The following is a 54,919-nucleotide window of genomic DNA, read 5'->3' as shown; positions in this document are numbered from 1 at the left end:
GGCGAACAACGCCAAGCTGCTGGACGTGCTGAAGAACGTGCCGGACGCCGAGCGCGGCGCACAGTTCGTCAGCGTGCTGGCCCTGGTCCGCCATGCCGACGACCCACTGCCGATCCTCTGCGAAGGCATCTGGGAAGGCAGCATCCTCCATGAAGCGCGCGGCGCCAACGGCTTCGGCTACGACCCGCTGTTCTGGGTGCCGGAGCGCGAATGCTCCAGCGCCGAACTCGCCGCGGAAGACAAGAACCGCATCAGCCACCGCGCCCGCGCGATGGCACTGCTGAAGCAACGGCTGGGCTTATGAACACCCCAGGAAGCTCGAGGCTCGAAGCCGGGAGCGGCGCCGAGTCTCCGGCTTCCGCGTTCCGCCTGCCGCCCCTCTCCGCGTACGTCCATATCCCCTGGTGCGTGCGCAAATGCCCGTACTGCGACTTCAACTCCCACGCCGCCGGCCCTGAGCTGCCGGAAGACGACTACGTCGCCGCGCTGCTCGCCGACCTGCACGCCGACCTGGCGCACGTTCACGGACGCAAGCTGACCTCGATCTTCTTCGGCGGCGGCACCCCCAGCCTGTTCTCCGCCGACGCCATCGGCCGCATCCTCGATGGCCTGGAGCAGGAAGTCGGCTTCGAGCCGGACATCGAGATCACCCTGGAAGCCAACCCCGGTACCTTCGAACAGGCCAAATTCGCCGACTACCGCAGGCGTGGCGTCAATCGTCTGTCGATCGGCGTGCAGAGTTTCCAGGCCGAGAAGCTCAAGGCCCTCGGGCGCATCCACGACGGCGACGAGGCGGTACGCGCGGCGGACATGGCGCGCCAGGCCGGCTTCGACAACTTCAACCTCGACCTGATGCACGGCCTGCCGGACCAGAGCGTCGCCGACGCCCTCTCCGACCTCGAACAGGCCATCGCCCTGAACCCGACGCATATCTCCTGGTACCAACTGACCATGGAGCCGAACACGGTGTTCTGGAGCCAGCCGCCGGAGCTGCCGGAAGACGACGCACTGTGGGAAATCCAGGAAGCCGGCCAGGCGCGCCTGGCAGAGGCCGGTTACGTGCAGTACGAAACCTCCGCCTACGCCCGCGACGGCCGCCGCGCCCGGCACAACCTGAACTACTGGAGCTTCGGCGACTTCCTCGGCATCGGCGCCGGCGCCCACGCCAAGCTGAGCAGCCCGGACGGCCGCATCTGGCGCACCTGGAAGACTCGCCTGCCGAAGGACTACCTGAACCCGGCGAAAAGCTTCCAGGCCGGCGAACGCCTGCTGGAAGCGGCCGACCTGCCCTTCGAGTTCATGATGAACGTCCTGCGCCTGACCGACGGCGTACCCACCGCGCTATACAGCGAACGCACCGGCCTGCCGCTGGAGAGCATCGAAGCCGCCTGCCGCCTGGCGCGCAGCGAAGGCCTGCTGGCCGACGACGCCGAACGCCTGCGCCCGACGGAGCGCGGCCAGCTGTTCCTCAACGACCTGCTGCAGCATTTCCTGCCGTGAGGCTCGGTAAATGTTGGGCTTCACTTCGTTCAGCGCCAACCTACGGGGATCAGAGAATCCGCCCGTTCTCCCGCGCCGGCTCGAAGCGCACGGCGACGAACTTCGAGGTCGGTGTGTGGCTGCCGACGCCGTGGCTGTCCAGCGGCACCAGCGGGTTGGTTTCCGGGTAATAGGCGGCGGCCTGGCCGGCGGGGATGTCGAAGGCCAGCAGGGTGAAGCCGCTGACCCGGCGCTCCACGCCGTCGCTCCACAGCGACACCACATCGACCTTCTGCCCCGGCTGCAGGCCCAGGCGGTGGATATCCGCCTCGTTGGCGAACACCACCTCGCGCTGCCCGCGCACGCCGCGATAGCGGTCGTCGAGGCCGTAGATGGTGGTGTTGTACTGGTCGTGGGAACGCAGGGTCTGCAGGATCAGGTCCGGCTGCCGGCCGCTGTCGCGCACCTGCTGCGGCAGCAGGTCGTCCTTCAGCGGATGAGTCATGAAGCGCGCCTTGCCGGCGGCCGTGTTCCAGCGCCGTTCACCGGCGGCGTTGCCCAGGTAGAAGCCGCCCGGATGCTGCACGCGCCGGTTGAAATCGGCGAAGCCGGGAATGGTGTCGGCAATCAGCTCGCGGATACGGTCGTAGTCGGCGATCAGCGCGTCCCAGTCGACCGGATGATTGCCCAGGGTAGCCTTGGCGATGCCGGCGATAATCGCCGGCTCCGAACGCATCTGCTGCGAAAGCGGCTCCAACTGCCCGTAAGAGGCATGGATCATGCTGAACGAGTCTTCCACCGTCACCGCCTGCTTGCCTTCGACCTGGCGGTCGACGTCGGTGCGGCCGAGGCACGGCAGGATCAGTGCGTCGCCGCCGACAGTGAGGTGGCTGCGGTTGAGCTTGGTGCTGATCTGCACGGTCAGCGCGCAGTTGCCCAGCGCCTGGTGGGTACGCGCGCTGTCCGGCGTGGCCTGGGCGAAGTTGCCGCCGAGGCCGATGAACACTTTCGCCCGGCCATCGAGCATGGCATTGATCGCCTCGACCACGTTGTGCCCGTTATGCCGCGGCACCTTGAAGCGGAAGCGCTTCTCCATGGCGTCGAGGAACGCCGCCGGCGGCCGCTCGTTGATGCCCATGGTGCGGTCGCCCTGCACGTTGCTGTGGCCGCGCACCGGGCTGAGCCCCGCGCCCGGACGGCCGACGTTGCCGCGCAGCAGTTGCAGGTTGACGATTTCCTGGATGGTCGCCACCGAGTGATGGTGCTGGGTGATGCCCATCCCCCAGCAGACGATCACCCGCCCGGCGTCGCAGTACATCCGCGCGGCCTGGGCGATCTCGTGGCGCGGCAGGCCGGACTGGCGCTCGACCAGCTCCCATGGCGTGGCGTCCAGCTCGGCCAGGTAGGCGTCTACGCCATCGGTATGCTCGGCGATGAAGGCGTGGTCGAACACCGCCGGCTCGCCTTTCGCCTGGGCTTCGCGCTCCCAGTGCAGGAGAAACTTGGCGATGCCGCGGATGGCGGCCATGTCGCCGCCCAGCGCCGGGCGGAAGAACGCGGTGTTCAGCGGCGCCGAGCCGTTGGTGAGCATCTCCAGCGCGTGCTGCGGATGCTGGAGGCGCTCCAGCCCGCGCTCCTTCAGCGGATTGAAGCAGACCACCTGGGCGCCGCGCTTCACCGCCTCGCGCAGCGGTTCGAGCATGCGCGGATGGTTGGTGCCGGGGTTCTGGCCGAACACGAAGATCGCATCGGCGTGCTCGAAGTCGGCGAAGGTGACAGTGCCCTTGCCCACTCCCACGCTCTGCCCGAGCGCCACGCCGCTGGCCTCGTGGCACATGTTCGAGCAGTCCGGGAAGTTGTTGGTGCCATAGGCGCGGACGAACAGCTGGTAGAGGAACGCCGCCTCGTTGCTGGCCCGGCCGGAGGTATAGAACTCGGCCTGGTCGGGGCTTTCCAGTTTGTTCAGATATTCGGCGATCAGAGCGAAGGCGTCGTCCCAGCTAACCGGCAGGTAATGATCGGTGGCTGCGTCATAGCGCATCGGCTCGGTCAGCCGGCCCTGGTACTCCAGCCAGTAGTCACTCTGCCCGCGCAGGGCGCTGACTCTGTGGCGGGCGAAGAACGCCGCATCCACCCGGCGCTTGGTGGCCTCCCAGTTCACCGCCTTGGCGCCGTTCTCGCAGAACTTGATGCGGCCGTCCTCGGGCGAGTCGCCCCAGGCGCAACCGGGGCAGTCGAAGCCGCCGTTCTGGTTGGTCTTCAGCAGGGCGCGGAGGTTCTTGAACGGCTGCTTGCTGTCCAGCCAGAAGCGCGTGACGCTCTTCAGCGCGCCCCAGCCGGCGGCGGCCCCGCTGTAGGGTTTGTATTGCGGGTTGTGTGGTTGCAGGCTCATTGACGATCAGGCGGCTCAGTCGGTCTGCGGCGCCGGGCTGTATACCCGGGGCGCGCTGTGATGCGGAAGGTGGATCAGGTTGAGGTTGTGCTGCCGGGCCCACTGCACGGTGAGCGCGGTCGGCGCCGAGAGGCTGACCAGATTGGCGATGCCGGCACGCACGGCCTTGTGGATAAGTTCCAGGCTGCCGCGGCTGGTGACCACGGCGAAGCCTTCCTGGCAATCCAGCCCTTCCTGCTTGAGGCCGCCGACCAGCTTGTCGAGGGCGTTGTGGCGACCGATGTCCTCGCGGCACAGGCGGATTTCCCCGCTGCCATCGACGAACAGCGCGGCATGCAGGGCGCCGCTCTGGCGGGCGAGCTTCTGGAATTCGCCGATGCGCTCGCGCAGCCGCTGCAGGTGCGCGGCTGGCGGCAATGGCGCCGGGGCCAGTATCGGCAGTTGCGGCAATGCCTGGTCGAGCGCTTCCACGCCGCACAGGCCGCAGCCGCTGGTGCCGGCGAGTTGCCGCCGCTGGCGCTTGAGCGCCCAGAAGGCACGGCTGCTGATTTCCACTTCGGCGCTGACGGACTCGCCATGACTGATCAGGCGGATGTCATAGATATCGTCGATGGACTCGACCAGACCGTTGCCCAGGCTGAAGCCGCGCACGAAGTCTTCCAGGTCGCAGGGGGACACCATCATCACCGCCTGGCTCAGGCCGTTGTAGGCGATGGCCAGGGCCACTTCCTCGGCCAGCGCGGCGTGGCCGGTGTGCAGCTGCGGCTGGAGCTCGGCGTAGGCATAGTCGCCGGGCGGCGTGGCGATGGCCCGGGCATCGGCGGAGGCCGGGCGGGGATGCAGGCAAGGCATGGACTCGACCCTGTATTCGGGTGTTTTGTTCAGCCTAGGCTTGTGCGCGGGGGCAGTCTAATCGTTATTCCCGATGCCGTGATCGACGCGCTCTATCGGTTGAACAGGGATTCGCCCACCAGGTCGCGCACTTCGGCGAAACACGCCTCCGCCAGCGGCGAGCGCGGCGCGCCGCGACGCATGATCAGGCCAAGCGGCGAGAGGGTCCGGGCTTCTTCGATGGGCATCAGCGCAAGGTGGCTGCCGTGGGCATCTACACCGCTGCCCAGGGGCATGATGGCGCAGCAGATGCCGCGCTCCACCGCCTGCAGCAACTGGTGGACGGCATCGGTTTCCAGCCGCGGCCGGGGCGTCAGGCCACGGCTGCGGAAGGCATGGTCGATGGACTGGCGGAAATGCATGCCGGAGGAAAGCAGACCGAGCGGCAGGTCGACCAGGGTTTCCCAGCGCAGGCGCTCGCCGGCTGGCTGGAAGTGCCGGCGGTCGTGGAGCAGGCCCATGTGCGTTTCGGCCAGTTCGAGGCCCTCGAAATGCTCGCGATCGAGGCGGTCGAGATAGGACAGGCCGAGATCGAGCTGGTTGCGCCCGAGGCCTTCGAGGATCTGCTCGCTGCTGAGGGAGAACATCTGGAAGCGCAGCTCCGGATGGCGCTCGGCGAACAGTTCGACCAGCCGCATCGGGTCGAAGCCGGCCAGCGGCACCACGCCGAGGCGCAGGGTGCCGACCAGTTGCCCGCGACAGGCGGCGGCCTCCGCATACAACCCGTCGTGAGCGGCGAGCAGGCTGCGCGCCCAGGCCAGCACGCGCTCGCCGGCCTCGGTGAAACCTTCGAAGCGCTGGCCGCGGCGCACCAGCTCCAGGCCGAGCTCTTCTTCCAGATTGCGCAGGCGCATCGACAGGGTCGGCTGGGTAACGTGGCAGCGCGCCGCCGCCTGGCCGAAATGCCGGGTCTCGTCGAGGGCGCAGAGGAATTTCAGTTGCTTGATGTCCATGCGGGCTATTAACCCGGTCGTCGGCAGAATTGTCCAGATCAGTTCGAAGCCCATTCATACAGCGTCAGCGGACTAGACTGCCAGGTTACCGCGGCGCCATCCCGGCGCCGCCCATCGCCATCGGCGATAAGGAGAGATCGAGATGGGATTGCTGGCATTCGTGAAGGAAGCAGGAGAAAAACTCTGGGAAACCCTGGTCGGACAGGAAGCCCAGGCGGCTGAATCGCTGAAGGACCACGTCGCCAAGGTCGGGCTCGGCAACCCGAACATCCAGGTGAGCGTCGAAGGCGACAAGGTCATCGCCAGCGGCGAGGTGGCCAGCCAGGAGGAGAAGGAAAAGATTCTCCTGGCGCTGGGCAACGTCGCCGGCGTGTCCGGTGTCGAGGACAACATCACCGTGGCCACCCCGGCCCCCGCTGCGCGCTTCGTGACGGTGAAGAAGGGCGACACGCTGAGCGCCATCGCCAAGGCCGAGTACGGCAACGCCAACGCCTACATGAAGATCTTCGAGGCGAACAAGCCGATGCTCAGCCATCCGGACAAGATCTATCCGGGGCAGGTGTTGCGGATTCCGGAGTGATTCGCACCGGCGTGGCCTTTATCCCCTCACCCTAGCCCTCTCCCCAGGGAGAGGGAATTGTGCGGAGTGGCCAGCTGGCACGGCGCATATCCTTGCACCGTTTTACCCCCTCTCCCTCCGGGAGAGGGTTGGGGTGAGGGAATCGCGACGCCGGTGCTTCCGTAGGAGCGAGCTCTGCTCGCGAACGCCGGCAACTCAAAAGCTTCGCGAGCAGAGCTCGCTCCTACAAAAAGCCCCCTCGGTTGCAAGACAGTTGCTCCTACGATCCCGGATCAGCCCGTTCGTCACATTCCTTCGATTACTGCACGGTAGTCGTCGACGGCGACGAATTCGCCGGTGTCCTTCGGTCCCTTGCGGCTGTCCGGCTCGCGCACCGCGAGCAGGTGGGCGACGCCGAACTGCCGGGCGCTGCGCAGGATCGGCAGGCTGTCGTCGATGAACAGGCTGCGCGCCGGGTCGAAACCGATGTCGTCCTGCAGGGCCTGCCAGAATTGCTGGTCTTCCTTCGGATAGCCGTAGTCGTGGGAGCTGATCAGGCGGTCGAACCATGGCGCCAGCTCGACCCGCTCCAGCTTCAGCGACAGCGAATCGCGGTGGGCGTTGGTGATCAGCACCGTGCGCTTGCCCTGCAGGCGCAGGGCGGCGAGGAAGGTGTCGGCGTCCGGGCGCAGGGCGATCAGGTGGGCGACTTCGCGCTTGAGGTCGCGGACCGACAGCCTCAGCTCGCGGCTCCAGAAGTCCAGGCAGTACCAGTTGAGTTGCCCGGCGTGGTCGCGGAACAGTGGCTGCAGCTCGGCATCGGCCAGTTCGCGGCTGATGCCGTGGTGCTCGGCGTAGCGTTGCGGCAGGTGTTCCAGCCAGAAATGGTTGTCGAAATGCAGGTCGAGCAGGGTGCCGTCCATGTCGAGCAGGACGGTATCGATCTCGGCCCAGGGCAGGCGTGGCATTGGCGACTCGGTGGTGGATGCCGCAATCGTACGACCTGGCTGACGGCTGGACGTGATTGCGGACAGGGATAATCGGAAAAGGCGGGTTATCATAACCGACCCGCTCATTCCCAGGAGTTGTCCATGCGCCAGAAACCCACGGTGCTCGCCCGCGAGATAGTCGCCAAGAGCCGACTGTTCTGCGTCGAGGAACTGCAATTGCGCTTCGCCAATGGCGTCGAACGCACCTACGAGCGCCTGGTGGGCAAGGGCCAGGGCTACGGTGCGGTGATGATCGTGGCGCTGCTCGATGCCGAGCATGCCGTGCTGGTCGAGGAATACTGCGCAGGTGTGGACGAGTACCAGCTGTCGCTGCCCAAGGGCCTGGTCGAGCCGGGCGAAGACGTGCTCGCCGCGGCCAACCGCGAGCTGAAGGAAGAAGCCGGCTTCGGCGCCCACAAGCTGGAGTTCATCTCCGAGCTGTCGCTGTCGCCGGGCTACATGAGCCAGCGCATCCAGGTGGTGCTGGCGCGCGAGTTGTACCCGGAAAGCCTGCCGGGGGACGAGCCGGAGCCGATGCGGGTGGACAGGATCAGCCTGCGCGAGCTGTCCAGCCTGGCGCAGAACGCACAATTCAGCGAAGGGCGCGCACTGGCTGCCCTCTACCTTGTTCGCGATCTCCTCATCCAGCGCGGAGAATTCCAAGCATGACTCACACCCTGATTCCCGCGGTCGTCGACCTGGTGCACAAGGCCGGCGACCTGATCCTGCCGTTCTGGCACAGCGACCTGGCGATCGACGAGAAGGCCGATGCCTCGCCGGTCACCGTCGCCGACTTCGCCGCCCACCGCCTGCTGAGCGAGGGGTTGCGCGCCCTGGCGCCGGAGATCCCGGTGCTCTCCGAGGAAGACTGCGACATCCCGCTGGAGCAGCGCGTCGCCTGGGAGCGCTGGTGGCTGGTGGACCCGCTCGACGGCACCAAAGAATTCATCGCCGGCAGCGAGGAGTTCACCGTCAACGTCGCGCTGATCGAGCACGGCCGGGTGGTGTTCGGCGTGGTCGGCATTCCCGCCGCCAGCCGTTGCTACTACGGCGGTGCCGGCTTGGGCGCCTGGCGCGAAGAGCGCGATGACCAGCCGCAGGAAATCGCCGTGCGCGTGGCGCCGGACGAGGCCTTCACGGTGGTCGCCAGCAAGCGCCACTCCAGCCCGGCGCAGGAACGCCTGCTGGAGGGCCTGGCGGAGCGCTTCGGCAACCTGGCCCTGGCCAACATCGGCAGCTCGCTGAAGTTCTGCCTGCTGGCAGAAGGCTCAGCCGACTGCTACCCGCGCCTGGCGCCGACCTCGCAGTGGGACACCGCCGCCGCCCAAGGCGTGCTGGAAGGCGCCGGCGGCGAGGTGCTGAACCTGCGCGGCGAACCGTTCACCTACGAAGCGCGGGAGAACTTCCTCAACACCTCCTTCCTCGCCCTGCCGCAGGCAGCCGAGTGGCGCGAAGAGCTGATCCTGCTGGCCCGCGCGCTGGATTGATCTGTTCTGACTTAATGATGGGTATCGCTTCGCTCAACCCATCCTACATGGCTGAACTAACCAAGGTTGGCGCTGAGCGCAGCGAAGCCCAACATTTCCATGCCAGGCGTTGGGCTTCGCGTTGCTCAGCGCCAACCTACGCACCCGTGCATTTCTGGTGTTTTTCCATGCCTGAACTACCCGAAGTCGAAACAACCCGCCGCGGTATCGCACCCTATCTCGAAGGCCAGCGCGTCAGCCGCGTGGTCGTGCGCGAGCGGCGGCTGCGCTGGCCGATTCCCGAGGACCTCGACGTGCGCCTGTCCGGGCAGTTGATCCTCAAGGTCGAGCGGCGCGCCAAGTACCTGCTGCTCGGCGCCGAATCCGGCACGCTGATCAGCCATCTCGGCATGTCCGGCAGCCTGCGCCTGGTCGAATGCGGCCTGCCGGTGGCGAAGCACGAACATGTGGATATCGAGCTGGAATCCGGACTGGCGCTGCGCTACACCGACCCGCGACGCTTCGGCGCGCTGCTCTGGAGCCAGGCGCCGCTGGAGCACGAACTGCTGCGCAATCTCGGCCCGGAACCGCTGACCGACGCCTTCGAGGGCGAACGCCTGTACCAGATGTCCCGCGGCCGCAGCATGGCGGTCAAGCCGTTCATCATGGACAACGCGGTGGTGGTCGGGGTCGGCAACATCTACGCCAGCGAGGCGCTGTTCGCCGCCGGCATCGACCCGCGCCGCGAGGCCGGAAGCATCTCGCGCGCACGCTATGTGCGGCTGGCCGGGGAGATCAAGCGCATCCTGGCGATCGCCATCGAGTGCGGCGGCACCACCCTGCGCGACTTCGTCGGCGGCGACGGCAAGCCGGGCTATTTCCAGCAGGAACTGTTCGTCTACGGGCGCGGCGGCGAGTTCTGCAAGGTCTGCGGATCGACCCTGCGGGAAGTCCGCCTCGGCCAGCGCGCCAGCGTGTACTGCCCGCGCTGCCAGCGTTGAACCGTCCTTGCCGGCGATTGAAAGCGGTCACGGAGTAAAGCGCGGCAGCGCTGTTATAGTTATCGCAGTCTGCCCACGCCTATAACGCACATAAAAAGGACTTGCGCCATGAACCTGTTTCGCACGACCGCCGCTGTTCTGGCACTCACCTGCGGGCTTTCGGCCATGCCGGCCATGGCCCAGATGGACAAATACTCCAGTGGCGACCCGATCTACACGGTCGAGGCTCCGCCGGCCTATTCGATGATGGGCGACCTGATCTTCGCCCGCCCGCTGCTGATCGCCGCCACCATCGTCGGCACCGCCGCCTTCATCGTCACCCTGCCGTTCAGCGCGCTGGGCGGCAACGTCAAGGAAGCCGGGCAGGCGCTGGTGATCGATCCGGGCAAGGAAGCCTTCGTACGCTGCCTGGGCTGCACCTCCAGCGGCTACAAGAAGGACTGACGTCCTCTCCTGCGGCCCGTCGAGGTCGCAGCCGACCTTGCGAGCATTCCCGTGGAACCGAAGAAATACCTGCGGCCAGTCCTGCTGTTGCTGGCCGCGATAGCCCTCTCCGGAGCCTTCTGGTACAGCGGCGGCCTGCTGCAGCTCGGCGCCGGCCTCGGGCTGTTCCTGTTCGGCATGCAGTGCCTGGAAGAAGGCCTGCGCGACATGGCCGGCAGCAGCCTGGAAACCTGGCTCGAACGCAGCACCGCGACGCGCACCAAGAGCCTGCTGTTCGGCGTCTGCGGCACCATGCTGCTGCAGTCCAGCACGCTGGTCTCGCTGCTCACCATCGCCTTCATCAGTACCGGTCTGATCGGCCTGGCCAGCGGCATCGCCATCCTCTTCGGCGCCAACCTCGGCGCCACCAGCGGCATCTGGCTGCTCGCCCTGGCCGGGCAGAACCTCAGCCTCAGCCCGCTGGCCCTGCCGCTGCTGGTATTCGGCGTGCTGCTCGGCTTCAACGGCCCGAAAAGCAAGGCGGCGGGCCGGATCATGCTCGGCATCGCCTTCATCTTCCTCGGCATCGACCAGATCAAGGACGGCTTCTCCAGCTTCGGCCATGCCCTCGACATGAGCGGGCGGGAAGTCGAAGGCGTCCTCGGCGCGCTGCTGTTCGTCACCATCGGCACGCTGGTCACGGTGGTCCTGCAATCCAGCCACGCCACCCTGATGCTGACCCTCGCCGCCCTCGCCGGCGGCCAGCTCGAACTCGGCCAGAGCCTGGCCATCGCCATCGGCTCGAACGTCGGCAGCAGCGTCACCACCGCCTTCGTCGGCTCCCTCGGCGGCAACCGCAGCGGACAGCGGCTGGCGCTGGCGCACGTGCTGTTCAACGTGCTCACCGCCGTGCTCGCCTTCATCCTGCTGCAGCCGCTGACCTGGCTGGTGCGCTGGCTGCTGACCGACAACCCGCTGCTCCAGCTCGCCCTGTTCCACACCCTGTTCAACGCCATGGGCGTGCTGCTGTTCTGGCCCTGGCAGGGCCGTCTGGCGCAATGGCTGACCCGCTGGCTGCCGGAAGTCGAGGAGCCGCAGGTGCTGATCACCGACATGGCGCCTGCGCAGCCGGAAACCGAGCGCATCCATGCCCGCTACCTCAACGAACGCGCGCTGCATTCGGTGGATGCCGCGGCCAGCGCGGTGCTGCGCGAACTGCAGCACCTGCGCCGGCTGAGCATCGAGGTGATCTGCCACGCGCTCTACCTGCCGGTCGACCAGTTGGCCCAGCCCAGGCCCGACGAAGCCCTGCTGCGGGCGCATCCGGAGCGCTATTCGCTGGACGCGGAAACCCTCTACCAGCGGCATATCAAGGGGGTCTACAGCGACCTGCTGAGCTTCATGGGGCGCTTCGACATGGCGCTCGACGAGAAGCACCAGCGCTTCTGGATGACCTGCCAGGTGGTGGCGCTGCAACTGGTGGATGCGGTGAAGGACGCCAAGCACCTGCAGAAGAACCTCGGCTTCTGGCTGCAGTCCGACCACTCGGCGGCGCGCGATGCCTACGTGGAGCTGCGCCGTCACCTGCTCGTCGCCCTGCGCGAAGTGCGCGCGCTGGGTACGCTGGACGTCGCCAGCCTGCCGGAAGGCGCCTGGGCGGCGCGCCTGGCGCTGTTCGACCAGCAGGCCGCGCAGTTCGACACGGAGTTCCGCGAGCGGCTGTTCGGCGCGGTCCGCCGTCATGAACTGGACGGCCTGCAGACCAGCTCGCTGATGAACGATCTCGGCTACGTCAGCCGCATCATCCAGAGCCTGCGCAACGTGCTGCAGCTGGGTGTCGGCGAGGCGCTGTTCATCGATCTGCAGAGCCCGCCGGCGGAGCAGGAAGCGGCAATCGTCCTGCCCTGAGCGGCGTTCAGGGATTCGGCGGCTGCGCCGACAGGCCGATGCCGCGCGGGTCGCTGGCCGCGTCGACCGTGCCGGTCTTCTTGTCCCAGCGCAGCACCTGCTGGTTGCCGTAGCTGCGCCCGACATTCTTCAGCGTATAGCCGCGCCGCTGCAGGTCGGCCTCTTCGCTGGCGCTGAAGGTGCGCGGCTCGTGCTCCAGCACGTCCGGCATGTACTGGTGGTGGTAGCGCGGCGCCGAGACCCAGCGCTGGATGGGCTGGCCGTCCAGGTACTGCAGCATCGCCAGCAGCACCATGCTGGGAATGCGGCTGCCGCCGGGGGTGCCGAAGGCGGCGAGCTCGCTGGGGCTTTCGATGAAGCTCGGGCTCATGCTCGACAGCGGCCGCTTGCCCGGTGCGATGACGTTCGCCCGGCTGCCAGCCAGACCATAGGCGTTGGCGCCGGACGGATCGCTGGCGAAATCATCCATCTCGTCATTGAGCAGCACGCCGGTGCCCGGCACGGTGAAGGCCGCGCCGAATGGCAGGTTGATCGACAGCGTCCCCGCCACGGCGTTGCCCTGGGAGTCCATGACCACGAAATGCGTGGTGTGGTCGCCCTCGCGCCAGGCCGGCGCGCGCGGCAGGGTGGAGCTGGGCGTGGCGCGCTGCGGGTCGATGCCCTTGGCCAGCTCCTTCAGGTAGGCCGGCGCGAGCAGTTGCTGCAGCGGAATGGCCACCCGGTCCGGATCGCCGAGCAGGCCGCGGTCACGATAGGCGCGGCGCAGGGCCTCGGCCACCAGGTGCGCGCGCTGCGCCGGCTCGGCCTTGCGCCAGTCCAGTTGCTGGAGCATCGCCAGGCTCTGGGCGATGGCCACGCCACCGGCCGAAGGCGGCGGCGCGCTGATCAGCTCGCGCTGGTCGTCCAGGCGGAAGCGCAGCGGCTGGCGCTCCACGGTGCGGTAGTCGCGCAGGTCGGCGAGGGTCCAGATGCCGCCGGCCGCCTGCACCCCGCGTACCAGTTTCTCCGCGACATCGCCTTCGTAGAAGCCGATCCGCCCGTAGCGCGCCAGCTTGTCCAGCGTGCGCGCCAGCTCCGGCTGGCGCAGCAGGTCCCATTCCTCCGGCAGGTTGCCGCGGTCGAGGAAGATCCGCGCGGTTTCCGGATCGTCGCGCATGGCATCGAGACGCCCGTAGGCACGGTCGAGGTAGACACGGTCGATGGACACGCCATCGGTGGCCAGGCGAATGGCCGGCACCAGATTGTCGGCGAGCCGCTTGCGGCCGTAGCGGCTGGTGATGTCCACCAGCGCCGCCGGCAGCCCGGGAATGCCGGCGGCCAGCGCGCCGTTCAGCGAAAGCGCCGGCTGCACCTGGCCGTCGCGCACGTAGAGACGCTCGTCGGCGGCCAGCGGCGCGCGCTCGCGAGCATCGATGAAGCGATAGGTCGGCGGATTGCCGGCCTGGCGCAAGAGGAAGAAACCGCCGCCGCCAAGACCCGATCCGTAGGGCTCGGCCACCGCCAGCGCGGCGCTGATCGCCACCGCGGCATCGAAGGCGTTGCCGCCGTCGGCGAGGGTCTCCAGACCGGCCACGGTGGCGGCGGGATGGGCCGTGGCGACCGTGCCCTGGGCGGGATTCTCGGCGGCGTGCAGAACGACGCTGAGCAGCAGCAGGCTGCACAACGCGAGGTGGCGGGAACAGCTGTTCAACAGGGACATGGCATCTCACGAATCGCCGGTCAGCCCGGCGAATGGCCTGACGATAAATCGCTGGAGCGAACTGGGAGAATAGCCAATCCCGCCGGTCCGGGCGCAGCTGCCCGGTCAGTCGGTCGGAACGAGAGGGGTCAGGACTTGCCGGTGATCCGCTGGTATTTCTCCATCAACTGCTCCTTGCTCTCGACATTGGCGTCGTCGAGGGGGATGCAGTCGACCGGGCAGACTTGCTGGCATTGCGGCTCGTCGTAGTGACCGACGCATTCGGTGCACAGGTTCGGGTCGATCACGTAGATCTCCTCGCCTTGCGAGATCGCACCGTTCGGGCACTCGGGTTCGCAGACGTCGCAGTTGATGCAATCGTCGGTGATCTTAAGGGACATCGAAAAACTCCGGCCATGGGCGGCGGCATGGCGATTCAGGAATGGAACTCTGCAATTTTGCCGCATCGGCGCCCGCAGTGCACGCGGGGCGAAGTCCGCCATCCATGGCGGACGCTGTGATCAGCGCTGGAAACGCTCGGAAAGCGCGGTGGCGACCACCGGATGGACGAACTTGGTGATGTCCCCGCCGAGGGCAGCTATTTCACGAACCAGCGTCGAGGAAATAAAGGAGTACTTCTCGGACGGGGTGAGGAACATGCTCTCGATGTCCGGCGCCAGTTGGCGGTTCATGTTGGCCAGCTGGAACTCGTATTCGAAGTCCGACACCGCGCGCAGTCCGCGCAACAGGATGTTGGCGTTCTGTTCCTTGACGAAATGCACGAGCAGCGAGGAGAAGCCGACCACGGTGACATTGGGCAGGTGCGCGGTCACCTCGCGGCACAGCTCTACCCGTTGTTCCAGGGGGAACAGCGGATTCTTCTTCGGACTCGCGGCGACAGCAATGACCACGTGGTCGAACAGACGAGAGGCGCGCTCGACCAGGTCGGCATGGCCCTTGGTGATCGGGTCGAATGTACCCGGGTACAGCACTCGGTTCATCGCGGCGTCCTGTCAGCTCTGTGGATCTGCGTTGTAATTGGAGGCCCGGATGGTAACGCACGCCGGCCGCCGCGGCCAAGCGTGCATGCGGCCGTTTGGCGCAGCGTGCCGCCAGACCGGGCCGGCGGCCTGGCTGCACTGCATATCAGGCCTTGCCCAGCCGCTCGGCAAGGGCGCTGGCCAGCTTCGCGGTCAGGCCGTAGACCGACAGCTGCGGGTTGGCGCCGATGCTGGTGGGGAACAGCGAACCGTCGTGGATCGACAGGTTGGCCAGTTGATGGTGCCGGCCGAGGCTGTCGCAGACCGCCCGCTGCGGGTCCTCGCCCATGGCGCAGCCGCCCATCACGTGGGCGCTGCCCAGGCGGGTGCGGTAGAGCTCCAGGCTCAGGCCGTCGATCACGGCGCGGGCTTCCTTCAGGGTGTTCACGTAGCCGGCGTCGGCGTGCAGCGGCATCACCGCCTTCGCCCCGGCGGCGAACTGGATTTCCGCCATGGTGTGGAAGGCGCGGCGGATGCCGTCCCAGGTGTAGTCGGTCATCCGGTAGTCGAGCACCGGAGTGTCGTCGCCGCGCAGGCTGACCGTGCCTTCCGCGCTGTCTGGATGGAAACCGTCGCGCATCAGGGCGAGGATCACGTTGGTATGCGGCAGCTGCTCCATGCGCAGCGCGTTGTCCACACCGAAGCGGCCGAGCAGCGTGGCCGTCAGCGCCGGATGCAGCGGCGGCACTTCCAGCTTGTAGGACATGCGTCCGGCGGTGCCGTCGTCCCACTGGAAATGGTCCGAGTAGATCGACTGCGGCGCGCCGTAGAACGGGTTGATCACGTTGTCGAACTGCGCCGCGCTGAAGTTCACCAGATGCAGGAAGGTGCGCTTGCCGACGCGTCCGTACGGGTCAGGCGCATTCGAGCGCAGGAGGATCGCCGGGGTGTTGATGCCGCCGCCGGAGAGCACGTAGTGGCGCGCGCGGATGGTGATCCTGCGCCCGTTCGGCGCCACGCAGCGCTCGTCCATGCCCAGGCATTCCAGGCCGGTGACCTTGTCGCCGTCGATCAGCAGGCGGTTGGCGCGCGCCAGGTAGAGCAGCTCGCCGCCCTTCTCCAGGGTCGCGGGAATGGTGGTGACCAGCATCGACTGCTTGGCGTTGGTCGGACAGCCCATCCCGCAGTAGCCGATGTTCCAGCAGCCGCGCACGTTGCGCGGGATCACTTTCCAGTGATAGCCGAGCTTCTCGCAGCCGTTCCTGATCACCTCGTTGTTGGAGTTCGGCGGAATCGCCCAGGGCGCGACGCCCAGGCGCTGCTCCATCTTCTCGAACCAGGGCGCCATCTCGGCGCTGCCGTGGCCCTTGACGCCGTGCTCCTGCGCCCAGTGCTCCAGGGTCGGCTGCGGGGTGCGGAAGCTGGAAGTCCAGTTGACCAGCGTGGTGCCGCCCACGGCGCGGCCCTGGAGGATGGTGATGGCGCCATCCTTGCTCATCCGCCCGATGCCTTCCTGGTACAGGCTGGAATAGGCCTCGGCCTCCTGCAGCTTGAAGTCGGAACTGGTCTTCAGCGGCCCCTCCTCCACCAGCAGCACCTTGAAGCCGGCGGCGCTGAGGATTTCCGCGCTGGTGCCGCCACCGGCGCCGGTGCCGACGATGACCACGTCGGCTTCGAGGGTCAGGTCGTTGTCCAGGCGCGAGCCATCATGGACTTTCCAGCCACGGGCCAGGCCCTGGGCGAACAGATCGGGTACAGGCATCTAAAAAACTCTCTCAGGCGAATGCTTTCTTGTTCTTGTGTAGCGCAGAGCCTGTTCATGATCTTGCGAGCTAGAGCCAGACAAGGCAAAAACAGCCGAGGAAGCGGAGTTTACGAGTGTAAATGAGCATTCCGAGGCTGTTTTTAACGCCGTCTGGCCGACGCGCAGCAGGTCATGGACAGGCTCTCAGATTTTCGGCGGGCCGGGATACCCACAGTGCACCCAGGACTCCGGGCGGCCGTACCAGGCCATCAACACCATTTGCTGCAGCGAGCAGTGGCCCAGGCGCAGCAGGCTGATGGAGCTGTTTTCCCAGCGCTGCAGGAAGTTCTGCACATCCTCGGCGCCGGCCTTTTCCCAGCCACCCCAGATGCCGGTCAGCGGGCCGCGGGTGAGCGGCAGGGCGAGCACGTCGAACAGCTGGCGGGTCAGCTTGAGCATTTCGGGAGAAAGGCGGTCGAGGCTGTAGTCGAGGCTCTGCAGGGTGCCCTGCACGGCATCCGCCATGCGCTCGGCGGGCACTGCGCCGGCGAGCAGCACGGGGATCAGCGCACGCAGGAACGGCAGGTCCGACTGGCGGACGATGCGCAGGCCCTGCGCCGGAGTGTCGGCCGTGCAACCGCTCAGGCTGGCGGTGACGCCGGCGGTGGCAAGGAAGGCGCCGCCGAGCAGGCCGACCTTGAGCACGCCGCGCCGGGACAATCCGGGCGCGGCGACGGTGGTGTCTGTCATTGTTCTTGTCACCTGGGGGTGTCTAGCGAATAAAGAGTTTATAGACGAGCTTCTGGATCGCCTTGCCATAGGGCGGGTAGACCGGCCGCGCGGAGTTGAAGCGCGGCTTGCTGAACACGCCCTTGCCCTTGCTGAACGTCAGGAAACCTTCATGGCCGTGGTAGTGACCCATGCCGGAAGGGCCGACGCCGCCGAACGGCATGTCGTCCTGGGCCACGTGCAGCAGGGTGTCGTTCAGGCACACGCCGCCGGAGTGGGTGTGCGCCAGCACGTGTTCCTGCTCGCGCTTGTCGTAGCCGAAGTAGTACAGCGCCAGCGGGCGCGGCCGTTCGTTGATGTAGGCGAGGGCCTCGTCGAGCCCGTCGTAGGGCAGCACCGGCAGCAGCGGGCCGAAGATTTCCTCCTGCATGATCTTCATCCCGTCGTGCACATCCAGCAGCAGCGCCTGCGGCATGCGCCGGCCCTGGGCCTGCGGCAGCACCGGGACGATCCGCGCGCCCTGCGCCTCCGCGTCCTTCAGGTAGCCGTCGAGGCGGCTCGCCTGGCGGTCGTTGATGATCGTGGTGTAGTCCGGGTTGCCTTCCACCGTCGGGTAGAAGCGCTGCACCACCTCGCGATAGGCGCTGATGAACTCGTCGACCCGGCGCCGCGGCACCAGCACGTAGTCCGGTGCCACGCAGGTCTGCCCGGAGTTCAGCGACTTGCCGAAGGCGATGCGCTCGGCGGCATCCTTCATCGGCACGTCGGCGGAAATGATCGCCGGCGACTTGCCGCCCAGCTCCAGGGTGACCGGCACCAGGTTCTCGGCGGCGGCGCGCATCACGTGCTTGCCGATGCTGGTGGCGCCGGTGAACAGCAGGTGGTCGAAGGGCAGCCTGGAGAACGCCACGCCGACGTCCACCTCGCCCTCGACGACCGCCACCAGGTCTTCAGGGAAGACCTTGGCGAGGATTTCCTTGAGCGCCTGGGCGGTGGCCGGGGTCGATTCGCTCATCTTGACCATCACCCGGTTGCCGGCTGCCAGCGCGGCGACCATCGGGCTGATGGCAAGGAACAGCGGGTAGTTCCACGGCACGATGACGCCGACCACACCGAGCGGCTGATACACCACCTTGGCCGAGGCCGGCATGAACAGCATGCTCACCGCGCGGCGCGAGGGCTTCATCCACTTCTTCAGGCGCTTGCTGGCGTACTGGATGCCGTGCAGCGCGGGCATGATCTCGGCGAACAGGGTTTCGTCGGCGGCTCGATTGCCAAAGTCCGCGGAAATCGCCGCGACCAGCCGATCGCGCTCGCTGACCAGTACCCCGGCCAGGCTTTTCAGCCACTGGATACGCTGTCCGGCGCTGGGCATGGGGTTGGCGCGGAAGGCCTGGCGTTGCAGGGCCAGCAGGTCATCGAGCTGGGCTATCTGTTGTTGCGTCTGTTGCAGGTAGGAAATGTCGGCGACCATGGCGGATTCCTCGGCGGTCCGGCTTGGGGAAGCTTTTCGCGGGCACGGCGGCTTCCCATCGATTGTTGTTGGCGAATTTTTAGAGCAATTGCTCTAGACTGTCAAATGGTACGCTACCGACGGTCCCCCGCCCATGCATCCGAATTACCAAATGGCCCCACGCATCAAGACCCGCGACCGCATCGTCCAGGCCAGCCTGGAGCTGTTCAACGCCCAGGGCGAGCGCAGCGTCACCACCAACCACATCGCCGCGCACCTGGGCATTTCGCCCGGCAACCTGTACTACCACTTCCGCAACAAGCAGGAGATCATCGCCGAGCTGTTCGCCGCCTACGAAGCCGATGTCGACGGCTTCCTGCGCCTGCCCGAAGAACGCGCACTGACGGTGGACGACAAGACCTTCTACCTGGAGGCGCTGCTCGCCGCGATGTGGCGCTACCGCTTCCTCCACCGCGACCTCGAGCACCTGCTGGACAGCGACCCGGAACTGGCCGCCACCTACCGCGACTTCGCCCGCCGCACCCTGGCGAATGCCCAGGCGATCTACCGCGGCTTCGTCGAATCCGGAATCCTGCTGATGAACGACGCGCAGCTGGAATCCCTGACCCTGAACTCCTGGATCATCCTCACCTCGTGGATTCGCTTCCTCTGCACCACCCGCGAAGTCGCCGGAGACCTCAGCGAAGCGATGATGCGGCGGGGCATCTACCAGGTACTGGCGCTGGAAGGCGGACATATCGCCCCAGACTTCCAGCCGGCGGTGGAGCGGATATTCGAGCGGCTATACGTGCCGCTGGAGGATTGCCGGGGCTGAACAGCCCTGCTGGTCCCTTCCCGTAGGTTGGGCTGAGGTACGAAGCCCAACGATCCGGCCCAACTGTTGCCGGTGTTGGGCTTCGCTGCGCTCAGCGCCAACCTACGTAACGCGTCCGGGGGCATAGGTCGGTGCACCCGCCCTACATCACTCAGACCTTGCTCGGTCCCGGCACCAGCGGGCGGCGCAGGGCGATGCCGTGGCGCCGGAAGAACTCTTCCACCCCATCGGTGGCGTCGGTATACAGCCGCGTACGCGGATGGTCGGCAAGGAAGCGCTGCATCAGCGCCTTGCCGATGCCGCTGGCCTGGTGCTCGGGCAGCACGGCCAGTTCCGCCAGCCAGGTGGTCTGCGCGTTCTCGTTCTCCGCCCGCAGCAACCCGATCACCCGCTCGCCGTCCAGCGCCAGCAGGTAATAGCTGGGATAGTCGTAGATATCGCGCAACTCCGCCGGCGTGCCCGGATGGCCCCAGCCGACGGCGCGGTAGAGCGCAGCGATCTCCGCACACTGGGCGTCGTCCAGCACGGGGTTCTGAATAATTGTCAGCGATGCGTCGGTCATGATGAGAACTGGGCAGTGAATGGATTAATTCATCCTACACCTTATAAATTTGGAACGTGAACTAAAGCTCCCGGCGCGAGCATGCAATCAATTTCTGCCTGGCATTCACTCCGTGTCTGGCAAAGAAGCTTTCTGTTCCAGCAAGTGCATCTATGTAGATGGCAGTATGGGAGTATTTATCAAGAAACTTCCTGAGCATGCTGTCGCCAATTCCACGCCCTTGATGTTCCGGGGCGACAACAATTTCGGCCAGCCATGTAGTCAGATGCCCATCACTCAAGGCACGGAGCAGCCCAACAGTCTTGCCGTCACGACGGGCGATCAAACAGTAACTGGAACCCAGGAATATATTCTTGACCTTTTCATCGCCATAGTCTTGCTCTTGTCCCCAACCTACCGAAGTGTAGATCGCCCCAAGTTCCTTACAAAGGTCCATGGTAAGTGCGGGGCACTCGATAATTCTGCATACGTTATTTTCTGACATTTACACTCTCTCCTTTCCTGGAAGTTTTCCAAGTGCCTGGTCTTATAAGTTAAGAACCGACATGGGAAAAAAGGATTCACCAAGTACCGGCAAAATTCTTACCACCAACCACAGATGATATTGATTATCGTTTTCCATGATTATTGACGGCCGTGCGAAAGGTCAACCCGGCGTCTCGTAGGAGTTTTCCGATAATTTTGTATGAGCGACACCGGGCATGCCGGAAAAGAGCGAGGGTTGGCGCTGCGGGGATGCTCAGTAGCGGGTTCTACTAATCTGGACCAGCCACTCCGGAATGCGCCTCTCCAGGTAGTAGTCGGGCTGGCGCGGCGTGCCGCCGATGAAGCCGACGTGCCCGCCCTGCCCTAGCAATTCCAGCTCGGTGGCGGCGGTCAGTTCGTCCGGTGATGGCACGCTGTGGGCATCGATGAACGGATCGTCGCTGGAGTGGATGATCAGCGTCGGCACCCGGATGCCGCCCAGGTAGTAGCGGCTGGAGGCGCGCCGGTAGTAGTCGTGGGCATCGGCGAAGCCGTGCAGCGGTGCGGTCACCCGGCCGTCGAAGTCCCAGAAGGTGCGCATGCCGTCCAGTGTGCCGAGGCGTTCGAGGCTCGCCAGGTGCTCGTGGCTGCCGCGCTGGATGAAGGCCTGCTGCTTGGTCTTCACGTAGGCCACCAGCTCGCGCATGAAATGCGCCTGGTAGACCCGCGAGAAGCCGATGCCGATGCGGTCGGCGCACTGGTCCAGGCGGAACGGCACGGAAACCGCCACGCCGCCCCAGAGCGGGCAGTCGCTGCCCGTCTCGCCGAGGTACTTGAGCAGCACGTTGCCGCCCAGCGAATAGCCCACCGCATAGAGCGGCGCCAGCGGCCGCTGGGCGCGCAGGTGGGCGATCACCAGGGCGAGGTCGTCGCTGACGCCGGAGTGGTAGCCGCGCGGCAGGTGGTTCGGCTCGCCGGAGCAGCCGCGCCAGTTCAGCGCCACGCTGGCCCAGCCGCGCGCGGCGAGGGACTGTTGCAGGCCGAGGATGTAGTGCGAGCCGGAAGAGCCGGTGAGGCCGTGCAGCGCCAGCACCAGCGGCGCATGGGCTTCGTGCGGGCCGTGCCAGTCGAGGTCGATGAAGTCGCCGTCCTCCAGCCACAGCCGCTCGCGCTGCCGGTGCAGCTGCGGCGCCGCGCGGAAGAACGGGCTCCACAGCGTCTGCAGGTGCGGGCCGGGCAACCACCAGGCGGGTTTGAACGGATCGGCGGAGTTCATCTTTCAACAGGAAGGCGATGGGGATGCTGAAAAGTTTATCGCAAGGTCCGTCGCCAACCGGCGGCGCGCCCCGGTAATAGCCGGGCGGAACGGATTTCCGCCGGGCGGGCGTCAGTCCATGGCGAAACCGTGCTGGCGCCAGGCCTCGTATACCGTCACCGCCACCGTGTTCGACAGGTTCAGGCTGCGGCAGCCGGGCCGCATGGGCAGGCGCAGGCGTTGTTCGGGCGGCAGTGCATCGCGTATCTCTTCCGGCAGGCCGCGGCTTTCCGGACCGAACAGGAAGGCATCGCCACGCTGGTAGGCGACCTCGTGGAACGCGTGCGAGCCCTTGGTGGTGAAGGCGAACAGGCGCGGATGGCCGAGGCTGTCCAGGCACTCTTCCAGGGTGGCGTAGCGGCGCACACTGGCATACTCGTGGTAATCCAGGCCGGCGCGGCGCAGGCGCTTGTCGTCCAGCTCGAAACCCAGCGGCTCGATCAGGTGCAGGCTGCAGCCCGAGTTGGCGCACAGCCTGATAATGTTGCCGGTATTCGGCGGAATCTCCGGTTGGAAAAGGATCACGTGGAACATGCAGCGCTCCGGGCCTGAGGACGGCCGGCATTCTACTCCCCCTGCGACGCAAGTGCGGCCCCGCCCCTGGCTGCGGGTGATGCTGTCGCTCGCGGTGTTCGGCCTGCTGGTCGGCCTGATGCTCGGGCGCCTGTTCGCTCCGGAAGCCGGAAAGCCTCGTCTGCTGGCGGTGGAAATGCAGGCGGACAGCCTGCAATTGCGCTTCGACCGCGAGGTGGAGGTGCACGCCGGCCATGTCGACGGTGCGCTGGCCCTGACGCTGGCCGCCGACGGCGAAGCCCGCCAGGGCCAGGGGCGTCTTGGCGACCTGCCGCTGCGCTGGCGCATCGTGCCGCGGGAGAATGATCTGCTGCTGAGCCTGGTTTCCACCCGTCCGCTGCGCGGCACCTGGAGCGGTGCCGAAGACGACGATGGGTGGCGGCTGACGATCAGCCCTCAGGCGGAATAAAAGCGGGGATCTCCCGGCCTGCCTAAACCGGGCCCCCGAAGACTTCGGCGGATCGCAAGCGAACTCCGCCGGTGTAGAAAGAGGGGATTCCCCAGCCTGCCTGACCGAGGGCCCCTGAACGGGTCTGGAGGGCGCGCTGCGCTCCTCCGGGATTAAAAAGGGGGTTTCCCCGGCCTGCCTGTACCAGGACCCCCGAACCGTGAGGCGGCGTTCGCCGCGCACTGCGGCGCGATCCGCCGGTTGTAAAAGTGGGATTCCCCAGCCTGCCTGTACCGAGGCCCCAAAACCGTTGTCTGACTGGATCATTGCAGGGGCTGTGCCAACTTCGGCGAAAGAACCGGAGCAAAAACCCGCCTCATGACGGCAAGCCACGGATTACGGGCGATTCGCTCTGGAATGCAGCGCTCTGCGGCTGCCGCAGGCTCTCGGACGGGCGTTCCAGAAGCGCTCTGGAAGCGAAAATGTCCTGCGCAGTGCTAGTGCGAGGCGCACCAAAGTGGCGCCGACTGATCAAAAATCAGACAACTCTGTTGATCAGCCAACAGACGTCCAACAGACCAGGCGCTCCCCACGCAACCCACAGACTTATCCACAGCCTTTTGTGCATGGCGCAGGAAGGCCGGGATATACACAGATACAGTGGAAAAGGACGGGAAAGAGCTGTGGACTGATCCACGGAAGCCTTGTCTGGCGGTGCCTTCAACGAGAAGCCCGGTTTTCGTGCAGTCTTCGGCAGGAAGAATGACGGAGTCATCCGAGGAGGATTCCTGCACCAGCAATGGAATTCAGACGATTCGGAATCCACAGGCCGGAATTTCCTCGCAGGCAAAGAGAAAGGTCGTTCACGGATTATCAAGGCAGGGCGGGTGAAACCCGCCCTACGGGGTGGGACTGCCAGGCCCCAAATGAAAAAAGCGCCCGTAGGCGCTTCTTCATCGCGTTCTTCATCGAGGAACGGCGATCACTGCACGGAGGGAGCCTGTTCGGCGGCCTGCATGCGGGCGAGCTCCTGGGCGTACAGGGCGTCGAAGTTCACCGGCGACAACATCAGCGCCGGGAACGAGCCGCGCACCACCAGACTGTCCAGGGTTTCGCGGGCGTATGGGAAGAGGATGTTCGGGCAGAAGGCGCCGAGGGTGTGGCTCATGCTCGCCGGGTCGAGGCCCTTGGCCAGGAAGATGCCGGCCTGCTGCACTTCGGCGATGAAGGCGGTCTCTTCCTTGTTCTTCACGGTCACGGAAACGGTCAGCACCACTTCGAAGAAGTCGCCTTCGAGCTGCTTCTGGCGGGTGTTGAGGTCCATGGAGACGCTCGGCTGCCACTCCTGGCGGAAGATTTCCGGAGTCTTCGGCGCTTCGAAGGACAGGTCGCGCACATAGATGCGCTGCAGGGAGAATTGCGGGTTGTTGTCTTGCTCGGCAGCGCCGGTGTTGGTTTGCTCAGTCATTTCAGGACCTTCTTGTGCTTCGTTTGCAGTGAGGAATCACGCCGACAGCAGCGTGTCCAGCTTACCCGCGCGTTCCAGCGCGTAAAGATCGTCGCAACCGCCGACATGGATATCGCCGATCCAGATCTGCGGCACCGAAGTGCGGCCCGCCTTGCCGGCCATCTCGGCGCGCAGTGCGGGATTGCCGTCCACAGGGATTTCCTCGTAGGCGACGCCCTTCTGCTCCAGCAGCGACTTGGCGCGGATGCAGAAGGGGCACCACTGGGTGGTGTAGATCAGTACCGCCGGCATCTTACTTCACCAGCGGCAGGTTATCGCCACGCCAGCTGCCGATGCCGCCGGAGAGCTTGGCCGCGGTGTAGCCGGCCTTCTGCAGCACGCCGCACCAGGTGCCGGCGTGCTGGCCCATGCTGTCGACCACGATGATGGTCTTGGCCTTGTGCTTGTCCAGCTCGCTCATGCGGGCGGTCAGCTTGTCGGAGGGGATGTTCAGCGCATCGACGATGTGGCCGGCGGAGAACTCCTTGCTCGAGCGGATATCCAGCACCACGCCCTGGTCGGAGTTGACCAGCGCGGTCAGCTCGCGGGTCGACAGGCTGCGGCCGCCGCGGCGCAGCTCGTGAAGCAGCAGGAGGACCAGCAGGACAGCCAGGGCGCCGACCAGCAGGTAATGGTTGCTGGTGAATTCGATCAGACGAGTGAGGAAAGCTTGCATGTGGCGAGATGTCCGGATGTAAAAATGCCGGCCAGTATACACAGCCCCTCCTGACGGCTGAACCCCGCGAATCATGGCGCCCGTCGGCCCCAGACGGTAAAATGCCGGTCCTTTTCTGACCCGTTCCCGGAAAGAGCCGTAACCACATGAGCGTATCGCCCAAACCCCTGGTCCTGATCATCCTGGACGGCTTCGGCCATAGCGACACCCCCGAATACAACGCCATCTACGCCGCGAAGAAGCCCAACTGGGACCGCCTGCTGGCCAGCCAGCCGCACGGCCTGATCTCCGGCTCCGGCATGGATGTCGGCCTGCCCGATGGCCAGATGGGCAACTCCGAGGTCGGCCACATGAACCTCGGCGCCGGCCGTGTCGTCTACCAGGACTTCACCCGCGTGACCAAGGCGATCCGCGACGGCGAGTTCTTCGAGAATCCGGTGCTGACCGGCGCAGTGGACAAGGCCGTTGCCGCCGGCAAGGCCGTGCACTTCATGGGCCTGCTCTCCGACGGCGGCGTGCACAGCCACCAGGACCACCTGGTCGCCATGGCCGAACTGGCCGCCAGGCGCGGTGCCGAGAAGATCTACCTGCATGCCTTCCTCGACGGCCGCGATACTCCGCCGAAGAGCGCCGAACCCTCGATCAAGCTGATGGACGAAACCTTCGCCCGCCTCGGCAAGGGCCGCACCGCCAGCCTGATCGGCCGCTACTTCGCCATGGACCGCGACAACCGCTGGGACCGTGTCGAAGCCGCCTACAACCTGATCACCGAAGGCCAGGCCGAATTCACCGCCGCCAACGCCGTCGAAGGCCTGGCCGCCGCTTACGAGCGCGGCGAGAGCGACGAGTTCGTCAAGGCCACCCGCATCGGCGAGCAGGTGAAAGTGGAAGACGGCGACGCGGTGATCTTCATGAACTTCCGCGCCGACCGCGCTCGCGAACTGTCGCGCGCCTTCGTCGAGCCGGGCTTCAAGGAATTCCCGCGCCAGCGCGAACTGAACCTGGCCGGCTACGTGATGCTGACCCAGTACGCGGCGAGCATCCCCGCGCCGAGCGCGTACAAGCCGGAATCCCTGGACAACGTGCTCGGCGAATACCTGGCGAAGAACGGCAAGACCCAGCTGCGCATCGCCGAGACCGAGAAGTACGCCCACGTCACCTTCTTCTTCTCCGGTGGCCGCGAAGAGCCGTTCGAGGGCGAAGAGCGCATCCTCATCCCGTCGCCGAAGGTCGCCACCTATGACCTGCAGCCGGAAATGAGCGCGCCGGAAGTCACCGACCGCATCGTCGACGCCATCGAGAACCAGCGCTTCGACGTGATCATCGTCAACTACGCCAACGGCGACATGGTCGGCCACACCGGCGTGTTCGACGCCGCGGTGAAGGCCGTGGAAGCGCTGGACACCTGCGTCGGCCGCATCGCCGCGGCGCTGGACAAGGTCGGCGGCGAAGCGCTGATCACCGCCGACCACGGCAACGTCGAGCAGATGGAAGACGTGATGACCGGCCAGGCGCACACCGCGCACACCTGCGAGCCGGTGCCGTTCGTCTACGTCGGCAAGCGCAAGCTGAGCATCCGCGAAGGCGGCGTGCTGGCCGACGTGGCACCGACCATGCTGACCCTGATGGGCCTGCCGGTGCCGCAGGAAATGACCGGCCGCTCGATCGTCACCCTGCTGTAATCCGCCGGCGAACGGAAACGCCCCATGCCACGCGGCCCGGGGCGTTTTTTTTAGTGGCCGCGACGGGCATACTAGGCCGGTCTACCCTCCAGGTGCCCGCCACCCCATGCATCGCGCGCTCTCCTCCCTCCTGCTGATCTGCCTGCTGGGCCCCCTCGCCGCCGTCGCCGACGAGCGCGCCGATGCCCAGCGCCAACTGGAACAGACGCGGAAAGACATCGCCGAGCTGAAGAAGACCCTCAGCAGCATCCAGGAAGAGAAATCCGGGGTGCAGAAGCAGCTGAAGTCCACCGAAACCCAGATGGGCGATCTGGAGAAGCAGGTCAAGGGACTGCAGGAACAGTTGAAGCAGAGCGAGGAAGAGCTGCAGCGGCTCGATCAGGAGAAAAAAAAACTCCAGGGTCAGCGCCTTGAGCAGCAACGGCTGATCGCCATCCAGGCCCGCGCGGCCTACCAGAGCGGCCGCCAGGAATACCTCAAGCTGCTGCTCAACCAGGAACACCCGGAAAAATTCAGCCGCACCCTCACCTACTACGACTATCTGAACCGCGCCCGCCTCGAACAGCTCGCCTCCTTCAATGAAACCCTGCGCCAGCTGGAAAACGTCGAGAAGGACATCGCCAGCCAGAACAGCCAGCAGATCGAGCAGCAGAACGCCCTCGAAGCCCGCCGCGAGGAACTCGCCAAGGTGCGCGAGGAGCACCAGCAGGCGCTGGCCAAGCTGAACAGCGAATACAGCGCCGGCGACAAGAAGCTGCAGGCCCGCCAGGACGACCAGGCGGAACTGGCCAAGGTGCTCAAGACCATCGAGGAAACCCTGGCGCGCCAGGCCCGCGAAGCCGAAGAGGCCCGCCAGCGCGCCCTTGCCGAGGAACGCGAACGCGCCCGCCGCGAGCGCGAGCGTGAACGCGAGCTGGCCAGCAGTTCATCCGTCGCCCCGAAGAAACCGCGCGTCGACTACAGCGGTCCATTGGTCTCCAGTTCAGGCAGCACTTACGGCGGAGCCTTCGGCGCCGCCCGCGGCAAGCTGCCCTGGCCGGTCGACGGCCGCGTGCTGGCGCGCTACGGCAGCCCACGCGGCGACGACCCGCGCGCCACCTGGGACGGCGTCCTCATCAGCGCCAACGCCGGCAGCACGGTGCGCGCCGTGCATGGCGGGCGCGTGGTGTTCGCCGACTGGCTGCGCGGCGCCGGCCTGCTGGTGATCCTCGATCACGGCGGCGGCTACCTGAGCCTGTACGGCCACAATCAGAGCCTGCTGAAGGGTGCCGGCGACACGGTGAAGGCCGGCGAGGCCATCGCCACGGTCGGCGCCAGCGGCGGACAAAGCGCCCCGGCGGTATACTTCGCCATTCGCCACCAGGGTCGCCCGGCAGACCCCTCTATCTGGTGCCGCACGCAGGGATAAGCGGCGACACGCCTTAGGAGCCAAACATGCTGCATTGCTTCCGTCTCACCACCCTGGCCCTGGCGTTGTTGCTGGGCAGCGGCGCCGTGCTGGCCGCGCCTGCCGCCGTTCCGGCCGCCAATGGCAAGGAAGCGCCGCTGCCCCTCGATGAGCTGCGCACCTTCGCCGAAGTGCTCGACCGGGTGAAGGCCGCCTATGTCGAACCGGTGGACGACCATACCCTGCTGGAAAACGCCATCAAGGGCATGCTCAGCAACCTCGACCCGCACTCGGCCTACCTGGACCCGCAGGAATTTTCCGAACTGCAGGAAAGCACCAGCGGCGAATTCGGCGGCCTCGGTATCGAGGTCGGCACCGAAGACGGCTTCATCAAGGTGGTTTCGCCGATCGACGACACCCCGGCGGCGCGAGCCGGCATCCAGCCCGGCGACCTGATCGTGCAGATCGACGGCAAGCCGACCAAGGGCCAGTCGATGAACGAGGCGGTCGACAGCATGCGCGGCAAGCCCGGCTCACCGATCGTCCTGACCATCGTGCGCGGCGGCGGCCGGCCGTTTGACGTCGAACTCAAGCGCGCGATCATCAAGGTCAAGAGCGTCAAGAGCCAGATCCTCGAACCGAACTACGGCTACCTGCGCATCACCCAGTTCCAGGTCAACAGCGGCGAGGAAGTGGTCAAGGCGCTGGCCAGTCTGCGCAAGGAGAACAACGGCAAGCTCAAGGGCATCGTCCTCGACCTGCGCAACAACCCCGGCGGCGTGCTGCAATCCGCCGTGGAAGTGGCCGACTCCTTCCTCACCAAGGGGCTGATCGTCTACACCAAGGGCCGCATCGCCAACTCCGAGCTGCGCTTCTCCGCCGATCCGGCCGACCCCAGCGACGGCGTACCGCTGGTGGTGCTGATCAACGGCGGCAGCGCTTCGGCGGCGGAAATCGTCGCCGGCGCCCTGCAGGACCACAAGCGCGCGATCCTCATGGGCACCGACAGCTTCGGCAAGGGCTCGGTGCAGACCGTGCTGCCGCTGAACAACGACCGTGCGCTGAAGCTCACCACCGCGCTCTACTACACGCCGAACGGCCGTTCCATCCAAGCCCAGGGCATCGCTCCGGACATCGAGGTCGAGCGCGCCAAGGTGACCCGCGAGCAAAGCGAGTTCGAGGGCTTCAAGGAAGCCGACCTGGCTGGTCACCTGTCCAATGGCAATGGTGGCGAGGATCGCCCGACCGCCGGCAAGAAATCCGCGAGCCAGCCGCGCCCGCAGGATGCCGACTACCAGTTGAGCCAGGCCCTCAGCCTGCTGAAAGGCCTGAGCGTCAGCCGCGGCAACAACTGACCGATGCGCCTGGCATGGCTCGGCCTGCTCCTGGCCGCCACGCTGTGCCAGGCGCAGGCTGCGCAGCCGCCGCTACTCAGCATCGTCATCGACGATCTCGGGCAGAACCTCGAACGCGACCGCCGCATCTTCGAGCTGCCACCGGCCGTGGCCCTGGCCATCCTGCCGGACACCCCGCACGCCGCCGAACTGGCCCGCGAGGCACATCGGCGCGGACGCACGGTACTCCTGCACCTGCCGATGGACCCGGCCGAAGGCCCCTACGCCTGGCGCCCCGGACTCCCCCGCGAAGAACTGCAGCGGCGGCTGGACAAGGCGCTAGCCGCAGTGCCCTACGTGCAAGGGGTGAACAACCATGAAGGCAGCCGCATGACCAGCGACCGCCCGGCCATGAGCTGGCTGATGGAGAGCCTGCATCAGCGCCACCTGTTCTTCCTCGACAGCCGCACCAGCGCCGCCACCGTGGCCGCAGCGGAAGCGCAGAAGGCCCAGCTGGCGAGCCTTTCCCGCGATGTTTTCCTGGATGACGACCCCAGCGAGGAAGCAGTCGCGCGCCAGCTGCAGGCCGGCATCGCCCTCGCCCGCCGGCAGGGCTCGGCGGTGCTGATCGGCCACCCGAAACCCGCCACCCTGCGCGTACTCGCCCGCGAACTGCCAGGCCTGAAGGCGGCCGGTATCGAGCTGATCGAGCCGCTGCCACTGATCGCCGTGCGCGCCAACCGGGCGATGGCGGCGCATGGGAAGAATGGGATCTATCGCTGAGAAGCGCCCCGACATGTTGTAGATACCGTGTCTCTAGCGAGCGGGCAAGGCCAGTTCTGCCTTGAAGGGCTGGCCTGATTTGAGAACGCCATAGGCGATATGGAGCAGCTTGCGCATAGCAGCGCAGATGATTTGCTTGCCGGTTTTTCCGTTCTCTTGCAGACGTAGGCGCAGGGCTTTTACCGCTGCGTTGTGCAGCATCGCGCACATGGCCGGCATGTACAGGCCGGCCCGCAGCCTGGCCGAGCCCATGCGGGAGATCCGCACCTGCCCCTGGTGGCTACCGGATTGCTGTAGGCGTGGATTCAGGCCGGCAAAGGCGACGACGGCACGCGCATTGTCGAACCGCGAGAGGTCGCCCAACTCCGCCAGCAACAAGGCAGCGGTCTTGTCGCTGATACCGTCGATGCTCACCAGTAGATCGCGCTTGCCGCGCAGGTCAGGATCGTCGTCGATCTGTTCCTGGATTGCTTTCAGGGTCTGGTCGATCTGCCGCTCCAAGTGGGTCATCACCGAAAGGATCGATTCCTTGACGCTGGACTCGGCCGTGTCCAGGCGGTTGCTTTCCATCCGGTAGAGCTCCTTGAGCTCTTCGTAGCGCCGTACCAGGGCGCGCAGGCGCCGCCGGGCCGGCGGCTCGGGTTGCCAGGGCTGCAGTTCGTCGATGTGCCGCGTACCAAACAGCGCCATCAGCTTGGCATCGACCTTGTCGGTCTTCACCCGCTGCAGTTGGCTTTGTGCATAGCTGGCGATCCGCGCCGGATTGACCACGCACAGCCGATAACCCAGCCCCACCAGATGATCGGCGAGGGCTTCGTGGTACACGTTGGTCGCCTCCATAACGACCCAGGCCCCCGGCTCGGCATATTTTTCCAGCCACTGGGTAAACTCCCTGAAACCAGCCGGATCATTGCTCAGGTTGCCCTTGGTGCGGTATTTGCCATTGGCTTGCAGCAGGGCGATATCGAATGTCCGTTTGGCAATATCAACGCCGACAACGATGGGCATAGGGTCCTCCTCAATGAATGCTCGTCGATCATCACTACACCCGATCCAACCTTGCCAATACGAGCTCTCGCGTAATGCGGGCTCAAGATACCGTTCGGATTCACTGGGTGAGTGCGGAGGGCCGGAGCGCTATCTACGATGCAGGCTCGAAGCCTAAGGAGCGAGTCGTCTTCCAGGCCCTCCTTCCGATGATCAGTCGGAGACTATCGCCCACTGATGCGGGCTAGTCGACATACAAGGAGCGAGCTCTGCTCGCGAAAAACGGCAAAGTCAAAAGCTTCGCGAGCAGAGCTCGCTCCTACAGGGGCAGGGCGGGCGCAGTCCGTAGGTTGGCGCTGAACGCAGTGAAGCCCAACGATATCGCGTCGGGCTTCGCGGGGCGGGTTCAGTGGTAGGGCGGGTGCAACCCGCCACAATGCAGCCTGGCGGGTTGCACCCGCCCTACCTCAAATGCCCGACTATCAGAGATAACTGCCCAGCACCTGATCGACATACCCCTCGGAGCGCATCTGATCGAGCGCACCCTGCAGCTTGCTGACCACCTCGTCGGGAGTCTCGCGGTTGAGCGCCAGGTAGAGCTGGCCGGTGTTGAAGCGCAGCACGGTCTTCAGGCCGCTGATGCCTTCCTGCTTGGCCAGGTAGCGGCCGGCCGGGTCGCCGCTGGCCCAGAGATCGATCTGGCCCTTGTCCAGCTTGCCGGCGTTTTCCTGGTCTCGCAGCGCCAGCACCGGATCGAAGCCGCGCTTGCCGAGGAACTCGGCGATCGCATCGCCCTTGTAGGCGCCGATCTTGTACTGCTTGGCCTCGTCCAGGCTGTTCACGCCGATCTTGCTGTCGCCCTTGGCCAGCAGCACCCAGTCGTCCGGGCCGATCGGGCCGATCCACTTGAACAGCGCCTCGCGCTCGGGCAGGCGGGAGGTGACGAACACGCCGTAGCCGGGCTTTTCCAGCGCCAGGTTGTAGATGCGGTCCCAGGGGAAGCGCAGGGTCAGGCTGTACTTGATCCCGGCGCGCTTGAACATTTCCTGCACGACATCCACGGCTATGCCGTCGATGTTGTCTTCCTGTGCGAAATTCTTGCCGTTGATCGCCATGTTGTACGGCGGGAAGTTCTCGGTCAGCAGCACCATGCTGTAGTCCGGGTCCACCTCGGCACGCGCGCCGCTGGCCAACAACAAGGTACAACTCACCCACGCAAGCAATGTGCGTTTCAGCATTGGCAATTTCCTGAATTATTCGAGTTTTCGGGAAGGCGCAGGAGGTGACGCAAATCTGGCGTCAGAAAATCTTGCGCGTACCGAAGCAGAATAGCCGAAGGCCATCTCTGCTTCGATGTGTTTCAACGCAAGAAACGTGCTTGGTGCACGTTCCCGATCCCGCGAGCCAGAGCCGCGGGATCGGGAGGGGAACAGCGGATCGCGGATGGGCGCTCAGCGCACCACGATGCCGCGGCTGGCCAGGTAGGCCTTGGCTTCGGGAACGGTGTATTCGCCGAAGTGGAAGATGCTCGCCGCCAGCACCGCGTCGGCCTTGCCCTCGATGATGCCGTCGGCCAGGTGCTGCAGGTTGCCGACGCCGCCGGAAGCGATCACCGGCACGCTCACCGCCTCGCTGATGGCGCGGGTCACGCCGAGGTCGTAGCCGCTCTTCACGCCGTCCTGGTCCATGCTGGTCAGGAGGATTTCACCGGCGCCCAGGCCTTCCATCTTCTTCGCCCACTCCACCGCGTCCAGCCCGGTGGGCTTGCGGCCGCCGTGGGTGAAGATTTCCCAGCGCGGCGTTTCGCCGGGGCCGGAAACCTTCTTCGCATCGATGGCGACGACGATGCACTGCGAGCCGAAACGCGCGGCAGCCTCGCCGACGAATTCCGGGTTGAACACCGCGGCGGTGTTGATCGAGACCTTGTCCGCACCGGCATTGAGCAGGTTGCGGATGTCCTGCACCGTGCGCACGCCGCCGCCGACGGTCAGCGGGATGAACACCTGGCTGGCCATGCGCTCGACGGTGTGCAGCGTGGTGTCGCGGCCATCGACGCTGGCGGTGATGTCGAGGAAGGTGATCTCGTCGGCGCCCTGCTCATCGTAGCGGCGGGCGATTTCCACCGGGTCGCCGGCATCGCGGATGTTCTCGAACTTGACGCCCTTCACCACGCGGCCGTTGTCCACGTCGAGGCAGGGGATGATGCGTTTTGCCAGTGCCATAGTGGTGCTCTCGCAATTCTGTAGGGTGGACAACGCTCTGCTTGTCCACCATCGATTGGTGGAAAACGCTTCGCGGTTTTCCACCCTACCCTGAACTCAGCCCTTGAAGCTGTCGCACAGCGCCTGGGCTTCGGCGACGTCCAGGGTGCCTTCATAGATGGCCCGGCCGGTGATGGCGCCGATGATGCCCGGGGTGCGGGCGTCAAGCAGCTTCTGGATGTCGCCCAGGTTGTGGATGCCGCCGGAAGCGATCACCGGGATGCGCGTGGCGTTGGCCAGCGCGGCGGTGGCTTCGACGTTGCAGCCCTGCATCATGCCGTCCTTGGAGATGTCGGTGTAGACGATCGCCGACACGCCATCGGCCTCGAAGCGCTTGGCCAGGTCGATGACCTGCACTTCGCTGACTTCCGCCCAGCCGTCGGTGGCGACGAAGCCGTCCTTCGCGTCCAGGCCGACAATGACCTTGCCCGGGAAGGCGCGGCAGGCTTCGCCGACGAATTCCGGCTGCTTCACCGCCTTGGTGCCGATGATCACGTAGCTGACGCCGGCGCGGACGTAGTGCTCGATGGTTTCCAGCGAACGAATGCCGCCGCCGATCTGGATCGGCAGGTTCGGATAGCGCTTGGCGATGGCGGTGACCACCTCGCCGTTCACCGGCTTGCCTTCGAAGGCGCCGTTCAGGTCGACCAGGTGCAGACGGCGGCAGCCGCCCTCGACCCACTTGGCAGCCATGGCCACCGGGTCGTCGGAAAACACCGTGGCGTCTTCCATCAGGCCCTGGCGCAGGCGCACACAGGCGCCGTCTTTCAGATCGATAGCGGGGATGATCAGCATCGGTTGAACCTGCTCAAAGTCGTTGAAATTGGGGGAGTCAGCTCTTTTCGAGCGCCCACAAGTCGCTCTCGATGCTCTCGAACCGGTCTTTCAGGTGAGATTGCACATCGAAGATCGCCTTGTTGTAGAACAGCGGGCCGAACTCGCGCATGAAGAAATCCAGCGCCTCTTCGGCCTCGAAGGCACCCACGTCCAGCTCGAAACGGTCTTCGAGGAAACGCTGGATGGCCCGCGCCGCACTCTGGCGCTGGGCGCCATCGAGTTCGAGGATCGCGGGCTTGTCCTTCTGGCGGGCCATGGCTTACCAGCGGCCGTCCCAGGAGGCGAAGTTCTGCAGCAACTGCAGGCCGTGGGTATGGCTCTTCTCCGGGTGGAACTGCACGGCGAAGCGCGAGCCATCGGCCAGCGCGGCGGCGAAGTCGACGCCGTAGTGGCCGCGGCCGACCACCTGGCGCGGATTGCCCGCCTCGATGTAGTAACTGTGCACGAAGTAGAAGCGCGCGTTGTCCGGGATGTCGTGCCAGAGCGGGTGGTTCACGCACTGCGCGACCTGGTTCCAGCCCATGTGCGGCACCTTCAGGTGCTCGCCGTCCTCGTGCAGATCCTTGCCGAAGAAGCGCACCTTGCCGGGGAACAGGCCGATGCAGTCGACCCCGTCGTTCTCCTCGCTGTGCTCCAGCAATGCCTGCATGCCGACGCAGATGCCGAGGAACGGACGGTCCTGGCTGACTTCACGGACCAGCGTGTCGAAGCCGAGGCGCTTGATCTCGGCCATGCAGTCGCGGATCGCGCCGACACCGGGGAATACCACGCGGTCGGCCTCGCGGATCACCGCGGCGTCGCTGGTCACCAGCACGCGGCCGGCACCGACATGCTCCAGCGCCTTGGACACCGAGTGCAGGTTGCCCATGCCATAGTCGATGACGGCTACCGTCTGCATCAGAGGCACCCTTTGGTCGACGGCATCTGCCCGGCCATGCGCTCGTCCACCTCGATGGCCATGCGCAGCGCGCGGCCGAAGGCCTTGAACACGGTCTCGATCTGGTGGTGGGTGTTGTGTCCGCGCAGGTTGTCGATGTGCAGGGTCACCTGGGCGTGGTTGACGAAGCCCTGGAAGAACTCCATGAACAGGTCGACATCGAAGCCGCCGACGCTGGCGCGGGTGTACGGCACGTGCATCTGCAGGCCCGGGCGACCGGAGAAGTCGATCACCACGCGCGACAGCGCCTCGTCCAGCGGCACGTAGGCATGGCCGTAACGGCGGATGCCCTTCTTGTCGCCGATGGCCTTGGCGAAGGCCTGGCCGAGGGTGATGCCGATATCCTCGACGGTATGGTGGTCGTCGATGTGCAGGTCGCCCTTGCACTCGATGTCCAGGTCGATCAGGCCGTGGCGGGCGATCTGGTCCATCATGTGCTCGAGGAACGGAACCCCGGTATCGAACCGGGCCTTGCCGGTTCCATCCAGGTCGATGGAAACCTTGATCTGGGTTTCCAGGGTGTCGCGCGCGACGGATGCCTTGCGTTCGGCCATCACCAGCTCCACAGCTAACACTGCACGTAATTATAAGAAGGGCGGGCATTATAGGCGCGCCGGGCCGGACGCGGCTACCGGCGGCGGTCGGCAAGCTGGCCGGCAGGGCGCCCGGTTCCTTACACTTGCCGGCCCGAGTCGAGGAGTCCGCCATGCCCGTCATTGTCACCACGCTGCCCCAGCCTTCCGAACAGGACCGCCAGGACCTGCTGAAGATCTACGCCGATGCGCCGGACTGGCTGCTCGCCCCGCATGCCGACGCGGCCGCGCTGGTGGAAGCCGGGCTGCGCGACGGCCGGCTGCTCGGCGGGCGCTTCAACGACCGCCTGCTCGGCGCCGCCTGGCTGCAATGCGATGACGACGCCTGGCGCCTGTCGCGCCTGTGCGTGCGCAAGGTCACCCGTGGACGCGGCGTCGGCCGCCGCCTGCTCGACGAAGCGCAGCGCCTGGCCAGCGAAGCCGGCAAGCCGCTGCACCTGCAGGCGCCCGCCGGTCATCTGGAAGCCCAGGCCCTGGCCGCCAAGGCGCACCTGCCGCTGGAGCAATACTGAGCCGTGGACGGCATCGACCTGCTGATCGTCGGTGCCGGCGCGCTCGGCCTGGCCTGCGCCGCTCGCCTGGCGCGCCCGGGAAGCAGCGTGCTGATCGTCGAGCAGGAACGCCTGATCGGCAGCCACACCTCCAGCCGCAATTCGGAAGTCATCCACGCCGGCCTCTACTACCCGCCCGGGTCGCTGAAGGCCGGGCTCTGCCTGGAAGGCCGCGAGCGCCTGTACGCCTGGTGCGCCGCCCATGAGGTGCCGTTCCGGCGTATCGGCAAGCTGCTGGTGGCCGTGGAAGACGCCGAACGCGGCAAGCTGGAAAGCCTTGCTACGAACGCCACGGCCTGCGGCGTGCACGATCTACAGGAACTGGATGCCGCCCGGCTGCACGCGCTGGAACCGGCGGTACGCGGCGTCGCAGCCCTGCTCTCGCCAAGCACCGGGATCATCGACAGCCACGCCTACCTGCAATCGCTGCTCGCCGAAGCCGAAAGCAAAGGCGCGCAACTGGTGCTGGATACCCGCATCGAGCGCCTGCAGCGCACGGCGGACGGCTGGATCGCCGAAGGTGTCAGCGTCGGTGAGCCCTTCGCACTGAAGGCCGAACGGGTGATCAACGCCGGCGGCCTGTTCGCCCAGCAACTGGCCGCGAATACCGATGGACTTGCAGCCGCTCCGCCGCTGCACCTGTGCCAGGGGCGCTATTTCACCTATTCCGGGCACGCGCCGTTCCGCCATCTGATCTACCCGATGCCCGAGGCGAACACCGCCGGGCTGGGCATCCACGCCACCCTCGATCTCGCCGGGCAACTGCGCTTCGGCCCCGACGTGCGCTATCTCGATGCCATCGACTACAGCGTCGACGAACAGTTGCGCGAGCCCTTCGCCCAGGCCATCCGCCGCTATTTCCCCGGCCTCGACGCCCGGCGCCTGCAGCCCGGCTACAGCGGCATCCGCCCAAAACTCGGCGGCCCCGGGGAACCCGCGGCCGACTTCTTCATCCAAACCCCCAACGACCACGGCCTGCCCGGCCTGGTCAACCTGTTCGGCATCGAGTCCCCCGGACTGACCGCCAGCCTGGCCATCGCCGAACGCGTCGCCGCCGTCATTTGACGGCCATCACATTGATATACTTCCCGGCTATTCCATCCGCCGTCTGAACAAGGATCCGTCCATGAAAGCGTTCGGCAAAATCCTGGGCATCGTGCTGCTCGCCCTGCTTCTCCTGATCGTCGCCGGTGGCTTCATCCTCACCCACTTCTTCGATCCGAACGACTACAAGGACGAGATCCGCCAGCTCGCCCGCGACAAGGCCAACCTGGAACTCGACCTGCGCGGCGACATCGGCTGGAGCCTGTTCCCCTGGCTCGGCCTGCAACTGCACGAAACCGGCGTCGCCAGCGCGCAGACACCGGACAAGCCGTTCGCCGACGTGCAGATGCTCGGCCTCTCCGTGCGCGTGCTGCCGCTGCTGCGCAAGGAAGTGCAGATGAGCGACATCCGCGTCGACGGCCTGACCCTCACCCTGCGCCGCGACAAGAACGGCACCGGCAACTGGGAAAACATCGGCAAACCGGCGCAGCCAGCCGCCGCCGGCACCGCGGCTCCCGCCACGCAGCCGGCCCCGTCCGGGCAACCGACGCCGCCGACCAGCGAGCCCCGCGACCCGCTGAAGCTGGATATCGACAGCCTGACCATGCGCAATTCGCGCATCGACTACAGCGACGAGCAGAGCGGCAAGCAGTACACCGTCGAAGGCATCGACCTCAGCACCGGCAAGATCCGCGAGGGCAGCAGCATTCCGCTCAAGCTCAGCGCCTACCTCGGCACCAACCAGCCGGTCACCCGCGCCCGCACCGAGCTGACCGGCAACCTGCGCTTCGACCGCGCACTCAAGCGCTACCAGTTGGAAGACGCCAAGCTCTCCGGCGAGGCTTCCGGCGACCAGTTGCACGGCAAGACCGCCACCTTCTCGGCCCAGGGCCAGCTACTGCTCGACCAGGCCGCACAGATCGCCGAATGGGACGGGCTGAAAGTCTCGGTCAACCAGTTGCGCGCACTCGGCGAGCTGAAGGCCCGTGAACTGGACAAGCAGCCGAAGTTCGAAGGCGGCCTGTCCGTCGCCCAGTTCAACCTGCGCGAATTCCTCGAAGGCATCGGCCAGACCCTGCCGGCGATGGCCGACGGCAGCACCCTGGGCAAGGTCGAACTGTCCACCCGCCTGAGCGGCACCGCCAACAGCATCCAGCTCGGCGACCTGAAGCTGAAGCTCGACGACAGCAGCTTCACCGGCAGCCTGGGCCTCGCCGATATCGCCAAACAGGCCATCCGCGTGCAACTCAACGGCGACCGCCTGAACCTCGACCGCTACCTGCCGGCCCGCACTGCCAAGGCCCAGGAAGCCGCCAGCGCCACGCGCAAGGCGGAAGTCGACGCCACCATCACCAGCGCCACCCAGGGCAACACCCCGTTGCCGCCGTCGCCGACCCAGCAGGCCTGGAGCGATGCACCGCTGCTGCCCATGGCCCGCCTGCGCGCGCTGGACCTGGACGTCGCCCTGAAGCTCGGCCAACTGACCCTGAACAAGCTGCCGATCGAGAACGCCAACCTCAAGCTGCGCGGCCAGAACGGCGTGATCGACCTGCAAGACATGCGCGGCGAGCTGTACGACGGCCGCTTCAACGCCAAGGCCAACCTCGACGTGCGCCAGGACGTGCCGCTGCTCAGTGCGCAGAAACACGTCGCCAACGTACCGGCGGAGCGCATCGTCGAAGCCTGGGGCGAGAAGCCGCCGCTCACCGGCTTGCTCGACATGGACAGCAACATCACCACCCAGGGCAACAGCCAGCGCGCCTGGATCGACAACCTCAACGGCACCGCCAGCTTCGTCGTCAACCGCGGCGTGCTGCTCAACGCCAACCTCGAACAGCAGCTCTGCCAGGGCATCGCCACCCTCAACCGCAAGGCCCTGACCGCGCCCCACGGCGGCAAGGACACGCCGTTCCGCGAACTCAAGGGCAACCTGACCTTCCGCAACGGCGTGGCCAGCAACCCCGACCTCAAGGTCGCCATCCCCGGCCTGACGGTGAACGCCGACGGCGACCTCGACCTGCGCGTGCTGGGCATGGACTACCGCGTCGGCGTGGTCATCGAAGGCGACAAGAGCGACATGCCCGACCCCGCCTGCCAGGTGAACGAACGCTACGTCGGCATCGCCTGGCCGCTGCTCTGCCGCGGACCGCTGGAACTCGGCGCCAAGGCCTGCCGCCTGGACCAGGAAGGCCTCGGCAAGATCGCCGCGCAACTGGCCGGGCAGCGCCTGAACAAGAAGATCGAAGAGAAGCTCGGCGACAAGGTCAGTCCCGAACTGAAAGACGCACTCAAAGGGCTGTTCAAGAAACAATGACGCCGGAACGCTTCAACACCGCGGTGCTCGACTGGTTCGACCGCCACGGCCGCCACGACCTGCCCTGGCAGCGGGATATCAACCCGTACCGCGTATGGGTCTCGGAAATCATGCTGCAGCAGACCCAGGTCAGCACCGTGCTGGGCTACTACGACCGCTTCATGGAAGCGCTGCCCAGCGTTGAGGCGCTGGCCGCCGCGCCGGAAGACGAAGTGCTGCACCTGTGGACCGGGCTCGGCTACTACAGCCGCGCGCGCAACCTGCACAAGACCGCGAAGACGGTGGTCGAGCAGCACGGCGGCGAATTCCCCCGCGACGTCGAACAGCTCGCCGAACTGCCCGGCATCGGCCGCTCCACCGCCGGCGCCATCGCCAGCATCTCCATGGGCCTGCGCGCGCCGATCCTCGACGGCAACGTCAAGCGCGTGCTGGCCCGCTATCTCGCCACCGACGGCTATCCGGGCGAACCGAAAGTGGCGAAACAGCTGTGGGACGCCGCCGAACGCTTCACCCCGCACGAGCGGGTCAACCACTACACCCAGGCGATGATGGACCTCGGCGCCACCCTCTGCACCCGCACCCGCCCGAACTGCCTGCTCTGCCCGCTGCGCGAGGGCTGCCGCGCCCACCTGCTCGGCCGCGAGACCGACTTCCCGGTGCCCAAGCCGCGCAAGGCGCTGCCGCAGAAACGCACCCTGATGCCGATCCTGGCCAACCGCGAAGGCGCCATCCTGCTCTACCGCCGCCCATCGACCGGCCTCTGGGGCGGGCTGTGGAGCTTCCCCGAACTGGACGACCTCGCCGCCCTAGCCCCGCTCGCCGAACGTCACGCCCTCGACCTCGGCCAGCGCCGGGAACTGCCGGGGCTGACCCATACCTTCAGCCATTTCCAGCTGGCCATCGAACCCTGGCTGGTGCGCGTCGAAGGCGCGGCGCCCGCCATGGCCGAGGCCGACTGGCTCTGGTATAACCTCGCCACCCCACCGCGGCTCGGCCTCGCCGCCCCGGTGAAAAAGCTGCTCAAACGGGCAGCCGACGCGTTGAAAGCAGGAGAAATGCCATGACCCGACTGGTGATGTGCCGCAAGTACAAAGAAGAACTGCCCGCCCTCGACCGCCCGCCCTACCCCGGCGCCAAGGGCGAAGACATCTACAACCACGTCTCGAAGAAAGCCTGGGAAGAGTGGCAGAAGCACCAGACCATGCTGATCAACGAACGCCGCCTGAACATGATGGACGCCGAGGACCGCAAGTTCCTCCAGGCCGAAATGGACAAGTTCCTCTCCGGCGAGGAATACGCCCAGGCCGAGGGTTACGTCCCGCCTAGCTCGTAAGTTTCGGTATTAACTGAAAAAATTTTTCACGGCGCGCTTGACACCCCCCTCCAAAACCCTTTTAATGCGCCCCGTCGCCCAGGTAGCTCAGTTGGTAGAGCAGGGGATTGAAAATCCCCGTGTCGGCGGTTCGATTCCGTCCCTGGGCACCAAGACACCTAAGCCCCTGATTCCGAAAGGTTTCAGGGGTTTTGTGTTTCTACGGTATGGCCTAAGCCCACCCTTCTGGTACACAAGGTGGGTACACATGACCAGCTCTAGGCCTATCATCAAAGGACCAGCCATCCCGAGGCAGCGGTCCTTCATGGCTCAGCCCTTCAAGCATCCCACGAGCGGCGTGTACTACCTCCGCCGTCGCGTCCCCGACGAACTCCGCAGCATCCTTGGCCGCGAATACAAGCGCTCGCTGAAGACTCGTGATCCCAGCGAAGCCAAAGGACGCTTTGCCGCCGAGTACGCCAAGAGCGAAGAGGTGTTCTCACTGGCCCGGCTCCAACTGCAAGGGACGGCAGTGCTCTCGGCACGAGATATCCAGCAGCTAGCGTCTCGTTGGTTCCGGCAGGAGCTAGACGAGATGGAGCGCACGGGGGAGTTCCGGACTTTTCTCATCCCCGGCTCCGTGGAGTCTTGGGAAACTCCGTATGGCTGGGAAGAACGGCAGGAGTATCTCAGCTACCGGGAAGCAGTTGAGTCCGGAAACGAGATAGATGCCGCTGGTGCAAGTCTGTCGTATGCCCGCAAGGCCATGAAGGCCGAGAGTCTACCCTTCCCTCAAGAGAACACGGCTGCCCGGAACAATCTCGTCGAGGCATTCCACGAGCACCTGTTCAAACTCTCCGATATTGCCAAGCAACGCCACGAAGGCAACTGGCTGGCCGAGGTAAATGTCCTCCACCATGAGCCTCTGAGCATTGGCAACCGGGAAAAGACCAAGGCCAAGACGCTGCTGGAATGCTTCGAGGCATATGCCAAAGCCAAGACACTGGACGATGGCGACAATCGCAGCACGAGGAAGACGCTGGACGAGTTCCGCAGTTCGCTCAGGCGGTTTGTTGAGCTGTTCGGGGATGTGGAAGTAACCAAGCTCACCCGAGCGGTGGTACAGGAGTACAGGTCCAAGCTGGCGGAGTTCCCTGTGAAGACCGCCGGGGCCGGCAAGCTGACAGCCCAGCAGCTAATCGACAAGGCCAAGGCCGAATCTCTGCCTCTGCTCTCACCGGCAACCATTCGGAACCGACTACGGGCGCTGTCGGCAGTCCTCGGTTTCGCCGTCCGTATGGACTGGATCAAGGAAAACCCTGTCGAGGCAGGCGGCATTGCCAAGGCGGCAGCCAAAGCCGCAGGGGCAAGGGCAGACCGCAAGAGGAAGGACTACACACAGGCAGAGCTGCAGGCCATCTTCAGCTCCGCTGCCTTCACGCAGCGCGATTGGAAGCCCGCAGGAGGGGGCAACTACGGGAAGGCGTGGTACTGGCTCCCGCTGCTCATGTACTACACAGGCTGCCGGCGCGAGGAACTGGCCCAGCTCGCCGTGGCTGACGTGAGCGAAGAGGACGGGATACCGTACCTGTCCATTCTCGCCCACGAGGACGACGGGCCGGAGGATGACGACCGCACCGTCAAAACGGCAGGCAGCCGGCGACGGGTTCCCCTGCATCCTGACTTGCTGAGGTTGGGCTTCCGCGAGTACGCGGCCAGCGTCCCCGCTGACGGGCAACTATTCCCCCTGCTCAAACCTTCTCCAGCGGGGTTCTACGGGGCGAACTGGGGGAAGGCATGGGGTAGGTATATCCGAGATGAGGCGTGCATCAGCGGGCCTGCTAGCCCGTCCCACGGCTTCCGCCATACGTTCAAGACACTGAGTCGACAGGTCGGTATTCCGGAGGATGTTCACGACGCAATCACGGGACACAGCCCGAAGAATGTCAGCCGGGATTACGGCTCCATGCCGTTGAGCCGGATAGCTCAGGAACTGGAGAAGTTTCCGCCGGCGCCGCTGCTTGCTCTCAAGGCATAGCCCTGCAAGCTCCCACAGGCGTCGTGGTGATGTGTTGGGGATCAGGCAGGCCGCAGGGCTGCCCTCCCTAATCCACGCATAGCTACCCCCCCATACCCCCCCGATACAGATTGAGCTTGGTCCTGGGATACTCTGACTCTGCATCCGACCTGCGTCTGGCTCTGAGTCTGACAACTCTCGCGTCGCTGGCGCTCCGCTCGCCCTCCCTTCCCTCTGACAAATATCCCTCTCCCCTTCCCCGCCACGAAAGCCGTGGCTGCTGGGTATAGGTCGTCGGTTCAGCTAATGCTGTTTGTCGTCGGTCGGTCGGTACGCCGGTTGACTGGAATGTCTCTCTAGTCTGGATACGGGGCCAATTAGAAGGCCCATGCAATGCCGCCAGCGGGGCGCGATGCAGCCGCCGCTTATATGCACTGCCTGGCAGCCAGCGTTTCACCAGCGGCCTTACAGGTGCCTTGGCAGCCATCACTCTCCGCCACGTCACTACGGGCTCAGACCTCCGCCCAATGCCGCTTCACCGTAGCTATATGCACCCCAAGGCGCTCGGCGACCTTCGACTGACTCAACCTCTCAGCCTTCAGCCTCTGCACTTTCTCCCGCGTCCCGGTGGCTACTGGCCGCCCCAGCTTCCTCCCCTCAGCCTTGGCCCGCTGTAGCCCCGCCTGCGTCCGTTCGATCAACAGGTCGCGCTCGAACTCAGCCACGGCGACGAGCACCTGCATTGTCATCTTGCCGGCTGCCGAGGTGAGGTCCACGTCCCCAAGGGCGAGGCAGCGTACCCGGATGCCACGGACGGCTAGTAGCTCAATAGTGCTCCGCACGTCCATTGCATTGCGGCCGAGTCGATCTAGCTTCGTCACCAGCAGCACATCCCCTGACTCCATGCGTTCCAGTAGCCTCTGGAATTGAGGCCTATCACAAGCAGGGACGGAACCGCTAACAGTCTCAGCCATGACTCGCTGTGGCTGGATATCAAATCCGGCAGCCTTCACCTCAAGCAACTGGTTGTCGGTAGTCTGGTCAGCCGTACTGACTCGGGCGTAAAGGAAGGCGCGGCTCATGCTGGCATCTCCGGTAGCAACAAACGTAGTCGCACCATGCAGATGGCGCATAAAATATGCAAGGCTATATTGATGCAACCAGACAGGTACCCCGACAGACGGTCGCATCTAACGGAGGTTTGTTGTGCAGCCCAGCACTTGAGCGCCCCGCACCTCTGAGACACGCTCCCCTTGACGCGACGCGTGCAAGGCGGATCGGCCGAGCGCCATAGTGGAGCTACTAGGCACGACGCCACACGTAGAAGAGTAGAGATACTTGGAGGAGAAGGGCCACCGGGGGAGGTAAGCGCATTATGTTCTCAGGCCCCACCGCCCGTACGAGGTGCGATTTTGGGCCGTGAGCACAGAAGGCTACTTAGGTTGAATGTTGTGGGCACTTCAAGATTAGTCATTGCGGCAAGCCTTCCGCCCAGCGGATGTGCACCCAAGAGAGTCCGAACATCCAGAATCTTTGTTAGGTACGCAGTACTGTCACCGCGCCCAAGATCGGCCCACATTATTGAGATCAGACAACTATTCATTAGCGAGAATTCACCAAACTCCTGCCTCGACGGTTCGCCTTCATTGAACATGTACTGCAGAGCCGCCATGAATCGCCCATCTCTCTACTCTGGCCCTCCAACAGCGCGGCTAACGCAACCATACAACAAACATCAGCCAACTCCAAAGGCCCATGTTCTTAAGATACGCCACTACCATCTCTGCATCCCTGACATACATCTTGTCCCAATCACCAATAACCCTATAAGCAATGTTCCTAAACGACGAAACCAAGAAACCTCACACTACTGCCACATACCGCTAAGAATAGCCTGCGCCGAACATGCAAAGAGATAAAGAGACTTAGAGGGCGCAATACAGCACAGAGACTCCTTGCTGACGTAGCGCCGCCTATCCAGCCCCCAAAATTTACTTCCCTATGTAGTTTAGGAAATTTTCATACTCATCCGGACACTCAACCAACAAGCCAGAAATATATTCAGTGGCTGCCGCATTCAGCCTAACCAACTTATACTCGTCACTTAACATATACTCCTCCGGCATACCTTCCATAGCCTCTTCAAATCTACGATATAGACACTCCATTAATAATGGGTCTGCCGAAATAGCTAGAACGCCCCCAAACCTAGCCGATAACGCTTGCTCTTCTGTCCCACCGTCATTCAAAACCTTCTCAGCAAATCTCATCTCAACTGAATGCAACTCAGCTCCGCCGGAGGCCTCACTAACACTATAAAGATTCGCAAACCCTTTCACTGCATAGTCGATATCAGGCCTTCTGGGCTGGAGCAAATACGCCTTCTTCTCGACCTCATCCACGTAATACTTAGAAGCAAATCCTAACAGAGCATCATCAACACTATTAAATTTATGGAGCCGCTTATGAATTTGAGCCTTTGCAATAACTTGACCCAAGCATAAAACCAACATCTGATAATCCGGATGAGCTCTATCCAAAACATAATTCGAATGCACCAAGGCTATCGCAGCTGCAGATAATTTATGAGGGCGCCCTCCGAACCTCCCTTCAAAAAAATACGATTCATGGACCCAAGCAGACTCAATCAACTTATTAGCTAACGCAGCCGGACCCGACTCAAGCAACCCTTGTCTTTTATAGCCCTCAAAAAGCTTCTGCAAAACTACAGCAGCCTCACTCTTTTTATACATCACAACTAACGAACCCCAAAAACCCATGACATCACCCCCAACAGAGCAAATAAAAACACTCTCAAGCTTACCGTTTACCTAATGCTGGGAATTCCATATATACACCAGAACTCCTCACAAGGATTAAAGCATAAGTGCAAACGAGCAGAAGGCAATCCAACTGAGGGCAAGCAGCCTCGTACGGACCACAACAAGAGACCAATGCAGCTTCCTCTAGGTACACAGTATCGGTACACTATGAACAAGGGGCATCCTTGAAATACCCCGATTTAAAGGGGCTTAGCCATTGCCTAGTCGTGTCGGCGGTTCGATTCCGTCCCTGGGCACCACCTTTCGTTTTCAGGTGGTGCCAAAACCACCCGAAAGCCCCAAGAAACCCGCCTAGTGCGGGTTTTTTGTTGCCTGGATTTTCCCTTCCTTTTTGGTTTAGGGGCATTTTTGGGGGCTTTCCGGTTCAGTCTTCCTCCAGGCCCCCATGCAGCCGTCCGGTTCCGCGCCGCAATCTGGACGGTGAGCCGAATAGAATCCACAATCGGCTCACTCAATGAGCCGAATAACTCCTCTATCCGGCTCACGACTGGATCAGAACCGACATGGACCACCCTCGCTGGATCTGGCAGCAACCCGATTGGCCCCGTTTCCACTGGCGGGCGGAGCGCCTGGCGCCGCTGTTGCGCGAGTGTGCGCAGGCCCAGGGGCGTTTGCTTGGCATGGTCGGTGCGACAGGCAGTGAGCTCGCCGCGCAGAGCGAACTGGATGTTCTGCTGCAGAACATCCTCACGTCCTCGGCCATCGAGGGCGAGCAGCTCAACGTCGGTTCGGTGCGTTCCTCGCTGGCCCGTCGCTTGGGGTTGGAGCAATCCGCCGACGGCCGCGTCAGCCCACGCAGCGAGGGGCTTGCGGAACTGATGCTGGATGCCACCCAGCATTTCGAACGACCACTCGACGAACAGCGCCTGCTGCACTGGCACGCCTTGCTGTTCCCCGAGCAGGACGAACTGCTGCCCCGGCGCATCCATGTCGGCGCCCTACGGGGTGAGGAGCCGATGCAGGTGGTTTCCGGCCGCCTGGACAGCCCCACCGTGCATTTCGAGGCGCCGCCCCGCGACGGATTGGAGCGACAGCTCAATGACTTTCTCGACTGGTTCGCCAGCAGCCGCAGCGATGCCAGTCTCGATCCCCTGCTGCGTGCCGGCATCGCCCATTTCTGGTTCGTCACCCTGCACCCGTTCGATGACGGCAACGGTCGGCTGACCCGCGCCATCACCGACCTGGCTCTGGCCCAGGCGGAGAACCAGGCCATCCGCTTCTACGCGATGTCCGCCAGCATCCTCGACGACCGCAGCGGCTACTACCGCATCCTGGAAAGCAGCCAGAAGGGCGATCTGGATATCAGCGCCTGGCTCGAATGGTTCCTGGGCACCCTGCTGCGCAGCCTGCAGCAGGCACTGGCGCGCATCGACCGTGTGCTGGCCAAGTCACGCTTCTGGCAGCAGCATCGCGAGCAGGCGCTTTCCGTGGAACAGATCAGAGTGCTCAATCGGCTGCTCGACGGCGGCGAGCGCGGCTTCGAAGATGGCATCAGCGCCAGCCAGTACCAGGCCGTCGCCAAGGTTTCCAAGGCCACCGCCACGCGTCATCTGAGCGACCTGCTGGAAAAGGGCTGCCTGCGGCGCCTGCCCGGCGGCGGCCGTTCCACCCGGTACCAGATCAACTGGACGGAAAGCGCCACGCCCTCCCCCTGAATCTTGCCTGCGTCGTGCCAGCACGAAGTGCATGCATTCTCAAATGCGAGTCTTTATTATTTCGCCCGCAGTGACCGACCGAGACTCGCAGCGTGCCCCTTCCCTCCGCCTCTCCACTTGCCGCGCTCTACCGCAGCCATCATGGCTGGCTGTTCGGCTGGCTGCGGAAGAGGCTCGGCTGTCCGGAGAATGCGGCCGATGCGGCGCAGGACACTTTTGCCAAGCTGATCGGGCGCAATGAACTGGAGTCGCTGCAGGAGCCGCGCACCTATCTGCTGGTGGCGGCCAACCGCTTGCTGATCAATCAGTACCACCGGCGGCGCGTCGAGGAAGAGACAGCGATGCCGCCCTACGCCTGCTGGAAGCGAGCCTGCCGATTCGCATCGAACGCCACAGTGACTATCTGCTGCGGGTAGTGCCGCACTGAGGTGGCGATTGGTGGAAAAGGCTTCGCCGTTTTCCACCCTACGAACTGTAGGAACCAGCTAGCTGGTGAATACGACAGGGCTTCGCGAGCAGAGCTCACTCCGGGCTGCATCGCCCACCGTAGGTTGGCGCTGAGCAACGCGAAGCCCAACATCGCCATCGTTGGGCTTCACTGCGTTCAGCACCAACCTACGCGGGTTCTGGCCCTTATGCAGGATGCAAGACGGTTGCTCCTGCAACAGCGGGCAGAAGAATTTTGCCGAGGGCACTGCCCGATTTTTTCTGAGCCCGGTCATTGGAAGCAAACACTCGAACTCCCTTGGGGGGGAACACCAATGACCGCACCGACCCTGTCCCTTTTCCGCATCAGCGCGCTGGCGCTGGCCCTCGGCTGCGCCATGCCGGTACTGTCCGTGGCGGCGGAGAGGACCTATCACTTCGAGCAGTCCAGCCAGCCGCTGGATCGTGCCCTGACCGACCTGACGGCGCGGACCGGCCTGTCGATCGGCGCCGACGCCAGCCTTCTGGCCGGCAAGACCGCGCCCGCGCTGCACGGCGACTACAGCGCCGAGCAGGCCCTGGAGCGGCTGCTGCAGGGCAGCGGGCTGGAATGGCGCTTCAGCGGCGAGCGCAGCATCACCCTGCGACCCGCGCCGCCGGCTTCGACCAGCGCAGCCGAGCATTCGTCGGCTTCGAGCGGGACGACTACAACCTGCGCCTGCAGGCCATGCGCCTGGAGAGCTACGACGATGCGTTCAAGGACAGCAACGGGCGCAAGATCGAGGGTTACACCACCGTCGACCTGCTCGGCGCCGTGGCGCTGCCGGTCGGCAAGCTGGAGGCCGGCCTGTACAACCTGACCGACCGCACCTACAAGACGCTGTTCGTCCAGGCCAACGCCGCCGCGCCGTTCCCCCATGCCGAAGGACGCCGCCTGGCGCTGAGCTATTCGGTGGACTGGTAACGCCTGACCGCGCCACTTTCCGGGGCCTTGCCCAAGGCCCCGGCCTTCCTGCCGCCCACAGGGCCGCGCAGCATTCCGCCGCAAACAGCCGAAACATCCTGACGGACGAAGCGGTTCGAATGAATCGTCGGCAACACTGTCTACTAGCATGTAGCACGGCGATATTTCAGAATCATGAAATTCCGGACGATTTTTCGTCAAAAGGGAAAATACCGTCCGGCCCTCAATGTTTCGTTTCCTTGTGGAGCACCTGTGCGCTCACTTATTCGCTGGTGGCAAACCCGCGGCAATCTCGCCACCCTCGCCGCCCTGTTCCTGCTGGTTCCGCTGGTCAGCCGTCACCTGCTGGGCTGGGGCACGCCACTCGGCTACCTGTCGGACCTGTTCATCGGCAGCCTGCTGGTGTTGCTGCTGCACAACCGCCGGTTGATCGTCGCCCTGCCGGTGATGCTGCTGTGGGGCATGATCAGCATTGGCTCGGTGGAGCTGGTCAGCGCCGTCGGGCGCATGCCGGACGTATCCGATGTGAAGTACCTGCTGGACCCGCAGTTCATCGGCAACTCGACGGCGGGCGCGGGCGGCGGCCTGGCTCACCCGTGGCTGGCGGCCGCGCTGGGCGGCGCCCTGCTGTTCTGCGCCGTGTTCTGGCGGCGCAATGAGCAACCGCTGCCGCGCTACGCCTACGCCGTGCCGGTGTCGCTGCTGCTCGGCCACTTCGGCATGCAGTACTACGTGCCCAGCGACGCCTGGGAATGGAAGCAGTTCAACCTGCCGCACAAGCTGCTCGCCGGCTCGTTCACCCGCACCGAACTGGCCATCGAGAACTGGCAGGATCGCGACAAGCCGGAAATCCCGGTGGACGCCAGCGGCCTGACCCGCCTCGACCTCAACGGAACCCCGCTGCTGGCCGGCAACGGCCAGGCGCGCAACGTGCTGATCGTGGCGATGGAAGGCATCCCCGGCGCCTATGTGGCGACCAACCGGGCGGCGCTCAGCAGCAGCTACAACGAATCGCTGATGCCCAAGCTCAGCGCCTGGGCGCAGCGCGCCATGACCACGCCGGACTACGTGGTGCACAGCCACCAGACCATCCGTGGCATGTACGCCCTGCTCTGCGGCGACTACAGCAAGCTCGACAACGGCACGCCCAAGGGCCTGGAACTGCTCGGCAATCCCTCCCGCGCGGCGGAATGCCTGCCGGCGCAGCTGCACCAGCACGGCTTCAGCACCCACTTCCTGCAGGGCGCCGGGCTGCGCTTCATGGCCAAGGACAAGGTCATGCCGGCGATGGGCTTCGACAAGACCCTCGGCCGCGACTGGTTCAAGAACACGCCGTACCTGGAATTCGCCTGGGGCATGGACGACAAGTCGTTCTTCGAGGGCGCGCTGGACTACGTCGGCGAACTGCGCCAGGCGAAGAAGCCGTGGATGCTCACCCTGCTGACCGTGGGCACCCACCAGCCCTACTCGGCCACCCCGGAATACCTGGCCAAGTTCGCCACTCCGCGCGAAGCGGCCGTCGCCTACCTGGATGACGCGATCGACGCGTTCCTTCGCGGCCTGGAGAAACAGGGCGTGCTGAAGGACACCCTGGTGATCCTGACGTCCGACGAATCCCACGGCATCGACGGCGTCCGCCTCGCCTCCTCCTGGGGCCTGAACCTGGTCCTCGCCCCGGAACAGGCCGCCCTGCCACCGGTGAAGAGCGGCGTCTACGGCCATGTCGACCTGGCCACCTCGGTACTCGACTACTTCGGTTTCCAGGTGCCGCAGGACCTGTCCGGCCGCTCGCTGTTCCGCGTCTACGACAGCGGCCGCGAGATGATGTCGTTCACCAACGGCCTGCTGCGCTATCACGACGGCAAGGGCACCTTTACCGAGTGCGATTTCCTCCAGGTGTGCCGCAGCTACCGCAGCGAAGGCTTCATCGCCGACAGCGCGCGCTTCATCGACCGTTTCAGCGGACGCAACGCGCGGCTGATCTCCGCCCGCGCCGCGGTGCTCGACCATTCGGTGATCGCCAACCCGATGGAGCGCGAATACCAGTTCGCCACCCGCGAGCGCATCCGCCTGAAGCCGAACGCGACCAACGACTACACGGATAACCTGATCGGCGCGCAGTACCTGGAATTCCCGCCGGACAGCCACACCACGGTGAGCCTGAAGATCCGCGCGATCCGCATGGATGCGCAGGGCGCCAAGGTGCAGCTGAAAACCAAGGAGTTCGAGAAGCCGGTCAACCTGCAACTGCCGGAGTTCCCGCTGGTCAAGCGCGGCGAGCCGCTGGAAGTCAGCTTCGGCTTCGATAACGAGAAGGCGCGCAAGGCGTTCTCCTTCCACCTGCTGGTGGAGGGCCGCGGCGTCATCGAGATCACCGACTTCCACGTCACCACCCAGCCGCGCAAATCGGCAATCGATGCACGTGGTCCGGACGCCGGCAAGGTTGCCGACAGCACAGCACCGGCCGGACCGCGCATTGGCGGCCATCCGGTGCTGATGGCCAACCAGCTCGACAAGCTGGAAAGGGACTCCACCGGTACCGAGTTGCCCAGCGATACGGCTCCGGAAGTGCGGCAGTTGATGCAATGAGTGTTTCCGCCTCCTCTCCCGCAAGGGGAGAGGAGGCATGACGCCCCACCGCCAACACCAATTCCCACAGAAGCTATTCTGAATCACTGCACGGCAAGTTCTGAGTCGTCGGCAAGACGTTGCTGTCAGCTTCTTGTTCACCCCAGGCGACAAGGCCCTGCAGCAATGCGACAACATGCCACTATCCCGACCGCGCGCGGCTTGCGGATGCTTGGCGCACCCCAGGTCGCGTGTTAGCTTCGCGTCGCCAGGAAGGCCCCAATCTTGCAGCAGCAAGTATCAGAAACATCCAAGAACAAAACAGAGGAGCCCCGCATGGCTGAGGCTGTACCCGCCCTGGAAATCCGTAACCTGCACAAGCGTTACGGTGACCTCGAAGTGCTCAAGGGCATTTCCCTTACCGCCCGCGACGGCGATGTGATCTCCATCCTCGGCTCCTCCGGTTCCGGAAAATCCACCTTCCTGCGCTGCATCAACCTGCTGGAAAACCCGCACGAGGGCCAGATCCTCGTCGCCGGCGAAGAGCTCAAGCTGAAGAAGAGCAAGAACGGCGACCTGGTCGCCGCCGACAACAGGCAGATCAACCGCCTGCGCAGCGAGCTCGGCTTCGTCTTCCAGAACTTCAACCTGTGGCCGCACATGAGCATCCTCGACAACATCATCGAGGCGCCGCGCCGCGTGCTGGGCAAGAGCAAGGCCGAAGCCATCGAGATCGCCGAGGCCCTGCTGGCCAAGGTCGGCATCTCCGACAAGCGCCACAGCTTCCCCGCGCAGCTCTCCGGCGGCCAGCAGCAGCGCGCGGCCATCGCCCGCACCCTGGCGATGCAGCCGAAGGTGATCCTGTTCGACGAGCCGACTTCGGCGCTCGACCCGGAAATGGTCCAGGAAGTGCTTAATGTGATCCGCGCGCTGGCCGAGGAAGGCCGGACCATGCTGCTGGTCACCCATGAAATGAACTTTGCCCGCCAGGTTTCCAGCGAAGTGGTCTTCCTTCACCAGGGCCTGGTAGAGGAGAAGGGCCCGCCGCAGCAGGTATTTGACAACCCGACGTCGGCACGCTGTAAACAATTCATGTCTAGCCACCGCTAACGGAGCAACATCGCATGAAAAACTATAAGAAGCTTCTTCTGGCCGCAGCAGCTACCCTGGCCTTCGGCGCCCACGCCGTTGCCGCCGACAAGCTGCGCATCGGCACCGAAGGCGCATACCCCCCCTTCAACGGCATCGATGCCAGCGGCCAGGTGGTCGGCTTCGACCTCGATATCGCCAAGGCGCTGTGCGCCAAGATGAAGACCGAGTGCGACGTGGTCACCTCGGACTGGGACGGCATCATCCCGGCCCTGAACGCCAAGAAGTTCGACTTCATCGTCGCTTCCATGTCGATCACCGACGAGCGCAAGCGCGCGGTCGACTTCACCAACCCCTACTACACCAACAAGCTGCAGTTCGTGGCGCCCAAGTCGGTGGACTTCAAGACCGACCAGGGCTACCTGAAAGGCAAGGTGATCGGCGCGCAGCGTGCCACCATCGCCGGCACCTGGCTGGAAGACAACCTGGCCGACGTGGTCACCATCAAGCTCTACGACACCCAGGAGAACGCCTACCTGGACCTGTCCTCGGGCCGCCTGGACGGCGTGCTGGCCGACAAGTTCGTGCAGTACGACTGGCTGAAGAGCAACGCCGGCAAGGACTTCGAGTTCAAGGGCGAGCCGGTGTTCGACAACGACAAGATCGGTATCGCCGTGCGCAAGGGCGACCCGCTGCGTGACAAGCTTAACGCCGCGCTGCAGGAAATCGTCGACGACGGCACCTACAAGAAGATCAACGACAAGTACTTCCCCTTCAGCATCTATTGATGCCGACCCCGCAGCGCCGGCCCACAAGGCCGGCGCGTGCCTTCAGGCGTGACACTCCATGATTTTCGACCTGCACGGCTTTGGCGATCAGTTGATCGCCGGCACCTGGATGACGCTGAAGCTCTCGCTGGCCGCAGTCTGCATGGGACTGCTGCTCGGCCTGCTCGGCGCCGTCGCCAAGACTTCCAAGAGCGGTTTCCTGCAATTCCTCGGTGGCGCCTACACCACCATCGTGCGTGGCGTGCCGGAAACCCTCTGGGTACTGATGATCTACTTCGGCACGGTGACCAGCCTGAACGCCCTCGGCGATCTGTTCGGCAAGCCGGAACTGGCCCTGTCGCCCTTCGCCGCCGGCACCACCGCGCTCGGCCTGTGCTTCGGCGCCTATGCCACCGAAGTGTTCCGCGGCGCGCTGCTGGCGATCCCCAAGGGGCATCGCGAAGCCGGCCAGGCACTCGGGCTTTCCGCGCCGCGGATCTTCTGGCGTATCGTCCTGCCGCAGGTGTGGCGCGTGGCGCTGCCGGGGCTGGGCAACCTGTACCTGATCCTGCTGAAGGACACCGCGCTGGTCTCGCTGATCACCCTCGAGGAGATCATGCGCAAGGCCCAGGTCGCCTCCAACGCGACCAAGGAACCCTTCACCTTCTACATGACTGCAGCCCTGATCTACCTCGGCCTGACGGTCTTCATCATGGCGGCCCTGCACTTCCTTGAGCGCCGCGCCGGCCGCGGCTTCGTGAGGACCGAGCTATGAACGATCTGGAGCTGATCATCAAATGGCTGCCGAAGATGCTCCAGGGTGTCGGCCTGACCCTGGAGCTGCTGGCCATCGCCGTGGTCGCCGGCCTCGCCCTGGCGCTGCCGCTGGGCATCGCCCGCGCCTCCCGGCACTGGTACATCCGCGCGGTGCCGTACGCCTACATCTTCTTCTTCCGTGGCACCCCGCTGCTGCTGCAACTGTTCATCGTCTACTACGGACTGGCGCAGTTCGAAGCGGTGCGCCAGGGCATGTTCTGGCCGTACCTGCGCGATCCGTACTGGTGCGCGCTGCTGACCATGACCATGCACACCGCCGCCTATATCGCCGAGATCCTCCGCGGCGCCATCGGCGCGGTGCCGGTCGGCGAGGTCGAGGCGGCGCGGGCGCTGGGCATGTCGCGCAAGCAGGCGCTGTTCCACATCATCCTGCCACGCGCCGCGCGCATCGGCCTGCCGGCCTACAGCAACGAGGTGATCCTCATGCTCAAGGCCAGCGCGGTGGTCTACACCGTGACGCTGTTCGACATCATGGGCATGACCCGCACCATCATCGCCCGCACCTACGAGTCCATGCTGTTCTTCTGCCTGGCCGGGGTCCTGTACCTGCTCATCACCCTGGTGCTCACCCGCCTGTTCCGCCTGCTGGAACGCTGGCTGCGGGTGGATGCGATGCAGGGGCGCTAGAGAAAGGCTGATCGCGGGCATGGCCCGCTTGTATGGCGGTAGGGTAGGAACCTGTCGGGGGTGGAGGGACAAGACCCGCTTCTGCAAGCCAGACGGTAGGAGACTTCCCCCACCCACGCGCTCACGACAAGCGCCGAT

At 64.9% G+C, this 54,919-nt stretch carries 53 protein-coding genes, 1 tRNA gene and 2 pseudogenes (1 of these 56 cut by a window edge); 30 read left to right on the top strand and 26 right to left on the bottom strand.

Going from position 1 to position 54,919, the window contains the following annotated elements; genetic code table 11:
* Positions 1–304, top strand: the 3' portion of a protein-coding gene (gene rdgB, locus JFY56_RS23970; protein WP_208316787.1) for an RdgB/HAM1 family non-canonical purine NTP pyrophosphatase. 290 nt of this gene lie to the left of the window's left edge; the window shows 304 of its 594 coding nt (coding positions 291–594); the start codon falls outside the window, past its left edge; the stop codon is at positions 302–304.
* Positions 301–1,500 (top strand): radical SAM family heme chaperone HemW, encoded by a 1,200-nt coding sequence (gene hemW, locus JFY56_RS23965; protein WP_208316786.1) that lies wholly within the window; start codon positions 301–303, stop codon positions 1,498–1,500. Before rdgB ends, hemW begins: the two co-directional genes overlap by 4 nt.
* Before the next feature lie 49 nt (positions 1,501–1,549).
* On the opposite strand, the gene JFY56_RS23960 is transcribed toward hemW, so the two are convergent.
* The 3 genes from JFY56_RS23960 to JFY56_RS23950 form a co-directional block, all read right to left on the bottom strand.
* Positions 1,550–3,871, bottom strand: a complete 2,322-nt coding sequence (locus JFY56_RS23960) for an FdhF/YdeP family oxidoreductase (protein ID WP_208316785.1) — start codon at positions 3,869–3,871, stop codon at positions 1,550–1,552.
* Between the two features lie 15 nt (positions 3,872–3,886).
* Positions 3,887–4,723 (bottom strand): formate dehydrogenase accessory sulfurtransferase FdhD, encoded by an 837-nt coding sequence (gene fdhD, locus JFY56_RS23955; protein ID WP_208316784.1) that lies wholly within the window; start codon positions 4,721–4,723, stop codon positions 3,887–3,889.
* Positions 4,724–4,815: 92 nt separating this feature from the next.
* Positions 4,816–5,715: a LysR family transcriptional regulator gene (locus JFY56_RS23950; RefSeq protein ID WP_208316783.1), complete on the bottom strand. Its 900-nt coding sequence runs from the start codon at positions 5,713–5,715 to the stop codon at positions 4,816–4,818.
* 142 nt (positions 5,716–5,857) lie between these two features.
* Here JFY56_RS23950 and lysM point away from each other — a divergent pair, with 142 nt between their 5' ends.
* Positions 5,858–6,295: a peptidoglycan-binding protein LysM gene (gene lysM / locus JFY56_RS23945; RefSeq protein WP_208316782.1), complete on the top strand. Its 438-nt coding sequence runs from the start codon at positions 5,858–5,860 to the stop codon at positions 6,293–6,295.
* A gap of 284 nt (positions 6,296–6,579) precedes the next feature.
* Here lysM and yrfG read toward each other — a convergent pair whose 3' ends face one another.
* Positions 6,580–7,242: a GMP/IMP nucleotidase gene (yrfG, locus tag JFY56_RS23940; RefSeq protein ID WP_208316781.1), complete on the bottom strand. Its 663-nt coding sequence runs from the start codon at positions 7,240–7,242 to the stop codon at positions 6,580–6,582.
* Between the two features lie 123 nt (positions 7,243–7,365).
* Between yrfG and nudE the strand changes: the two genes are divergently transcribed.
* The 5 genes from nudE (at position 7,366) to JFY56_RS23915 (ending at position 12,061) form a co-directional block, all read left to right on the top strand.
* The gene (gene nudE, locus JFY56_RS23935) at positions 7,366–7,932 is read left to right on the top strand and encodes an ADP compounds hydrolase NudE (protein WP_208316780.1); all 567 of its coding nucleotides are present in this window, start codon (positions 7,366–7,368) and stop codon (positions 7,930–7,932) included.
* The gene (gene cysQ, locus JFY56_RS23930) at positions 7,929–8,750 is read left to right on the top strand and encodes a 3'(2'),5'-bisphosphate nucleotidase CysQ (protein ID WP_208316779.1); all 822 of its coding nucleotides are present in this window, start codon (positions 7,929–7,931) and stop codon (positions 8,748–8,750) included. Before nudE ends, cysQ begins: the two co-directional genes overlap by 4 nt.
* A gap of 167 nt (positions 8,751–8,917) precedes the next feature.
* Positions 8,918–9,730 carry a bifunctional DNA-formamidopyrimidine glycosylase/DNA-(apurinic or apyrimidinic site) lyase gene (gene mutM, locus JFY56_RS23925; protein ID WP_208316778.1) on the top strand — a complete coding sequence of 271 codons (813 nt, stop codon included), beginning with the start codon at positions 8,918–8,920 and terminating at the stop codon, positions 9,728–9,730.
* A 108-nt stretch (positions 9,731–9,838) separates the two neighbouring features.
* Entirely contained in the window at positions 9,839–10,174 is a 336-nt protein-coding gene (locus tag JFY56_RS23920; protein WP_208316777.1) for a multidrug transporter, read from the top strand.
* A gap of 51 nt (positions 10,175–10,225) precedes the next feature.
* Complete coding sequence (locus tag JFY56_RS23915) at positions 10,226–12,061, top strand: Na/Pi cotransporter family protein (protein ID WP_208316776.1); 1,836 nt, start codon at positions 10,226–10,228, stop codon at positions 12,059–12,061.
* 7 nt (positions 12,062–12,068) lie between these two features.
* Here JFY56_RS23915 and ggt read toward each other — a convergent pair whose 3' ends face one another.
* From ggt to JFY56_RS23885, 6 genes are all read right to left on the bottom strand, one after another.
* Positions 12,069–13,760, bottom strand: a complete 1,692-nt coding sequence (gene ggt, locus JFY56_RS23910) for a gamma-glutamyltransferase (RefSeq protein WP_208316775.1) — start codon at positions 13,758–13,760, stop codon at positions 12,069–12,071.
* A 128-nt stretch (positions 13,761–13,888) separates the two neighbouring features.
* Positions 13,889–14,140: a YfhL family 4Fe-4S dicluster ferredoxin gene (locus JFY56_RS23905; protein WP_208316774.1), complete on the bottom strand. Its 252-nt coding sequence runs from the start codon at positions 14,138–14,140 to the stop codon at positions 13,889–13,891.
* A gap of 120 nt (positions 14,141–14,260) precedes the next feature.
* Positions 14,261–14,740, bottom strand: coding sequence for a pantetheine-phosphate adenylyltransferase (gene coaD / locus JFY56_RS23900; protein WP_208316773.1), 480 nt, complete (start codon positions 14,738–14,740; stop codon positions 14,261–14,263).
* A gap of 145 nt (positions 14,741–14,885) precedes the next feature.
* Positions 14,886–16,481 (bottom strand): GMC family oxidoreductase, encoded by a 1,596-nt coding sequence (locus JFY56_RS23895; protein WP_208316772.1) that lies wholly within the window; start codon positions 16,479–16,481, stop codon positions 14,886–14,888.
* A gap of 186 nt (positions 16,482–16,667) precedes the next feature.
* The gene (locus JFY56_RS23890) at positions 16,668–17,213 is read right to left on the bottom strand and encodes a twin-arginine translocation pathway signal protein (protein WP_208316771.1); all 546 of its coding nucleotides are present in this window, start codon (positions 17,211–17,213) and stop codon (positions 16,668–16,670) included.
* 22 nt (positions 17,214–17,235) lie between these two features.
* Positions 17,236–18,666: a coniferyl aldehyde dehydrogenase gene (locus tag JFY56_RS23885; protein ID WP_208316770.1), complete on the bottom strand. Its 1,431-nt coding sequence runs from the start codon at positions 18,664–18,666 to the stop codon at positions 17,236–17,238.
* Positions 18,667–18,817: 151 nt separating this feature from the next.
* On the opposite strand from JFY56_RS23885, the gene JFY56_RS23880 reads away from it, so the two are divergent.
* Positions 18,818–19,480 (top strand): TetR/AcrR family transcriptional regulator, encoded by a 663-nt coding sequence (locus JFY56_RS23880; RefSeq protein ID WP_208316769.1) that lies wholly within the window; start codon positions 18,818–18,820, stop codon positions 19,478–19,480.
* A gap of 151 nt (positions 19,481–19,631) precedes the next feature.
* Here JFY56_RS23880 and JFY56_RS23875 read toward each other — a convergent pair whose 3' ends face one another.
* The 4 genes from JFY56_RS23875 to trmL form a co-directional block, all read right to left on the bottom strand.
* On the bottom strand, positions 19,632–20,042 hold the full coding sequence (locus tag JFY56_RS23875; protein WP_208316768.1) for a GNAT family N-acetyltransferase: 411 nt from the start codon (positions 20,040–20,042) through the stop codon (positions 19,632–19,634).
* A 61-nt stretch (positions 20,043–20,103) separates the two neighbouring features.
* Positions 20,104–20,526: a GNAT family N-acetyltransferase gene (locus JFY56_RS23870; protein WP_208316767.1), complete on the bottom strand. Its 423-nt coding sequence runs from the start codon at positions 20,524–20,526 to the stop codon at positions 20,104–20,106.
* A gap of 255 nt (positions 20,527–20,781) precedes the next feature.
* Positions 20,782–21,783, bottom strand: coding sequence for a hydrolase (locus JFY56_RS23865; protein ID WP_208316766.1), 1,002 nt, complete (start codon positions 21,781–21,783; stop codon positions 20,782–20,784).
* Positions 21,784–21,894: 111 nt separating this feature from the next.
* Positions 21,895–22,356, bottom strand: a complete 462-nt coding sequence (gene trmL, locus JFY56_RS23860) for a tRNA (uridine(34)/cytosine(34)/5-carboxymethylaminomethyluridine(34)-2'-O)-methyltransferase TrmL (RefSeq protein WP_208316765.1) — start codon at positions 22,354–22,356, stop codon at positions 21,895–21,897.
* Between the two features lie 79 nt (positions 22,357–22,435).
* Between trmL and JFY56_RS23855 the strand changes: the two genes are divergently transcribed.
* On the top strand, positions 22,436–22,804 hold the full coding sequence (locus JFY56_RS23855) for a hypothetical protein (RefSeq protein WP_236033100.1): 369 nt from the start codon (positions 22,436–22,438) through the stop codon (positions 22,802–22,804).
* 961 nt (positions 22,805–23,765) lie between these two features.
* Here the strand turns inward: JFY56_RS23855 and secB are convergent.
* From secB to JFY56_RS23840, 3 genes are read right to left on the bottom strand one after another with little or no spacing between them, the layout of a single operon-like run.
* The gene (gene secB, locus JFY56_RS23850) at positions 23,766–24,251 is read right to left on the bottom strand and encodes a protein-export chaperone SecB (RefSeq protein WP_208316763.1); all 486 of its coding nucleotides are present in this window, start codon (positions 24,249–24,251) and stop codon (positions 23,766–23,768) included.
* A 36-nt stretch (positions 24,252–24,287) separates the two neighbouring features.
* Positions 24,288–24,542 carry a glutaredoxin 3 gene (gene grxC / locus JFY56_RS23845; RefSeq protein WP_208316762.1) on the bottom strand — a complete coding sequence of 85 codons (255 nt, stop codon included), beginning with the start codon at positions 24,540–24,542 and terminating at the stop codon, positions 24,288–24,290.
* A gap of 1 nt (position 24,543) precedes the next feature.
* Positions 24,544–24,966 carry a rhodanese-like domain-containing protein gene (locus JFY56_RS23840; RefSeq protein WP_208316761.1) on the bottom strand — a complete coding sequence of 141 codons (423 nt, stop codon included), beginning with the start codon at positions 24,964–24,966 and terminating at the stop codon, positions 24,544–24,546.
* Between the two features lie 146 nt (positions 24,967–25,112).
* Between JFY56_RS23840 and gpmI the strand changes: the two genes are divergently transcribed.
* The 4 genes from gpmI (at position 25,113) to JFY56_RS23820 (ending at position 30,152) form a co-directional block, all read left to right on the top strand.
* Positions 25,113–26,648: a 2,3-bisphosphoglycerate-independent phosphoglycerate mutase gene (gpmI, locus tag JFY56_RS23835; protein WP_208316760.1), complete on the top strand. Its 1,536-nt coding sequence runs from the start codon at positions 25,113–25,115 to the stop codon at positions 26,646–26,648.
* A 106-nt stretch (positions 26,649–26,754) separates the two neighbouring features.
* The gene (locus JFY56_RS23830; RefSeq protein WP_208316759.1) at positions 26,755–28,056 is read left to right on the top strand and encodes a murein hydrolase activator EnvC family protein; all 1,302 of its coding nucleotides are present in this window, start codon (positions 26,755–26,757) and stop codon (positions 28,054–28,056) included.
* 26 nt (positions 28,057–28,082) lie between these two features.
* The gene (locus tag JFY56_RS23825) at positions 28,083–29,390 is read left to right on the top strand and encodes a S41 family peptidase (protein WP_208316758.1); all 1,308 of its coding nucleotides are present in this window, start codon (positions 28,083–28,085) and stop codon (positions 29,388–29,390) included.
* A 3-nt stretch (positions 29,391–29,393) separates the two neighbouring features.
* Positions 29,394–30,152, top strand: coding sequence for a divergent polysaccharide deacetylase family protein (locus tag JFY56_RS23820; protein WP_208316757.1), 759 nt, complete (start codon positions 29,394–29,396; stop codon positions 30,150–30,152).
* Positions 30,153–30,185: 33 nt separating this feature from the next.
* Here JFY56_RS23820 and JFY56_RS23815 read toward each other — a convergent pair whose 3' ends face one another.
* From JFY56_RS23815 to hisB, 7 genes are all read right to left on the bottom strand, one after another.
* Positions 30,186–31,160 (bottom strand): IS110 family RNA-guided transposase, encoded by a 975-nt coding sequence (locus JFY56_RS23815; RefSeq protein ID WP_208312162.1) that lies wholly within the window; start codon positions 31,158–31,160, stop codon positions 30,186–30,188.
* A 461-nt stretch (positions 31,161–31,621) separates the two neighbouring features.
* Entirely contained in the window at positions 31,622–32,374 is a 753-nt protein-coding gene (locus JFY56_RS23810; protein WP_208316813.1) for a substrate-binding periplasmic protein, read from the bottom strand.
* Between the two features lie 216 nt (positions 32,375–32,590).
* The gene (gene hisF / locus JFY56_RS23805) at positions 32,591–33,361 is read right to left on the bottom strand and encodes an imidazole glycerol phosphate synthase subunit HisF (protein WP_208316756.1); all 771 of its coding nucleotides are present in this window, start codon (positions 33,359–33,361) and stop codon (positions 32,591–32,593) included.
* Between the two features lie 96 nt (positions 33,362–33,457).
* Positions 33,458–34,195 (bottom strand): 1-(5-phosphoribosyl)-5-[(5-phosphoribosylamino)methylideneamino]imidazole-4-carboxamide isomerase, encoded by a 738-nt coding sequence (gene hisA / locus JFY56_RS23800; RefSeq protein WP_208316755.1) that lies wholly within the window; start codon positions 34,193–34,195, stop codon positions 33,458–33,460.
* A 37-nt stretch (positions 34,196–34,232) separates the two neighbouring features.
* Positions 34,233–34,493: a DUF2164 domain-containing protein gene (locus JFY56_RS23795; RefSeq protein ID WP_208316754.1), complete on the bottom strand. Its 261-nt coding sequence runs from the start codon at positions 34,491–34,493 to the stop codon at positions 34,233–34,235.
* A gap of 3 nt (positions 34,494–34,496) precedes the next feature.
* Entirely contained in the window at positions 34,497–35,135 is a 639-nt protein-coding gene (hisH, locus tag JFY56_RS23790) for an imidazole glycerol phosphate synthase subunit HisH (RefSeq protein ID WP_208316753.1), read from the bottom strand.
* Entirely contained in the window at positions 35,135–35,728 is a 594-nt protein-coding gene (gene hisB, locus JFY56_RS23785; protein WP_208316752.1) for an imidazoleglycerol-phosphate dehydratase HisB, read from the bottom strand. The genes hisH and hisB overlap by 1 nt, the downstream gene beginning before the upstream one ends.
* A gap of 152 nt (positions 35,729–35,880) precedes the next feature.
* Between hisB and JFY56_RS23780 the strand changes: the two genes are divergently transcribed.
* The 7 genes from JFY56_RS23780 (at position 35,881) to JFY56_RS23750 (ending at position 43,026) form a co-directional block, all read left to right on the top strand.
* The gene (locus JFY56_RS23780) at positions 35,881–36,279 is read left to right on the top strand and encodes an acetyl-CoA sensor PanZ family protein (protein WP_208316751.1); all 399 of its coding nucleotides are present in this window, start codon (positions 35,881–35,883) and stop codon (positions 36,277–36,279) included.
* A 3-nt stretch (positions 36,280–36,282) separates the two neighbouring features.
* On the top strand, positions 36,283–37,383 hold the full coding sequence (locus JFY56_RS23775) for an NAD(P)/FAD-dependent oxidoreductase (protein WP_208316750.1): 1,101 nt from the start codon (positions 36,283–36,285) through the stop codon (positions 37,381–37,383).
* A 61-nt stretch (positions 37,384–37,444) separates the two neighbouring features.
* Positions 37,445–39,676 carry an AsmA family protein gene (locus JFY56_RS23770; RefSeq protein ID WP_208316749.1) on the top strand — a complete coding sequence of 744 codons (2,232 nt, stop codon included), beginning with the start codon at positions 37,445–37,447 and terminating at the stop codon, positions 39,674–39,676.
* A complete protein-coding gene (gene mutY / locus JFY56_RS23765; protein WP_208316748.1) occupies positions 39,673–40,740 on the top strand; it encodes an A/G-specific adenine glycosylase in 1,068 nt (355 codons plus the stop codon). The genes JFY56_RS23770 and mutY overlap by 4 nt, the downstream gene beginning before the upstream one ends.
* Complete coding sequence (locus tag JFY56_RS23760; RefSeq protein ID WP_208316747.1) at positions 40,737–41,009, top strand: oxidative damage protection protein; 273 nt, start codon at positions 40,737–40,739, stop codon at positions 41,007–41,009. The genes mutY and JFY56_RS23760 overlap by 4 nt, the downstream gene beginning before the upstream one ends.
* A gap of 76 nt (positions 41,010–41,085) precedes the next feature.
* Positions 41,086–41,161, top strand: a tRNA-Phe gene (locus JFY56_RS23755).
* A gap of 95 nt (positions 41,162–41,256) precedes the next feature.
* Complete coding sequence (locus JFY56_RS23750) at positions 41,257–43,026, top strand: site-specific integrase (protein ID WP_208316746.1); 1,770 nt, start codon at positions 41,257–41,259, stop codon at positions 43,024–43,026.
* Positions 43,027–43,517: 491 nt separating this feature from the next.
* On the opposite strand, the gene JFY56_RS23745 is transcribed toward JFY56_RS23750, so the two are convergent.
* Together JFY56_RS23745 and JFY56_RS23740 are read right to left on the bottom strand one after the other, a co-directional pair.
* A complete protein-coding gene (locus JFY56_RS23745) occupies positions 43,518–44,087 on the bottom strand; it encodes a recombinase family protein (protein ID WP_208316745.1) in 570 nt (189 codons plus the stop codon).
* A gap of 909 nt (positions 44,088–44,996) precedes the next feature.
* Positions 44,997–45,785, bottom strand: a complete 789-nt coding sequence (locus tag JFY56_RS23740; protein WP_208316744.1) for a hypothetical protein — start codon at positions 45,783–45,785, stop codon at positions 44,997–44,999.
* A gap of 566 nt (positions 45,786–46,351) precedes the next feature.
* Here JFY56_RS23740 and JFY56_RS23735 point away from each other — a divergent pair.
* The 9 genes and pseudogenes from JFY56_RS23735 to JFY56_RS23695 all read left to right on the top strand — a co-directional run bounded on the left by JFY56_RS23735 (position 46,352) and on the right by JFY56_RS23695 (position 54,781).
* Positions 46,352–47,503 (top strand): Fic family protein, encoded by a 1,152-nt coding sequence (locus tag JFY56_RS23735; protein WP_208316743.1) that lies wholly within the window; start codon positions 46,352–46,354, stop codon positions 47,501–47,503.
* 92 nt (positions 47,504–47,595) lie between these two features.
* The gene (locus tag JFY56_RS23730; protein ID WP_208316742.1) at positions 47,596–47,919 is read left to right on the top strand and encodes a sigma factor; all 324 of its coding nucleotides are present in this window, start codon (positions 47,596–47,598) and stop codon (positions 47,917–47,919) included.
* Between the two features lie 219 nt (positions 47,920–48,138).
* A pseudogene (locus JFY56_RS24775) lies at positions 48,139–48,522 on the top strand (STN domain-containing protein); the annotation flags it as partial.
* Between the two features lie 47 nt (positions 48,523–48,569).
* Positions 48,570–48,893, top strand: a pseudogene (locus JFY56_RS24490) (hypothetical protein); the annotation flags it as partial.
* Between the two features lie 252 nt (positions 48,894–49,145).
* Positions 49,146–51,482 carry an LTA synthase family protein gene (locus JFY56_RS23715; RefSeq protein WP_208316739.1) on the top strand — a complete coding sequence of 779 codons (2,337 nt, stop codon included), beginning with the start codon at positions 49,146–49,148 and terminating at the stop codon, positions 51,480–51,482.
* Between the two features lie 315 nt (positions 51,483–51,797).
* Positions 51,798–52,571 carry an ABC transporter ATP-binding protein gene (locus tag JFY56_RS23710; RefSeq protein ID WP_208316738.1) on the top strand — a complete coding sequence of 258 codons (774 nt, stop codon included), beginning with the start codon at positions 51,798–51,800 and terminating at the stop codon, positions 52,569–52,571.
* A 14-nt stretch (positions 52,572–52,585) separates the two neighbouring features.
* A complete protein-coding gene (locus JFY56_RS23705; protein ID WP_208316737.1) occupies positions 52,586–53,338 on the top strand; it encodes an ABC transporter substrate-binding protein in 753 nt (250 codons plus the stop codon).
* Between the two features lie 58 nt (positions 53,339–53,396).
* Entirely contained in the window at positions 53,397–54,092 is a 696-nt protein-coding gene (locus JFY56_RS23700; protein ID WP_208316736.1) for an ABC transporter permease, read from the top strand.
* Positions 54,089–54,781: an ABC transporter permease gene (locus tag JFY56_RS23695; protein WP_208316735.1), complete on the top strand. Its 693-nt coding sequence runs from the start codon at positions 54,089–54,091 to the stop codon at positions 54,779–54,781. Before JFY56_RS23700 ends, JFY56_RS23695 begins: the two co-directional genes overlap by 4 nt.
* Positions 54,782–54,919: the final 138 nt, after the last annotated feature.

It is taken from the genome of Pseudomonas schmalbachii, from assembly GCF_017589465.1.
In the GTDB taxonomy this organism is placed as follows: domain Bacteria; phylum Pseudomonadota; class Gammaproteobacteria; order Pseudomonadales; family Pseudomonadaceae; genus Pseudomonas; species Pseudomonas schmalbachii.
Note: the sequence above shows the minus strand (reverse complement) of the source record. Positions and strands in the feature narration are given on the sequence as shown.

Excerpts from the sequence above, each read along its gene's own strand:
- hemW (WP_208316786.1), top strand. The coding sequence starts at position 301 with ATGAACACCCCAGGAAGCTCGAGGCTCGAAGCCGGGAGCGGCGCCGAG.
- JFY56_RS23960 (WP_208316785.1), bottom strand. The coding sequence starts at position 3,871 with ATGAGCCTGCAACCACACAACCCGCAATACAAACCCTACAGCGGGGCC.
- fdhD (WP_208316784.1), bottom strand. The coding sequence starts at position 4,723 with ATGCCTTGCCTGCATCCCCGCCCGGCCTCCGCCGATGCCCGGGCCATC.
- JFY56_RS23950 (WP_208316783.1), bottom strand. The coding sequence starts at position 5,715 with ATGGACATCAAGCAACTGAAATTCCTCTGCGCCCTCGACGAGACCCGG.
- lysM (WP_208316782.1), top strand. The coding sequence starts at position 5,858 with ATGGGATTGCTGGCATTCGTGAAGGAAGCAGGAGAAAAACTCTGGGAA.
- yrfG (WP_208316781.1), bottom strand. The coding sequence starts at position 7,242 with ATGCCACGCCTGCCCTGGGCCGAGATCGATACCGTCCTGCTCGACATG.
- nudE (WP_208316780.1), top strand. The coding sequence starts at position 7,366 with ATGCGCCAGAAACCCACGGTGCTCGCCCGCGAGATAGTCGCCAAGAGC.
- cysQ (WP_208316779.1), top strand. The coding sequence starts at position 7,929 with ATGACTCACACCCTGATTCCCGCGGTCGTCGACCTGGTGCACAAGGCC.
- mutM (WP_208316778.1), top strand. The coding sequence starts at position 8,918 with ATGCCTGAACTACCCGAAGTCGAAACAACCCGCCGCGGTATCGCACCC.
- JFY56_RS23920 (WP_208316777.1), top strand. The coding sequence starts at position 9,839 with ATGAACCTGTTTCGCACGACCGCCGCTGTTCTGGCACTCACCTGCGGG.
- ggt (WP_208316775.1), bottom strand. The coding sequence starts at position 13,760 with ATGTCCCTGTTGAACAGCTGTTCCCGCCACCTCGCGTTGTGCAGCCTG.
- JFY56_RS23905 (WP_208316774.1), bottom strand. The coding sequence starts at position 14,140 with ATGTCCCTTAAGATCACCGACGATTGCATCAACTGCGACGTCTGCGAA.
- coaD (WP_208316773.1), bottom strand. The coding sequence starts at position 14,740 with ATGAACCGAGTGCTGTACCCGGGTACATTCGACCCGATCACCAAGGGC.
- JFY56_RS23895 (WP_208316772.1), bottom strand. The coding sequence starts at position 16,481 with ATGCCTGTACCCGATCTGTTCGCCCAGGGCCTGGCCCGTGGCTGGAAA.
- JFY56_RS23890 (WP_208316771.1), bottom strand. The coding sequence starts at position 17,213 with ATGACAGACACCACCGTCGCCGCGCCCGGATTGTCCCGGCGCGGCGTG.
- JFY56_RS23885 (WP_208316770.1), bottom strand. The coding sequence starts at position 18,666 with ATGGTCGCCGACATTTCCTACCTGCAACAGACGCAACAACAGATAGCC.
- JFY56_RS23880 (WP_208316769.1), top strand. The coding sequence starts at position 18,818 with ATGGCCCCACGCATCAAGACCCGCGACCGCATCGTCCAGGCCAGCCTG.
- JFY56_RS23875 (WP_208316768.1), bottom strand. The coding sequence starts at position 20,042 with ATGACCGACGCATCGCTGACAATTATTCAGAACCCCGTGCTGGACGAC.
- JFY56_RS23870 (WP_208316767.1), bottom strand. The coding sequence starts at position 20,526 with ATGTCAGAAAATAACGTATGCAGAATTATCGAGTGCCCCGCACTTACC.
- JFY56_RS23865 (WP_208316766.1), bottom strand. The coding sequence starts at position 21,783 with ATGAACTCCGCCGATCCGTTCAAACCCGCCTGGTGGTTGCCCGGCCCG.
- trmL (WP_208316765.1), bottom strand. The coding sequence starts at position 22,356 with ATGTTCCACGTGATCCTTTTCCAACCGGAGATTCCGCCGAATACCGGC.
- JFY56_RS23855 (WP_236033100.1), top strand. The coding sequence starts at position 22,436 with ATGCTGTCGCTCGCGGTGTTCGGCCTGCTGGTCGGCCTGATGCTCGGG.
- secB (WP_208316763.1), bottom strand. The coding sequence starts at position 24,251 with ATGACTGAGCAAACCAACACCGGCGCTGCCGAGCAAGACAACAACCCG.
- grxC (WP_208316762.1), bottom strand. The coding sequence starts at position 24,542 with ATGCCGGCGGTACTGATCTACACCACCCAGTGGTGCCCCTTCTGCATC.
- JFY56_RS23840 (WP_208316761.1), bottom strand. The coding sequence starts at position 24,966 with ATGCAAGCTTTCCTCACTCGTCTGATCGAATTCACCAGCAACCATTAC.
- gpmI (WP_208316760.1), top strand. The coding sequence starts at position 25,113 with ATGAGCGTATCGCCCAAACCCCTGGTCCTGATCATCCTGGACGGCTTC.
- JFY56_RS23830 (WP_208316759.1), top strand. The coding sequence starts at position 26,755 with ATGCATCGCGCGCTCTCCTCCCTCCTGCTGATCTGCCTGCTGGGCCCC.
- JFY56_RS23825 (WP_208316758.1), top strand. The coding sequence starts at position 28,083 with ATGCTGCATTGCTTCCGTCTCACCACCCTGGCCCTGGCGTTGTTGCTG.
- JFY56_RS23820 (WP_208316757.1), top strand. The coding sequence starts at position 29,394 with ATGCGCCTGGCATGGCTCGGCCTGCTCCTGGCCGCCACGCTGTGCCAG.
- JFY56_RS23815 (WP_208312162.1), bottom strand. The coding sequence starts at position 31,160 with ATGCCCATCGTTGTCGGCGTTGATATTGCCAAACGGACATTCGATATC.
- hisF (WP_208316756.1), bottom strand. The coding sequence starts at position 33,361 with ATGGCACTGGCAAAACGCATCATCCCCTGCCTCGACGTGGACAACGGC.
- hisA (WP_208316755.1), bottom strand. The coding sequence starts at position 34,195 with ATGCTGATCATCCCCGCTATCGATCTGAAAGACGGCGCCTGTGTGCGC.
- JFY56_RS23795 (WP_208316754.1), bottom strand. The coding sequence starts at position 34,493 with ATGGCCCGCCAGAAGGACAAGCCCGCGATCCTCGAACTCGATGGCGCC.
- hisH (WP_208316753.1), bottom strand. The coding sequence starts at position 35,135 with ATGCAGACGGTAGCCGTCATCGACTATGGCATGGGCAACCTGCACTCG.
- hisB (WP_208316752.1), bottom strand. The coding sequence starts at position 35,728 with ATGGCCGAACGCAAGGCATCCGTCGCGCGCGACACCCTGGAAACCCAG.
- JFY56_RS23780 (WP_208316751.1), top strand. The coding sequence starts at position 35,881 with ATGCCCGTCATTGTCACCACGCTGCCCCAGCCTTCCGAACAGGACCGC.
- JFY56_RS23770 (WP_208316749.1), top strand. The coding sequence starts at position 37,445 with ATGAAAGCGTTCGGCAAAATCCTGGGCATCGTGCTGCTCGCCCTGCTT.
- mutY (WP_208316748.1), top strand. The coding sequence starts at position 39,673 with ATGACGCCGGAACGCTTCAACACCGCGGTGCTCGACTGGTTCGACCGC.
- JFY56_RS23760 (WP_208316747.1), top strand. The coding sequence starts at position 40,737 with ATGACCCGACTGGTGATGTGCCGCAAGTACAAAGAAGAACTGCCCGCC.
- JFY56_RS23750 (WP_208316746.1), top strand. The coding sequence starts at position 41,257 with ATGACCAGCTCTAGGCCTATCATCAAAGGACCAGCCATCCCGAGGCAG.
- JFY56_RS23745 (WP_208316745.1), bottom strand. The coding sequence starts at position 44,087 with ATGAGCCGCGCCTTCCTTTACGCCCGAGTCAGTACGGCTGACCAGACT.
- JFY56_RS23740 (WP_208316744.1), bottom strand. The coding sequence starts at position 45,785 with ATGGGTTTTTGGGGTTCGTTAGTTGTGATGTATAAAAAGAGTGAGGCT.
- JFY56_RS23735 (WP_208316743.1), top strand. The coding sequence starts at position 46,352 with ATGGACCACCCTCGCTGGATCTGGCAGCAACCCGATTGGCCCCGTTTC.
- JFY56_RS23710 (WP_208316738.1), top strand. The coding sequence starts at position 51,798 with ATGGCTGAGGCTGTACCCGCCCTGGAAATCCGTAACCTGCACAAGCGT.
- JFY56_RS23705 (WP_208316737.1), top strand. The coding sequence starts at position 52,586 with ATGAAAAACTATAAGAAGCTTCTTCTGGCCGCAGCAGCTACCCTGGCC.
- JFY56_RS23700 (WP_208316736.1), top strand. The coding sequence starts at position 53,397 with ATGATTTTCGACCTGCACGGCTTTGGCGATCAGTTGATCGCCGGCACC.
- JFY56_RS23695 (WP_208316735.1), top strand. The coding sequence starts at position 54,089 with ATGAACGATCTGGAGCTGATCATCAAATGGCTGCCGAAGATGCTCCAG.